The organism is Sphingomonas sp. PSPC2-2 (genome assembly GCF_049897725.1).
Classification (GTDB): domain Bacteria; phylum Pseudomonadota; class Alphaproteobacteria; order Sphingomonadales; family Sphingomonadaceae; genus Sphingomonas.
Window position 1 is genome coordinate 394,021 of record NZ_JAFCWU010000002.1, and the last position, 54,119, is coordinate 448,139.

Here is a 54,119-nt window from a genome sequence, read left to right on the forward strand (position 1 = left end):
AAGCGGTGTTCCCGTTCAACCGCTTCCCCGGCGTCGATCCGGTCTTGTCGCCGGAAATGAAGAGCACGGGCGAGGTGATGGGGATCGATCCCGATTTCACGCTCGCCTTTGCCAAGTCGCAATTGGGCGCGGGCACTGTCCTGCCCAAGAGCGGAGCCTTGTTCGTCAGCGTGAAAGATGGCGACAAGCCGGTGATCCTGCCGGGCGTGCGCGCGCTTGCCGCGCATGGCTTCACCATCGTCGCGACGGGTGGTACGGCGGATTACCTGGCCGCACACGGTGTCGCGGTCGAACGCGTCAACAAGGTCGCGCAGGGTCGGCCGCATATCGTCGACCGGATCAAGGATGGCGGGATCGATCTGATCTTCAATACCACCGAGGGCTGGCAGAGCCTGAAGGACAGCTCGCCGATCCGCGGATCGGCCTTGGCGTTGAAGATCCCGTACTTCACGACAGCCCCCGCCAGTGTCGAGGCAGCACTGGCGATTGTCGCCCTTTCGACGCGCAGCCTTGAAGTCAGGCCTTTGCAATCCTATTATTCGCACTCGCACACCTAATTCCCCACATGAGAACAACGTGCGGGCAGGCCCAGCAGGGTCGGCCAACCGGGGAATTTTGAAGACGAAGGACGAAGAGGGATGGCTACCGTCGAAAAGATGCCGATGCTGCAAGAGGGCTATGAGCGGCTCACTGCGGACCTGAAACGGCTTAAGGCGGAGCGTCCGACGATCGTCGACGCGATCGAGGAAGCGCGTGCGCATGGCGATTTGTCGGAAAACGCCGAATACCATGCGGCCAAGGAGCGTCAGGGCCAGATCGAAGCCTCGATCAGCGACATCGAGGATAAGCTTTCGCGCGCCCAGGTCATCGATCCGCGGGACCTGTCGGGCGACAAGGTCGTGTTCGGGGCAACGGTTACGCTGCTCGACGAAGACGATAAGCCGATCAAATATCAGATTGTTGGCCAGACCGAGGCCGACGCCAAGGGCGGTCGCATCTCGTATAACTCGCCGCTCGGCCGCGCGCTCATCGGGCGCAAGCTTGAGGACGAGGTGGAAGTGACCGTCCCGTCGGGCGATCGCTACTATGTCGTCTCGAAAATCGAGTTCATCTAAAAACGCTGCGTGACGCCCCTCTCCCATTGCGGGAGAGGGGCGTAGCCTTCACGCGCCCGGCGCGAGCAAATCTGGCTGCAGCAGGCGGTGCAGATGCACCACCACATATTTCATCTCGGCATCATCGACCGTGCGCTGTGCCGCGGCGCGCCAGGCCTTTTCGGCGCTGGCATAATCCGGGAACACGCCCACGATATCGATCGAGCCGAGATCATCGAAATCGAGCCCGCGCGGATCGCTGACGCGGCCGCCGAAGACGAGGTGGAGTTTGCTCATAAATCACATTCCCGAAAAAGCGTGGGTTTCTCGCTCGTCTTAGGAGCGAGACGCGCGTTCGGGAACCGTTCGCAGCAGGTTTATTCGCCCGAAACTGCCTTTTTCGGCTTACGCCGGGTCGGGGCGGGCGGGGGAGCCTGCTCCGGCTGTGCCTGGCTGGCGACAGCCCGTGCCGCGAGCGCCGCAGTGCCGGCAGTGGCCAGCGCCTTGATAACGCCACCCAGCAGCTTGCCGACCTGATCCCGCGCCGCGTCGCGCGACAGGCCCAGCACGTCGAACTCTGCCCTGGCGGTGTCGCGGGCGGCATCGACGGCACCGCGCGCGGTTTCGTTCAGACGCTTGCCGACCGGCCTTAAAATTTTGCGTTCCGCGGCGCTGCGCGGTGCGAAAGCGCCGATCAGCGCCCCAAGCGCTATCCCGCCGCTCAGGATGGCGATGGGATTGGCTTCAATCCCGGCAATCGCTTTCTCGGTCGCTGCGCGCGTTGTGCTGGTGGTGGTGGCAACCGCTTTGGATGCGGCATCGCGAACGGTGGCAACGGCCTTCGATGCGCGCTTGGCGGGTTTGGCATCGGTCATGGGCGGGATCCTGTCTTGGGAAGGGGAGTCGCAGCGCGACGACGAAGGGTGCGTGCGATGGGACCGCGCGCCAACAAAAGGCCAATGGCAGCGACGGCAATACCGAAGCGCGCCGGGCGACGCCGGGCGCTGTCGACCGCGCCAAGCACTGCCTCCACTCCACGCGCCTTGAGCGACTCGGCCATGTCCTGTGCGAGCGCTTGCGGGCTGGCACGATGCTGCAACGTTCCGATCGTCTCGGACAGGCGCGCGCGGGCTTGCTCGGCGCGGGCCTGGGCCAATGCCAGCCGAGTGCCAATGGCGCGCCCGGTCATGCCTGCTCCTCGGTCGCGCCGAACAGACGCTTGAACTGCCGCATCGAAAACCATCCCAACAGAGCCGACAGCACGACCAGCGCGCCAACCACCGCCCCGGTCGCGCCCAACGGGCCGATAATCTGCGCCAGGACCAGCAACGCGCCAACGACGAAAGCGGTCAACGCGACCGATCCAATCGCAATCGCCGCGACCAAGAGCAGGATAGCGTTGCGAGCATCGTCGATCTTCGCGACGATTTTTGCCTTCTGCAGTTCGATTTCGGCGCGCGCGACTCGCTCCGCATCGCCGACGACACGCGACAGGAGAGCGGCAAGGCTCTCCTGTTCGATCGGGTCTTCACGCCTGTCCATCATTGCCCCCCGGTATGGCCGGATCAGGCCTTGTCGTCGTGATCGGCCGCGAGGCCCGACTGGATCAGCCGCACCAGCACGAAGCCGAGCGCGGCCGCAGTGCCGATGGCGATCGCCGGGCTTTTCTGCACGAATCCGCGGGCGTCCTCGATCAAGTCGTCGAGTTCCTTGGCCTTCAGCCCTTCCGAAAAACCAGCGACCTTGTCGGCGGCAGTGCGGGCATATTGACCATATTGCTCGCCCAACTTTTCATCGACGGTCCCTGCGGCATCGTTGATCATCTTGACGATCTCATCGAGCGCACCGCCCGCACGCGCCTTGCCGTCCTCGGCATAGGTCTTCGCGCGATCGACGGCTTCCTTGCCGAGTTTGGCCGCGCTGTCCTTGAACAATTGCGCCGCGCTGAGCGTGGCCTTGGCAGCTTCCTGCGCGGTTTCGGTTGCGGCGGCTTGCGCCTCGTGGATGGTGGTGGACGTATCGTTGGGAGTGGTAGCCATGACAAGCGCCCTTCGTTGAAGTGTCTGAAACACGTAACCGGCAAGCCCGTATCCCGGTTCCATCGGCGGCCGCAAATGCGCAAGGGTTGCCCCATGCGAATTGCGGGCGTTCGACTTAGCCGATAGAGGCACGCGCGAACCCTCTCAGACCCGTTAGAAGGATCGTTCCATGACCGCAATCATCGACATTCACGCCCGCACGATCCTGGACAGCCGCGGCAACCCCACGGTGGAGGTCGATGTAATGCTTGAAGACGGCAGTTTCGGCCGCGCGGCGGTGCCTTCGGGGGCCTCGACCGGCGCGCATGAAGCGGTCGAAAAGCGCGACGGCGACAAGAGCCGCTGGGGCGGCAAGGGCGTCGATGCCGCCGTTCAGGCCGTGAACGGCGAGATTGCCGATGCCGTGCTCGGTTTCGAAGCCGAGGACCAACGCGAGATCGACCACACGATGATCGAGCTCGACGGCACCGAAAACAAGAGCCGCCTGGGTGCCAACGCCATCCTCGGCGTCAGCCTCGCGGTGGCCAAGGCAGCGGCCGATGCGCGCACGCTGCCGCTCTATCGCTATGTCGGCGGCGTCGCGGCGCATGTGCTGCCGGTGCCGATGATGAACATCATCAATGGCGGCGAACATGCCGATAATCCGATCGATTTCCAGGAATTCATGATCGTGCCGGTCGGCGCGAGCTCGATGATCGAGGCGGTGCGCTGCGGTTCGGAGATTTTCCACACGCTGAAGAAGGCGCTGCACGAAAAGGGTCTGGCGACCTCGGTCGGCGACGAAGGCGGCTTCGCGCCGAACATTGCGTCCACCAACGAAGCGATCGAATTCATCCTGCGCTCGATCGAGACGGCAGGGTACACCCCCGGTGACGACGTGATGCTGGCGCTCGATTGCGCCGCGACCGAATTCTACAAGAACGGCAAGTATGAGATTTCGGGCGAGGGCAAGAGCCTGTCGAGCCATGAGATGGCCGAATATCTTGCCGATCTGACGCGCCGCTATCCGATCTTCTCGATCGAAGACGGCATGGCCGAAGACGATTGGGAGGGCTGGAAGGCGCTGACCGATCTCGTCGGCGACACGGTTCAGCTCGTTGGCGACGACCTGTTCGTCACCAACCCCAAGCGCCTGAAGCGCGGCATCGAAGGCGGCTATGCCAATTCGCTGCTGGTCAAGGTGAACCAGATCGGTACGCTCACCGAAACGCTCGAAGCCGTTTCGATGGCGAACCGAGCGGGCTATACTGCGGTGATGTCGCATCGCTCGGGCGAGACCGAGGACTCCACGATCGCCGATCTGGCTGTCGCGACCAATTGCGGACAGATCAAGACAGGCAGCCTCGCACGCTCCGACCGGCTCGCCAAATACAACCAGTTGATCCGTATCGAGGAGGAATTGGAGGGGGCTGGCGTATATGCCGGGCGCTCCGTCATCCGCGCGTAAAAATGTAGTAAATACGGGCTTGATCCACGAGTCGCGATGCGCGAGAATCGCGGCCGTGATCAAGAAGCCATCTCTCCTCCGCACCATGCTCCGCCGCGCCATCGCGCCGGCGGCGTTGATGATCGTCGGCGTGTTCTTCGGGGGGTATGCGATCTTCGGGCCGAATGGGGCGCTGGCCTATGGTGATATCGAGCGCCAGCTTGCTGTGAAGCAGCAGCAGCTGGCGATGCTCGACAAGACGCGCGCCGAGCTGAAGAACCGGGTCGATCTGCTCGACCCGAAACATGCCGATCCGGATCTGGTCGATGAATTGGCGCGCAAGGATCTGGGGGTAGCACACCAGGATGAAGTGATCGTTCCGCTGGAGAAATGAGCAGTCCCGTCCTTTGGTGATCCGTTGCGGGACTGAGCGGGTGGCAGGTTGACGGCGGCAAAGGCCCACAATGATATCGCCGCGATGCTCTCTAGTCGTCTTTTCATCGGGTGCCTGCGCCACCGGTACATTTCTCTTGACCGGCTCCATTATCAGGATCAGCCTCCTCTTCGATACGAGCGACGCATAACGTCGCCGGTCGAGGAGAGGGATGATGGCTATTCGCGTGGCAATCAAAGCACCTGGAGGTTTTTGCAGATCGGATGCTTGGGGCATATTCCAGGCAACGATAGCGGTCGTGACGCTGATTGGGTCTTTCTGGTCGATCGGACTGTTGCTGTAACCTGTAAATAGGTTCGTCATCTCGGGAGGCCGATCGCTCACCGCGCTGGCGCGTGCGCGGAACGGTCTCCACTCTGTGGATAATCTGATACGAAAATGCTCTCTGGGGTCCTCTTGGAGGGCTGGCGCGGGTTGCGGCAAGCTGTCAGCTTCCGCACGTACACGAATCAAAAGGATCAACATGCGCAAGGTGTTACTGGCGGGCATTGCGGGGCTCGCGCTGGTGTCGTGTACTGCGCGGTCGGCTGAACCGACGGGCACGATGGCTCCGCTCACAGCATTGCCCACAGCCGACTGGAAGAGCTTCCGCGACACCTTCATCGAGGATTGGTTCAAGATTTCCCCGGCGGACGCGGTGTATCAGGGGCGGCATGATTTCGATGGCGGGCTGGGTGACTGGACGCCGGGTGGCCTGAAACGACAGGGCGACTTTTTCCGCGAGGCAATCACCAAGGCCAAGGCCTTCGACACCGCCAAGCTGAGCCAGGATGAAGCGTTCGAACGCGATTATCTGGTGACGGTGGCACAGGGTAAATTGTTCTGGCTCGAAGATGCGGATTCGCCGCACCGCAACCCGGCCTGGTATGTGAATGCCGGGCTCGACCCCAACGTCTATATCGCGCGCCATTATGCCGATGCGCCGACGCGGATGCGCGCGATGATCACCTTCCTGCGCAAGATCCCCGACGCGGCCGCGCAGATCAAAGCCAACCTCAAGGCGCCGATGCCGCTCAGCTACGTCAATTTCGGCGTGGCGGCGTTCAACGGCTTTGGCGATTATTACACCGGCGATGCGAAAAAGGCGTTTGCCGATGTGAAGAGCCCGGCGCTGCAGGAGGAATTCGACAAGGCCGCGACGGCCGCGTCCAAGGCGATGCACGATCTCGGCAAATGGGTGGAGAGCCAGCGCGGATCGGCGACGCAGGACTTTGCGCTGGGGGCCGACCGCTTCTCGCGCATGATCAAGATGACCGAGGGCGTCGACGTGCCGCTGGCGACGCTGGAGGCGGCGGGCAAGGCCGATCTGCTGCGCAACCAGAAGGCGCTCGCAGAGGCGTGCGCGCAGTTCGCACCCGGTGCCACGATCCCGGCCTGCATGGCCAAGATGAACGCGAACAAGCCTGCCAATAACGATCCGGTCGCCGAGGCGCGCAAGCAGATCCCCGAATTGCGCGCCTTCGTGCTCGCCAATGACATCGTGACGATCCCCGACAACGAACAGGCTTTGGTCGAGGAGAGCCCGCCCTATAACCGGCAGAACAGCGCTTATATCGATCCGCCCGGGCCGTTCGAGAAAGGCATCCCCTCGGTTTACTACATCTCCCCGCCCGACCCGGCGTGGAGCAAGGCCGAGCAGGAGGGCTTCATTCCCGGCAAGATGGATTTGCTGTTCACCTCGGTCCATGAAGTGATGCCGGGGCATTTCCTGCAATTCCGCCATGCCAATGCCTCGCCGTCCATCTTCGGGCGGCTGTTCGTCGGCTATGCCTTTGCCGAGGGCTGGGCGCATTATGCCGAGGAAATGATGTGGGAAGCCGGGCTCCACAAGGGCGATGCCGAGACGCATATCGGACAATTGTCGAACGCGCTGCTGCGCGATTGCCGCTATCTTTCTGCGATCGGGATGCACACCCAGGGCATGACACAGGAGCAATCGCGCAAAATGTTCGTCGAGCAATGCTATCAGGACGAGGGCAATGCCAAGCAGCAGTCGGCGCGCGGCACCTATGACCCGGCCTATCTCAATTACACGATGGGCAAATTGATGATCCGCAAGCTCCGCACCGACTGGACCGCGACGCATGGCGGCCGCGCGGGGTGGAAGGCGTTCCACGACCAGTTCCTGCGCTATGGCGGGCCGCCGATCCCGCTGGTGCGCAAGGCGATGCTGGGCGGCGACGGCAAGGCGGTGTTCTGAAGCTGCGAAGGCCGGTCAGCGAACCTGGCTGGCCGGTTGGACATCGGCGGCTTCTTCGCCTTGCGGCATACGGATGGATGGACGCAGGCGCGCCAGGCTGCATAGCCCGGCAATGAAGGCGAGCCCCGCCGCAACCAGCGGCGGAGTGGCACCGCCACCGATCCCCAGCGCGAGCAGCGCGGCGACAAGCGTCGCGCCGGTCGTCTGACCGAGCAGGCGCGTGGTCGAGACCAGGCCGCCCGCTGCCGCTGCGCGCTCGCGCGGCGCGCTACCGATAATCAGGCGCGCATTGGGTGGCAGAAAGGTGCCAAAGCCTCCGCCACACAGCGCCATTCGCCAGATCACGTCGAAATGCGTCGGATGGGCTGGCATGTCGGCGATCAGCAGCAACGCGACGATCGAGATCGCCATGCCGATTCCGCCGAGCGCGCCCGCCGGAATGCGGCTCGACAGCCAGCCCGACAGCGGGGCGACGATGATGTTGGTGAGCGGCCACGGGGCCATCAACAACCCCATTTCGGGCGCGGTGAAGCCGAACTCGCTGGTCAGGCGGAAGGGCATCGAGATGATCAGCGTCATCGAGGCGATGAAGGCGGTATAGGCACCGATCACCGACAAGCGCAGCACCGGGCGCTCCAGCAAATCGATCGGCAGGATCGGGTCGGTCTCGCCGCGCTCGCGCCGCACGAAATAGAAGCCGACCAGAACCCCGGTTAGCACGATCGCGGCCGAGACGACCGGGCTGTTGCCATGCACCGCCGTTTCCAGACCACCGATGATCAGCCCGAACATCGCCGCACACATCACGCCGCCGAAAACGTCGAACGGGGTGTTGCCGGGCGGCGTATCGGGCAGCGCGCGACCGAGGATTAGCGATCCGATCGCAAAGGGCACGGCGCTCGCAAACACCCATGGCCATGGTGCCACGCCGAGGATGAACCCGCCGAGCGACGGCGCAAGTGCGGCCCCCGCCGAGACGATCGCGGAATTGATGCCAAGCCCGCTGCCGAGCTGCTTGGCGGGGTAAGTGGAGCGGATCAACGCGGAGGATACGCTCAGCGCCGCTGCCGCGCCCATCGCCTGCGCCGCGCGGACGATGAGCAGGAAGGGCAGGCTCTTTGCAAAGAAGCACAGCAGCGTGGCGACGGTGAACACCATCTGCCCGATCTGGTACATGCGCTTAAGGCCAATGCGCTCGCCCAGCCCGGCAAAGGGCAGCAGCAGCATCACCAGCATCAACTGATAGACCGTTACCACCGTCACGGCGGACGACTGATCGATCTTAAGATCGCGCGCGATCGTTGGGAGCGCGATGTTGGCGACGCCACCGTCGATGATGATCAGCGCGGTGCCGAGGCAAAGCGCGGCAATGGCCGCGTAGCGGCGGGGTAGAGGAAGGCCATCCATCATGCGAGCGTGCTAATCCTCGGCCCGCACAGTGCAAGCGGCCTTCCCCCCATTTATAGTCAGCCGAGCGAAACTTCGGCGACCTTGTCCTTGTAATCCTGCTTGGGGTCGATCCCGAGCAGCACCTTCACCCCGGCGAGCATGCTCGACGCATCGACCCAGATCTGCGCGCGCTCGGTATCCAGCCGCAGCAATTGCAGCTTGGGGTCGTCCTTGCCGCCTTCATACCAAGCCGCGACGAAGCTGTTCCACAGCCGGTGGATGACCGCGCGATCATTCTCGGCGACCAGCGTGCCGTGGATCGTCGCGAACACATCATTGCCCTTGGATGCGAAGGTGGCGACGGCGCGGCTGTCGTGCTTCAGGTCGGCGACCAGTTCGGTGTCCTTCGCGGTGAAGAAATAGATCGGGCCGCGATCTTCGTCGCCGTCGAGTTGCCCCGTCATCGGGCGCGTATGGCCCTCGTCCACGCCGGCCAGGCCGAGCATCATCGTCCGGTCGGAGCGCAACGCCTTCCAGAATTTCGCTTCGATTTCCGCGTCGTTCGCGGTGTTGTCAGTAAACATGGCATCGTCTCCTTGCTCGCTTCGAACGGGCGGAGGCCGATGCGGTTCCCTCAATGCGGGGACCAGCCAGGCGGTGCCAGCTCGAACCCGCCAAAATCAAAGGCGGGGGTGACGACGCAACTGACCAGCGCCCAGCCTTCGCGCGCCTCGGCCGATTGCCACGCATGGGCAGGGACGATTGCTTGCGGGCTTTCCCCGGACAGCAGGTGCTCACTTTGGTCGATCAACAAGGTGAGCGGCGCGCCCGCATGCCACAACCACAGTTCGGTCGCGTCTACACGATGCCAGTGCGACCGCTGCCCATCTTCCAACAGGAACAGAATGGCCGTCGCCAGCCCGCGGCCGCCATCCGGCGAAGGCTGGCGCATCGTTTCGCGATACCAGCCGCCTTCGGGGTGGGGGGACAGATCCAGCGAGGTGATCAAGGGATGCGACATCGCGCACGCTGTTAGGGCAGACGCCCCCTGGAGGCGACAGGAATTGAACATGAGGCTCTCCGCTCTCAGCGCGCTCCCACGATCGGGGTGGAGTTGGTTCTTGCTGCATCGCACCATTTTCGGTACAGCATCGTCATCAAGACTCCCGAGTATCAGGGCTACGCCGTGCAAAATCCATCCGGGCCGACCGGCCCCGTTCCGACTGTCTTCGAAGCTATTGTCCGGAAGCGGTGCTTGCGCGCGACCTACAATCGCACCGATATTACGCTCGCACCGCACATCATCTATACGCGCCACGATGACCTGTTCGTGGATGGTGTCGTGCTCGAGCGCGATGGCAAGCCGCCGCGCGAACTGAAGCTTGGGACGTTCAAGCTGGCCGGGCTCAATGGCGTCGGCCTGACCGAGCGCGACTTCGATGCCAACCCGCTGTTCGCCGCCAACGATCCGAAATATGGCGAAGCCGCTTTGATGGCGGTGGAGGCTTAACGCCCGCGCGCCGCCAAATGGCGGCGCACCATCGCCACCAGCGTCAACGCAACCCCGGCGACGGCGGCACCGGCCACCATGTCCGCCAGATAATGCGTGCCCTCGACCGGTGTGGCGAGCAACATCGCCGTGCTGAGGACCACGACCGGCCCGCGCAGCCGGAGCAACGGCCAGCCTGCCGCGATGTACAGCACCGCGCTTGCGGTGTGGAAGCTGGGGGCAGAGACGAGCCCGCGCAGCGATCCCAGATCGATCTCCAGTAACGCGTGGGCCCGCAATTGGGGAATCAGTTCTGCCTCGTACAGCGCACTTTCCGGCAGATAGGGGACCGGGCCGTGCCACAGCGTGGCGAGTGGCCCCACCGCCGGAAGATAGCGGAACAGCAACAGGCATAACACGGCCGCCACCCAGAAGCTGGCGATGAAGGCACGCGCCTCGGTGCGTTTGTCGGCCCAGGCGCAATAGCCGAGGATCAGAGCAGGGGTGACGAAGATGCTCTGATAGGCGGCGGTCCCGAGCAATTGCAGCGACCGATGGGCGGCGACCGCGCGATACCAGGCAAGCCAGTCGAACCGCAGCGCGACGTCGATTTGCTGGAGCAGCGGATCGATGCTGCCGCGCGTATCGGCCGCCAGCGGATAGGTGGCGACCGCGCCGAGCAAGGCGATCCCCGTGAACAGGCCGACCGATTCCGATAAATCGCGGGCGACGCGCTGCGCCGGGCTGGCGGGTGTTCGCATGGCATAGCGCAGCCCGATCGCCAGCGCGGCGAACATCGAAAAGATCAGCGTGCTGGGCGTGCGCGGACGGATGGTCATCCCCGCATCCCACAGCAGCGATCCGACGCATAGGGCGCTGAAGGCGAAGCCGAGCACGAGCCAGCGGCCGGGGATCAGGCCAGGCTGCGCCGTGCTGCCGGGATAGAGCGGTGCTGACAGCGGGAAGAAAGTGGTGGGACGGTTCACGGGGCGCCTGATGAGCAGACGATGTTCGCAATCGCCGACTGGGAAGGGGTATGCGATGCCGCGAACGGCTACCCTTCATGCCGTGAACTTTTTGTGACGTCCAGATGACATTTTGGGCGAGGAGGGGGGCCCCCTCCTCGCGCCAGGGTCAGCGGTAGCAGACCGTCACACGACGGTGATGACGCCATTCGGTGTGGCAGCGCGGACGGTGGCGATCGCCGCCATAATAACGGCCATGGTCGCGCCAGTCGCGGCGGTCGCCACGATGATCGTAGCGATGGTCATAACGGGGGCGATCGCCGCGATAGTCCTGCGCGGAGGCTGCAGTGGAAACACCAAGCCCGGCAACCATGAGCCCGGCGGCGATAAGGTGGGTCAGCTTCATGTCCTGTCCTTTCGGCCCGACGATCGGGCGTGGGTCTTCTTTACGCTTTACTGTCGCGATGGTTGCTGAACGCGTTTGTAGGGCTGCGTACAGCTTGGCGCGTTACAGCGCGATGCCGATCCGCGGCGCGAGCGCGACCATGCCGAGATACAGCAATACCGTCAGCGCGCAGCCCAGCCCGAGCGCGGGCCAGAAACCGATGCCTGCACGCAGCAAGGCGGGAATGACGAGGAACATCGGCAGCGACGGCAGCACATACCAGAAGGTCGCCTGGACGTGCGCCGCCATGTTGGCGGGGTCGGGCTTCTCGCCCCACAGCCAGACCATGCCGAGCACCGACACCAGCGGCAGCGACGCCACCAGCGCGCCGAACCCCGGATAGCGCTTGGCCAGCGTCGAGGCGATGGCAATCACGATGCCAGAGATCAGGGCCTTCAGCGCGAGGAACAGCATAGCCCCTATATGCGGCCGGGCGCAGGCGGAGGCCAGCGGCATTGCAAATTGGGGGAAGGTAACGAAGGTAAGCCCATGTCACCGCGGAAGCGGTGGCGACGGGCGACGAGCGGCGTGCCGGGGCGCGGTCATTCGGTGCGCTCATCGGGGGCGGGCGTGTCGCCCAGCGCAGCCAGCGCCGCTTGCATGCTCACGGTATCCGGCTCGACCGACGGCATCGCGCGCAGCACGGCGAGCACCAGCCGATTGTCGAACGCCTGCCGCACCCCGATCTGTCGCCCGCGATAAAAGATCGGCGTCGCGGTGCCGATGAGCGCGCGTTCGATCGCCAGATCGACTACGCGGTCCCGCCCTTCGCCAAGCGCCGCCTCCCATGCCGCCGCGAAGCTCTCCGCACCAGCGCGCTTGCGCAACGCGTAAGCCGATTTCGCCGACATCCCGACCGCTCCAGCTGCCGCCGACACCACACCGATGCGGGCGAGCTGCTGGAGGAAGACGCGCTGGCGCTCGGGCGTCCAGCCGTCATGCCGCGTCGAGCCGCTTGGTACGGGGGTGAAGGGGATGTCCGCGGCCGCGTCTGGCTCGGCGGGCGGTAAGGCGGGATAGGGGCGCATCGCCGATTGTATGTCATAGTGGCAGGTTTGTAGGACAGCGGGATTTTGGGTGGAATTTTCCGGCAGCGCTGTGGGTGTGAAGATATCAGGCGGCGCGACTCCATGTCTCAGCTACCGGGGCACCGCTGAGCCGTTGCTGAGGTGAGGGCGCGTCGCGAGAGAGCGTTTGTTAGGGTGAGCGCGTCACCCCGCCAGCGCCGCGATGACATCCGTCTGCGCGAAATCGTTTCCAACGAACAGCAGCGGGCAGTTATGCGCCGTCGCCAGCGCATAAGCGAAGACGTCGCAGATGTTGAGGGCGGCGGGATGGTGACGTTTGCCCCAGCGGAGATAGGCGCGCACGGCGGCGTAGCTGAGCTCTACGGTCAGCGGCTCGACGGTCAGCGCGAGATCGTCGATCAAGCGTGCCATTTCGCCGTGCAATGCGCGACCGGCCGCGACGATCAGGGCTTCGGTCAGGGTCGGTGCCGCGATGCGGATGTCCAGTTCGCGGGCGACGACGGCGCGGCACGCGTCGGCTTCGGGTTCGCCCAGCAGGATCGCCATCAGCGCCGACGTATCGACGACGATCATGCAGGCAGGCCGTTGTCATCGTACAGATCATCCGCGCTACGAGCGGCGCTGGGCTTGCCATCGGGGCCACGTTCGCGCGCCGCCGCTATGGCGCGATCGATGGCATCGAGACGCCGTTGGCGCACCGCTGCCATGTCGACTTCGTCGGTGACGCGCGTCAGCCGCACGGTCGGGTGGCCGCGGCGGGTGAGGGTGATCTCTTCGCCGGCTTCGGCGCGGCGGACGAGGTCGGTGAGTTGGGCTTTGGCGTCGGATACGGAGATGTGCATCGGGCGGGTCCTTCTTGGACCAAGTAGATAGACCATTTTGCGTGTTTGGCCAAGGGCGCGCTTGATACTGCCCCTCTCCCCGACCCTCTCCCCAAGGGGGAGAGGGAGAAGAATTACCCCACCGTCACGAAACTATCCATCACCCGTTTCCGCCCGGCGCTCTCGAAATCGATCTCCAGCTTATTGCCTTCGATTTCGGCGATCAGGCCGTAGCCGAATTTCTGGTGGAACACGCGCATCCCCACCGCCACGTCCGACCGGCCCTTATTGCCGAGGCTGATCGCCGAGGCGCGGGATTCCTGCACGCGGGACGGTTCGCGGGAAAAGGTGCGGCTGGTGAAATCGCCGCCGGGCTTGGTGCCGCCGATCCCGGCTGCGCGTTGCCAGCCGGGGCCGCGGCCGGTGCTGCGGGCGACATTGGCGAAGGGGTCGGCGCGTTCGGACCAATTGGCGCGCCACAGGCTCTCGCCGCCCGCCAGACTCGATTCCGCCTCGATATGTTCGGGCGGCAATTCGCCGACGAAGCGGCTGGGGATGCTGCTCGTCCATTGGCCGTAAATGCGGCGGTTGGCGGCGTGGAGGATGATCGCGCGGCGGCGCGCACGGGTGATGGCGACGTAGGCGAGGCGGCGTTCTTCCTCCAGGCTCTTGGTGCCGCCTTCGTCGAGCGCGCGTTGCGACGGGAACAGCCCTTCCTCCCAGCCGACCAGGAATACCGTGTCATATTCCAGCCCCTTGGCGGCGTGGATCGTCATGATCGTGACCTTGGGGTCCTCGGCCGACGCCTCATTGTCCATGACCAGGCTGACATGTTCGAGGAACGCGCCCAGCGTTTCATATTCCTCCATCGCGCGGACGAGCTCGGTGAGGTTTTCGAGCCGACCCGCCGCCTCGACCGATTTCTCGGCCTGGAGCATGGCCGTATAGCCGCTTTCGTCGAGGATGATGCGCGCCAGCTCGCCATGCGGCAGCTCGGTCATTTGCGCGCGCCACCGCGCCATGTCGATGACGAGGTTGCCGAGCGATTTGCGCGCGGCCCCGGTCAGTTCATCGGTGTCGAGCAGACGCGCGGCGGCGGTGACCAGCGGGACGTGCTGCGCGCGGGCGAGTTGGTGGACCTTGGCGACGGCCTTGTCGCCGAGGCCGCGCTTGGGGACGTTGACGATACGATCGAAGGCGAGGTCGTCGGCGGGCTGCGCCACCACGCGCAGATAGGCGAGCGCGTCGCGGATTTCGGCGCGCTCATAGAAGCGAAAACCCCCGATGATGCGATAGGGGATGCCGGTCGCGATGAAGCGGTCTTCGAATTCGCGCGTCTGGTGCTGCGCGCGCACCAGAATGGCGATGTCGTCGAGGGACTTGCCAACCCTTTGCGCGCTTTCGATTTCCTCGCCGACGCGGCGCGCTTCCTCGGGGCCGTCCCACACGCCCAGCACCTTGACCTTCTCGCCCGCGTCGAGCTCGGTCCAGAGCTGCTTGCCGAGGCGACCGCTATTGTTGGCGATCACGCCCGAGGCGGCGCCGAGGATGTGCGGGGTGGAGCGGTAATTCTGCTCCAGCCGGATGATCTTGGCGCCGGGGAAATCCTTCTCGAACTTCAGGATATTCTCGACCTGCGCGCCGCGCCACGAATAGATCGACTGGTCGTCATCGCCGACACAGGCGATGTTCTTGCGCTCCTGCGCGAGCAGGCGCAGCCACAGATATTGGACGCTGTTGGTGTCCTGATATTCGTCGACCATGATATATTTGAAGCGGCGCTGGTAATCGGCGAGCACGTCGCGGTCGCGCTGCAGGATGACGAGCATGTGCAGCAGCAAATCGCCGAAATCGCAGGCGTTGAGCGCGATCAGGCGGGTTTGATAGGCGGCGTAGAGTTCCTGCCCGCGGCCATTGGCGTAGAGCTCGCTCTCGCCGGCATCGATTTGGGCGGGGGTGAGGCCTTTGTTCTTCCAGCCGTCGATCAGCCCGGCAAGTTGGCGCGCGGGCCAGCGTTTCTCGTCGAGATCGGCGGCTTGGATGAGTTGCTTCAGCAGGCGTAACTGGTCGTCGGTGTCGAGGATGGTGAAGTTGCTTTGCAGGCCGACCAGTTCGGCATGGCGGCGCAGCATCTTGGCGCCGATCGCGTGGAAGGTGCCGAGCCACGGCATCCCCTCGACCACATCGCCGACCAGACGCCCGACGCGGTGGCGCATCTCGCGCGCGGCCTTGTTGGTGAAGGTGACGCTGAGGATCTCGCTCGGCCAGGCTTTGCGGGTGGCGAGCAGATGCGCGAGCCGCGCGGTGAGCGCGGCGGTCTTGCCGGTGCCAGCGCCCGCGAGGACCAGCACGGGGCCTTCGGTGGTGAGCACGGCTTCGCGCTGCTGCGGGTTGAGGCCCGTCAGATAGGGGGGATCCTGGGGGGAGGGCGCGGGGAGAGTCATTGGTGAACAGGTAGGGAACGCGCGGGCGTCGGGCAAGCGCGTCGTGCAGAGGGGCTAGGCCGCCGGGCTTGGGATCGGGTCGTTGCGCGGCGTGTCGGGCGCGGTCTCGGCGGCGCGGGTGGCGGCGAGCGTGCGCATCAGGCCCAGATATTTGTCAGTAGCACTTTCGATCGTGAAGGTCGCGGCGGCGGTGCGGCGTGCGGCAATGGTCGCGCCCGAATCGGGGGCGAGCGTCATCATCGCCTGTGCCAGCGCGGCGGCATCGCCGGTCGGGACCAGCTGGCCGAGCGTGCCGTGGCCAAGCAGATCGGCCATGCTGCAGCAGCAATCGGTCGCGATGATCGGCAGCCCCGCCGCCAGCGCCTCGATCACCACGGCGGGGACGCCTTCATAATCCGAGGACAGCACAAAGGCGTCGGCCTCGGCCAGCCAGCCGTCGAGCGGATCGACATGTCCCGGCATATAGACGGACCCGGCAATGCCCAGTCGCGCGGCCTGCACCTCGAGCGCGCGACGTTCCGGGCCTTCCCCAAGGATGCGCAGCGTATCGTCGGGCTTGGCGATGCGCGCGAACGCCTCGAGCAGCAGTGCGAAATTCTTCTGCGGAGCAAGGCGGCCGACCGCGAGATAATGGCGGCCCGGTCGCGCACGCACCACGGCGTCGCGCGCGGCCGCCAGACGGCGGAGGTCGGCATCGGCCAGCGCGGGGTCGGCGATCACGCTGATGCGGTTTTGCGGCACGCCGATCAACCGCGCGATTTCGCCGCGCATCGCCGGGGCCATACCGACGAAATGGTCGAGATGGCGGCCCTGGATGCGCAGCCAGCGACGATAGAAATAGCGCAGCGGGGGTGACATGTCGGCGCGGACCAGATCGTTGCTGATCTTCACCACGATCGGCGGACAGGCGCTGCCAAGCGTCAGCTTCAGCGCGACCGCCAGGCTGGTATAGGTATTGCCCGCGCAGAACAGCACGTCAGGGCGCTGGCGCGCGATGATCGCGGGCATGCCGCGCAGCAGCGCCGTGAAGCGCGTAATGCCCCGCGCACGCGGCCGGTGATGGATTTGCGATAAGGCCTGCAAGGCGATTGGTGGCGCGATGCTGGCATCGGCCACGACCATGTGCGCATCGACCCCGGCTGCCGTCCACGCGGCATGCAGCCGCGCGGCGATCCGTTCGACCCCGCCGGGGGCAAAGCTGTTCAGAAAGGTCAGCACACGTAACGGCGCGCGGGTTCGCGCTGTGCGGCTGGAGCCACGGGCAAGATGCAGTTGCGCGCGCTGGCCGATGTCCCCCGGTGCCGAGGCGACGTCAAACATGATGATAGCCCCTCCAGGTCGCCTTCCGCCCAAGGCGTTGCATAAGCGAGCGGGCCGCACTGTGCAAATCGTTCGCCGGACGCAGCGTCCGACAGCACCCGTTTCGCAAATCGGGCCGCTGCAGCGAGCGGCGGCCTGGCCCGAGGAACTGCCTTTGAGGGCTGGCTTTTGGCACTTCAGGCGGGTATCGGGCCACCAACCGCACCGCACGTCATCAACCCGTAACACAACCGAGCGAAGGCCTTCAACGGCATGGCTACCACTTTCCCAGCGTCCCCCGAATCGGCGACGGACGCTTCGCACGGGCCGCGGCTCGATCATCGTTTGCACCCTGCCGGGCGCTGGATTTTCCTGGCGCTGCTGGCGGTGGGGGTCGGCTATGCCGGCTACAGCATCATCGTCGACACCGCTCAGGTGGGCGAGGGGCTGGCGCTCGGCACCTTTGCTTTCCTTGGGCTGGCGCTCTTGATCGCGCTTGGCTTCGAGTTCGTGAACGGCTTCCATGACACCGCCAATGCAGTGGCAACCGTTATTTACACCCATTCGATGCCCGCTGCGCTGGCGGTGGTATGGTCTGGTTTTTTCAACTTCCTGGGCGTGATGCTGTCGAGCGGAGCAGTCGCTTATTCGATCATCACGCTGCTGCCGGTCGACCTCATCCTCCATGTCGGCAGCAATGCCGGCTTTGCGATGATTTTCGCGCTGCTGCTGGCGGCGGTGCTGTGGAATCTGGGCACCTGGTATGTCGGCTTGCCCAATTCATCGAGCCACGCGCTGATCGGATCGATCCTCGGCGTCGGCCTTGCCAACCAGCTTATGACGGCGGGGACCGGCGGCACTTCGGGCGTCGACTGGAGCCAGGCGACCAAGGTTCTGACCGGGCTGTGGATGGCACCGCTGATCGGTTTCGGTGCAGCCTTCCTCTTGCTGCACGTGATGAAACTCGTGCTGCGCAACCCCAAGCTGTACAGCGAGCCCGAGGGCACCGCGCCGCCGCCCAAGGGCATTCGTGCGCTGCTCATCTTCACTTGCACGGCCGTCAGCTTCGCGCATGGCGGCAATGACGGGCAGAAGGGCATGGGGCTGATCATGCTGATCCTGATCGGCTGCGCGCCGACGGCGTATGCGCTCAACCGTACCATGCCGCAGAGCGAGACGCCTGCTTTCGTGGCGAGTGCCAATGCGGCAGCCGCCGCTTTCGCCACCCACGCCGGGTCGCATGATGCGCCGACCGACCTTGACACAGCGCGCACGGTTCTGACGCGGGCATTGCAGGCGCGCCATGCCGATACGCCGCAAGTCTTTGCCGCTGCCGACGCGTTGTCGCGTGATTTGGGGCATCGGATCGGCGCTTACGGGTCGCTCGACAAGGTCCCCGCTGCCGCGACGCCCAATCTGCGCAACGACATGTATCTGGTGCTCGATAGTGCGCGGCTCGCGACCAAGGACAAGGAAGCCTCCGCCAAGATCTTCAGCGCGTCAGAGCTGGCGGCGATCAAGGCGTATCAGACCAATCTCGAAAAGGGCACGCGCTACATTCCGGTGTGGGTCAAGGTGATCGTCGCGCTTGCGCTGGGCCTTGGGACGATGGTCGGCTGGCGGCGGATCGTCATTACCGTTGGCGAGAAGATCGGCAAGTCGCACCTGACCTATGGCATGGGCGCATCGGCCGAGCTGGTTGCGGCGGGAACGATCCTGGCGGCCGAAGTTTACGGCTTGCCGGTGTCGACCACGCACATCCTGTCGTCGGGCGTCGCCGGTGCCTCGGTTGCGAGTGGCGCTGGCTTGCAGCCGCGCACGATCGGTTCGATGGCGCTGGCATGGGTGTTGACGTTGCCCGCCGCGATGGCGCTGGCGGGCGGGCTGTATTGGGTGTTCCTGGGGCTGACCAAGATGTGAGCTTAGCCCCTCTCCCGGCGGGAGAGGGTGGCCGAGCTTAGCTCGGACGGGTTAGGGTGATCGGGCGTGCGCCTTCGCGCGCGTCACCCTCACCCTTCCGGCGCTTTGCGCCTCCCTCCCTCTCCCGGTGGGAGAGGGACTGGGGGATCACCCCCGGCGTAGCAGCGTGATTCTGGCCTTGCCGTGGACGCGCGAAACGTCCTCCACGAACCCAGCCACTTCGACCAGTTCGGGCTTGGCGGTTTCGATGCTGATCCAGGTCGCATCGCCGATCCAGCCGAGCCGGGCGAGCTTGTCGAGCGCGACCGCACCCGCGCCGCTGTCATAAGGCGGGTCCATCACGATCAGGTCCAGCGGCGCGACCGCATGGCCCAGCGCCAGCACCGATTGCGCGCGGACATCGGCACCGATTTCCTTGGCACCGCCGAGCTTGGTGATATTGGTGCGCAGCGCGTCGAGCGCGGCCTTGTCCTGTTCGACGAAGATGCACGAGGCGGCCCCGCGCGACAGCGCCTCCAGCCCCAGCGCGCCCGATCCCGCAAACAGATCGGCCACCGCCAGATCCTCGAAACTGCCGAGGCGGCTGGCGAGCATCGAGAACAATGCCTCGCGCACACGGTCTGCGGTGGGACGGGTGGCATCACCCTTCGGCGCGACGATCGGACGACCGCGCCACTTTCCAGCGATGATTCGCATTATGCGTTCCCCTGAAGGTCGCCGGGTAAGCGTGAAGGGGAAGGTTGGCTAAAAAATGCAGTGTCGTATGCGTTCACTTGCGAGTCCGGCTCTTATGGGTCTTGACGGTGCGCGGCTTGGACGGGCGGGCCATGGCCTTGCCCGGCGTGCGCGGGGTGGATTTGTTGGGGGCGCGTTCGGCGCGTTCCGGGCGCTCGGTCCGCTCGCTGCGGTCGGCCGATTTGGCGTCGCGCGGCGGCTTGGCGCGCACGTTGCGGCCGAGTTCGGGGTTGAACACGCGCTTGGGGCGGGTGTCGGTGACGGGCGCGGCGGTGGTGCCGGCCTTGGGCTTGGCGTCGTAGAAACGCTTCACCTTGGTTGCCTTGGTCAGCACCACCGGATCGCGGCCGGGCTGCGCCTGGCGCGCGGGCTCGGCAAAGGCCTCCTTGTCCGCACGGTTGGCGGTCGCCTTGGTGATGCGGCGCACCGGGCGCGGCTTGGGCAGCGAGGTGGGGGCGGTGGACTCGTTGGGGTTGATGCGCCCGCGCCCGGCCGGGCGAGGCTTTTCGACCAGCTTGGGGGCTTCGCCGCCGCCTTTGCGCGTCGGGTCCTTGCGGAAGGCGACGACGTCATGCTGCTTCACTTCGCCGATCTCGCCGACGGGCAGATCGCCCAGCACGAACGGGCCGTAGCGGGTGCGGATCAGCCGCGAGACCTTGAGCCCGAGATATTCGAGCACACGGCGCACTTCGCGATTCTTGCCCTCGGTCAGGATCAGCTCGATCCAGACATTGGCACCGGTGCGGCGTTCGAGATTGGCGTCGATCGCGCCATAGCGAACGCCCTCGATCTCGACGCCGTGGATCAACTCTTCGAGCTGCTCCTGCGTGATCGGGCCGTAGGCGCGGGCGCGGTAAGCGCGCTCCACGCCAGTCGCGGGCAATTCGAGCTGGCGCTTCAACTCGCCATCGGTGGTGAGCAGCAGCAGCCCCTCGGTCGCGAGATCGAGGCGGCCGACGGGAACGAGTCGCGGCAGCCCCTCGGGCAGGCGATCGTAAATGGTCGGGCGGCCGGCGGGGTCGCGCTCGGTGACGAGCAGGCCCGGTGGCTTGTGATAGAGGAACAGCCGCGCGGCGGCGGGCGCCTCGACGGGGTCGCCATCGACGGTGACACCGGCGAGCGAGGCGAGGATCGTCGCGGGTGTATCCAGCACAACCCCGTTGAGCGCGACGCGCCCTTCGGCGATCATGCGCTCGACTTCACGGCGCGAGGCGACACCTGCACGGGCGAGGAGCTTGGCGATCCGCTGTTGCTCTTTGGGGCGATCTTTGGGGGGCATTGGTCTTGACACCACGCCTTGATAGACAATTTGTTCAAAAGTGCCCGTACAAAATACATTGCGTCCTATCTCGTAGCCAAACGTTCAGGCACGGGTGCGTAACGAGGGCGAGACGCGCAGCCTGTTGAGCGCGGGCACAAGGTGGGTGGTGAAGCGATGTTGTTCGCCAAAAAGAAGCGGCGGATCTCCAGATTGTTGCTCGTCGAGGACGAACCACTGGTCGCCTTCGACACCGAACATTTCCTGCGCGACGCCGAATTCGAAATCGTCGCGACGGTCGACCGGGTGAGCGACGCGCTCGCCGTGATCGCCGACGCGCGCGACATCGATTTGGTGCTGGTCGATATCAGCCTGGCCGATGGCAGCGGCATCGATGTCGCCCGCGCGGCGCACCAGGCCGGGGTGCCGGTGCTGTTCGTGACCGGATCGTGCCCCGAAGGCGGGCGCGCCGTGGCGGCGGGCTGTCTGTCCAAGCCCTATGCGCAGCGCGACCTGCTCGCCGCGATTGCCGCGATCGAGGCGGTACTCGACGGGCGCAAGCCGCGACGGGTGCCGGGCGGGCTGAGCTTGTTTGCGGGTGTGGCGGAAGCGTAGGTCGCCATCGGTCAGCCGGGCATTATCGGGGGCGAGGCCCGGTGACGACGAACTCGGGGCTCATCGCCCTTCCGCTCGCGATTTTTGGCGCTAGTCTCCGGCGCGTACGGGCCGACACGCCCGCTGGCGGTTCGAAGGGGAATCTGTGACTGTTACGGAAACGCGCGAGGATACCGCGCCGCCGATCAAGCCCAAAGGCTGGCGACTGCTCAAGGCCGCGTTGCAGACGCGCAAGGCCGCGTCGATGCTTGCTTTCAGTTTTTCCTCAGGGTTGCCGTTCGCGTTGCTGATCGGGACGCTGACGGCGTGGCTCGGCGAAGTGAAGGTCAACCTCGCGACGATCGGCGTGCTGTCGTGGGTCGGGCTGACCTATGCGTTCAAGTTCCTGTGGTCGCCGCTGGTCGATCGCACGCGCCCGCCGCTGCTCGGGCGGATCGGGCGGCGTAAGAGCTGGATCGTGCTGTGCCAGGGACTCATCATCCTCGGCTTGATCGGGCTGGTGGTGACCGACCCCACCGTCCACATCGCGCGTTTTGCCTTGTTTGCGTTCGTCGCGTCGATCGGTTCGGCAACGCAGGACGTGGCGATCGACGCGTGGCGGATCGACGTGGCCGACGAACGCACGCCGGTCGAACTGCTATCCGCGATTTACCAGCTCGGCTATCGCACCGCGAGCATCGTCGGCGGGGCGTTCGCGCTGTTTCTGGCGGCGCGCATGTCGTGGCCGACGGTCTATTTGCTGATGGCGTGCCTGATCGGGGTGATGCTGCTCATTGCATTGGCCGCGCCCGATACCGAACGCAGCCCCGATGTCGCCGCCGATTTGCTTGACCAGCCGGGCGAGATCGCGCCGCGCGCCCGCGCCATCGCCCTCATCATCGTCGGGTCGAGCTGGGTATGGGCGATCGTCCGGATCGTGGTGTTCATGACGAGCATGCTGGCCGAAGTGCCGCCCGGCGGCAAACGACCGTCGGCGGGGGATTTCCTGAAATATAACGGGCCGCTGATCGTGCTGGCGACGGTGATCGTTCCGCTGATCGTCGCGGCGGTGCTCAACTGGCTGAAGCTGCGCGGGCATCAGGTGCAGGCCGTCGTCGATACGCGGGTGTCGCCTGCGCGAACGATCGCCAACCACCTTTACCGTGCGTTGATTGCGCCGCTCGCCGATTTGACCGAGCGGATGCGCTGGGGGGTGTTGGTGGTGATCGGGCTGATCCTCACTTATGCCTTGTGCTACAATGTCTGGGCATCGTTCGCCTACCCGTTCTACCTCGATTACATGCACTATACGAAGGACGAGGTGGCCTTCGCGTCCAAGATTTTCGGCATCGTCATGTCGATTATCGGGGTCAGCGTCGGCGGCTATCTGTTCCTGCGGATCGGGCGATTTCCAACGGTGCTCATCGGGGCGGCGCTGCCGATTTTCGGGAATTTCCTCTATGCCGATCTCGCCGATGGTGCGCCCTATATCGACATCGTATTGCATATGCTGCGGCTCGATGTGCTGGCGCAGGCCCTGGGCGGGGATTTGCGCATCGCACGGCTGCTGCTGACGATCGCATATGAGAACGTCTCGACCGGGATCGCGGGCGCGGCGTTTGTCGCCTATGTTTCGGGCATCGTCAGCAAGAAATATTCGGCGGTGCAATATGCCCTGCTGTCCTCGCTGACCTTCCTGATCGGGTCGCTTGGCAAGGGTTTTGCGGGCGAGTTGATCGACAAGATCGGCTATGCGGCGGTGTTCCGCGACGTCGCGGTGCTGGGGTTGCTGGCAATCTTCTTCGTGTTGCTCGAATGGTGGCGTTCGTCCCGCAGCAGCACGGCGGCGGCGAGCGGGGAAGGCTGATGCCGGACGTTTTGATGACCCCGCGCGCGCGGGACTAACTGGGCGGAGCGCGATACCGATGTTCTACCTCCTCACCATCGCCATCCAGGTGCTGTGCGTGATCGATGTGATCCGCAACGGGCGCAATCAATTGTGGATCATGGCGCTCGTGTTCCTGCCGCTCGCCAGCACGATCGCTTACGTCGTGCTCGAGGTCTATCCGCGCTTCCAGGGCAACCGCCATGTCCGCACCGCGCGGGCGACGGTGGCGGCGAAGCTCGATCCCGACAAGGATGTGCGCGCGGCGCGCGGGGCGCTGGCGATGGCCGATACCGTCGCCAACCGCATGCGGCTGGCGGATGCGCTGGCGGCGCAGGGCAATTATGCCGAGGCTTTGCCGCTCTATCGCGAGGCGGCGGAGCGCGGGCCGGTCGATACGCGCAGTGCCGAGAAGCGCGCCCGCGCCGAGTTCGAGACGCACGATCCTGCCGCCGCGCTCGCCACGCTCGACGCCGCGCCGCCCGCCTCGGCACAGAGCGACCGCGACCGGATCGGCCTGCTCCGCGCGCGCATTCTCGATGCGCTGGGGCGCAAGGACGAGGCGCTCGAGCTCTATGCCGATCTCGTCACACGCCTGCCGGGCGAGGAAGGGCGCTGTCGCTATGCCGCGCTGCTGCTCGAACAGGGCTGGGACAAGAAGGCGCGCGAGGTGCTGGAAGAGGTCGAGGCGCGGATGAAGCTGCTCGACCGCCAGCAACGCGCTGCCGAGGCGGAAATGTACCGCTGGGCGATGGCGCGGCTGGGCGAGTTGCGCGCGGTCAAGGCGTAAGCGGCCGCCCGGCATCGGCGAACGCCTGCGCAACGGCGGTGATGCTGGCGAGCACGCCATCGGGGCGGCGCAGGCCGATTAGATCGCCGAGCAACAGGCGGGCGCGATCGGGGGCGGTCTCCACGCGTTCGATGATCTTTAGGATCGTCGCCTCCGACGCGGTCATCCGCATGCAGCAACATGGCGCGATCGTGATCGGGCACGCCGCGCTGTGCGCAAGATCGGCCATCATCGTCCGCAGGAACAGCAGGGGGCGACGAAAATCCTGCCCGAACGCCTGGAGCAGCGCGTGCGCGGCGTGGGCATCGTTGAGGCCGTGCGCGCCCATGCGGCGGAAGGCGAACAACAACAGGCGGCTATTGGGATTGTCGGGCATCGCGTTGGGCAGACTGGCCGAATAACGCGAGGGTGACGTCGGCGCGGAAGACGGGATGGGGGCGATGGTCATGGCGATGCTCCGTTGCAGGGGAGCATCTTCCGAGATTCGCTATTGCAAGTCAATCGCAATAAAGAAGGGTCAGTCAGGCGCTTCGTCGTTCGCCGAGAGCACTTCACCGGCGAGGTAGAGCGAACCCAGAATCAGCACGATCGGCGGCTCGGCGGGGTCGGCAATCTCGGTGATGTCTAGGAGAGCGCTTGCGACATCGGGGGCGGTATGCGCGGCCAGCCCGAGGTCGTGCGCGATGGCGGCGAGTGCGGCAGGGGTATGATGCTCATGGCTGGGCACGGGCACAGCGTGGAGCGTGGTGGCGACGCGGGCGAAGGGGGCGAGCAGGCCGAGTGGATCCTTATTGGCGAGCATCCCCAGCACCAGATGCACCTCGCTGCGCCCGATGCCGGGATGCGCGATCGCATCGAGCGTGGCGGAGATGGCGGCAGCGGCGGCGGGGTTGTGCCCGCCATCGAGCCACAACTGGCTGCCGGGCGGGAGCAGGGCAGTCAGCGGCCCCGCATGCAGCCGCTGCATCCGCGCGGGCCAGCGCGTGTGCAGCGCGGCGGCGGTATAGGCTTCGTGCGGGATCGAGAGCGCGGTCTGGTGACGCAGCAAGGCGATGGCGAGCGACAGGTTTTCGGGCTGGTGCGGCCCGGCGAGCGTCGGCAGCGGGGTTTCGATCTGGCCCGCCGTATCGGTATAGATCAGGCGATCGGCCTCGACGGTGAAGCGCCAGTCGGTACCGGTCGGCAGCACGGTCGCGCCTGCAGCCTGCGCCACCTCGGCGACGCGCTGCGTGACCGATCGGGGATAGCGCATCGTGATGAGCGGAACCCCGGCCTTGGCGATCCCGGCCTTTTCGCCCGCAATCGCTTCGGCGGTATCCCCCAGGAAGCTCTGATGATCGATGCCGAGTTGCGCGATGCCGGTGGCGATCGGGTGCGTCAGTACGTTGGTGGCATCGAGCCGCCCGCCAAGCCCGACCTCGATGATGCACGCATCCGCCGGCGTCCGGCTGAAGGCTAGGAAAGCGGCGGCGGTGGTGACCTCGAAGAAGCTCGCGCCGATGCCCTCGGCCCCCTCATCGGCGGCGTCGAGAACGTCTTCCAGGAGCGCCGCCAGCGCTTCATCCTCGATCAACCGCCCGGCGAGGCGAATGCGCTCGTTGAAGCGCACGAGATGCGGGCTGGTATAAACGTGCGCGGTAAGCCCCGCCGCCTCGATCGCGCTGCGCAGAAAGGCGCAGGTCGAGCCCTTGCCGTTGGTGCCCGCGACATGGATCGTCGGTGGCAGCCGGTGCTGCGGGTTGCCGAGCCGGTCGAGCAGGGCGGTGATCCGCTCCAGCCCCAGAATATCGGCACCGGGCGAGAGCGACCATAACCGGTCGAGCTGCGTCTGCACGGCGGCATTGGTCGAGGTGGCGTGGTCCATTATAAACTCCCCTCCCGCTCGCGGGAGGGGGTGGGGGAGGGGCTGCGAGCACCCAGCACGCTCACCACCCGCGCGATCTCTGCGACGACCCCATCAAGGTTCCCCAGCACGTCGTTGTTCCAGAAGCGAATGACCTGATACCCTTCGGATTGGAGATAGCGTGTACGCTCTTCGTCCTGCTCGCGCCTGTCGCCATGGGTGTCGCCATCGACTTCGATGATGAGCTTGAGGCTGCGCGCGACGAAGTCGCAGATGAACGGGCCAATCGGCACTTGGCGGTTGAAGCGGAACCCCGCGACCTTGCGCGCACTGATCGCGCGCCACAAGCGGACCTCGGCTGCGGTTGGCGTGCTGCGTAGCGCTCGGGCTTTGGTCCGTTGCTCCATTCCCTCCCCCAACCCCTCCCGCAAGCGGGAGGGGAGTTTTATGGCCCCTCTCCCGCGCTTCGGCTTCGCCTCGCTTGCCCTCTCCCCGCGAGCGGGGAGAGGGAGATTAATCAGGCCGCCTTTTTCGCGCTGCAGAGGTAATCGATCAGGCTTGCCAGCGTCGCGCGCAGGTCGCGGCGGTGCTTCACCATGTCGATCATGCCGTGTTCCAGCAGATATTCGGCGCGCTGGAAGCCGTCGGGCAGCTTTTCGCGGATCGTCTGCTCGATCACGCGCTGTCCGGCGAAACCGATCAACGCGCCCGGCTCGGCAATCTGCACGTCGCCGAGCATCGCATAGCTCGCGGTCACGCCGCCCGTGGTCGGGTCGGTGAGCACCACGATATAGGGCAGGCCGGCATCGTGCAGCATGGCGATCGCCACCGTCGCGCGCGGCATCTGCATCAGGCTGAGAATGCCCTCCTGCATGCGCGCGCCACCGGCGGCGGTGAAGATGATGTAGGGGCAGTTATCGGCAATCGCGGTCTCGACGCCGCGCACGAAGGCTTCGCCGACGGCCATGCCCATCGACCCGCCCATGAAGGCGAAGTCCTGCACGCCGATCACGGCCTTATGCCCCTCGATCGTGCCCCGCGCGGTGATCAGCGCGTCGCCTTCGGAGGTCGCGGCGCGCGCCGCCTTGATGCGATCGACATAGCGCTTGGTATCGCGGAATTTCAGCGGATCGTCGGGCACCTTGGCCAGCGGCACGATGCTGTAGCTGCCCGCGTCGAACACATATTGGAAGCGCAGCAGCGGCCCGATGCGATCATGATGGTCGCAATGCGGGCAGACATAGAGATTGTCCTCCAACTCCTTGACGAAGGTCATCGTCCCGCAACCCTTGCACTTGTGCCAAAGGTTGTCGGGCGTGTCCTTCTTGACGGGGACAACGTAAGCGAGCGCGTTGCGCACGCTGGTAAGCCAGCTCATGCGAGTTCCTTCCGGGCGGCGTGAATCGCCTGCGACAGGGATTGAATATAGGTTTTTACAGCGGCCGGTGCAGCGGCACCGTGCTGGCCGACCAGATCGACGATTGCCGATCCGACCACCACGCCATCCGCCACGCGCGCGATCGCGGCGGCCTGTTCGGGGGTGCGCACGCCAAAGCCGACCGCAACCGGCAAATCGGTATGCGCCTTCAGCCGCGTGACCGCCGCGTCGATCGAGGTCTGTGCTGCCTGTTGCAGCCCGGTGATGCCGGCGACCGACACGTAATAGAGAAACCCGCTGGCGCCATCGAGCACGGTCGGCAGGCGCGTGGCATCGGTGGTCGGCGTGGCGAGGCGGATCTGGTCGATGCCGACCGCGCGCAGCGCGGAGCCGAGTTCGGGGTCTTCCTCGGGCGGGATGTCGACGCAGATCACGCCATCGACCCCGGCATCGCACGCCGCCTCGGCGAACCATTTGCCGCCGCGGATCGTCATCGGGTTGGCATAGCCCATCAGCACCAGCGGCACCTGCGGGTGCCGCGCGCGGAAGCTCTTGGCGATGGCGAGGATGTCGGCAGTGCGCGTGCCCGCTGCCAGGCTGCGGATATTGGCGGCCTGGATCGCGGGGCCATCGGCCATTGGATCGGTGAACGGCATGCCCAGTTCGATCACGTCCGCGCCGCCTTCGACCAAAGCGTCGAGGATGGCGGGGGTGGCGTCCGGGGTGGGGTCGCCCGCGGTGATGAAGGCGACGAGCGCGGGATGGCCTTTGGTGAAGGCGTCGGCGAGGCGGGTCATTCTGAGTCCTTGCGCTCTACTACCAGAATTCGCGCAGCCCCGACCGGGTGCGCGACATGTTCGTCTCCATCCTCGACCGAGACGCCGTCCCCGGCATGAAGCCGAACGACCTGCTCCACACCATCTTCGCGATAATGCATGTCGACCACGCCTTCGAGCACGGCAAACACTTCACGGCCCGTATTGCGGTGCCAGCGATAGGGTTGGTCGGTCCAGTGCAGGCGCACTGCTACGTCTCCGAAATCGCCCAGCAGGCTGCTGCCCCAGGCGCGATCGGCGGTGAAGGCCTTTGCGGAAAAGGGTTTCATATCTTAGCCCTCTCCCCTTCAGGGGAGAGGGTTGGGAGAGGGGAAGTGGCGACAGCGCTCGCAATCGTCAGCAACACACCCTCAAGGTTGGTCATGACGTCGATGTTCGAGAATCGGATCACGCGATAGCCTTGTTCTTGGAGAAAATGCGTTCGGGCTTCATCATAGCCTTCTTGTCCGGCGTGGGTGTCGCCGTCCAGTTCTATCACCAGCATCGGGTCGCGTGCCGCGAAGTCCGCGATATAGCGGCCAATGACCTTTTGACGACGGAATTTGACGTTTTCGAAGCGCTTGGCCCGTAGCGCGAGCCAGAGGCGCTGCTCTGGTTCGGAGGGCTCTTTGCGCATCGCTTTGGCGTAGGCGGTCAGTCGGGCTTCGCGCACCTGACTTCCCCTCTCCCAACCCTCTCCCCTGAAGGGGAGAGGGCTTTTGCGCTCATATCTTCACCCCGAGCGCCTCGGCGACGGTGAAGATGTCCTTGTCGCCACGCCCGCACAAATTCGCCAGGATGATCTGGTCGCTGTCCATTTCGCGCGCGCGTTTCGCAACCGCTGCGATGGCGTGGGATGGCTCCAAAGCGGGGATGATGCCCTCGGTCCGGCACAGCAACTGGAACGCATCCAGCGCCTCGGTATCGGTGATCGAGGTATATTCCACCCGGCCGATCGAGTGCAGCCAGCTATGTTCGGGGCCGATGCCCGGATAATCGAGCCCGGCCGAGATCGAATGCGCCTCGGTGATCTGGCCGTCTTCGTCCTGCAGCAAATAGGTCTTGTTGCCGTGGAGGATGCCCGGCGCGCCACCGGCGAGGCTGGCGGCATGTTCCTTGTCGAGCCCGCGCCCGGCGGCTTCGACGCCGAGCATCATCACGTCGCCATCGTCGAGGAAGGGGTGGAACAGCCCGATCGCGTTCGACCCGCCACCGATCGCCGCGACCAGCAAATCGGGTAGGCGGTTGATGCGGCTGAGCATCTGCGCGCGCGCTTCGATGCCGATCACGCTTTGGAAATCGCGGACCATTTCGGGGTAGGGATGCGGGCCCGCCGCGGTGCCGATGATGTAGAAGGTGTCGTGGACGTTGGCGACCCAGTCGCGCATGCCCTCGTTCATCGCATCCTTCAGCGAATGCGATCCGCTCGTCACCGGGCGCACTTCGGCCCCCAGCAGCTTCATGCGGAACACGTTGGGGGCCTGCCGCTCGATATCCTTGGCGCCCATATAGATCACGCAGGGCAGGCCGAAGCGCGCGCAGACGGTGGCGGTGGCAACGCCGTGCTGGCCCGCGCCCGTTTCGGCGATAATGCGCGTCTTGCCCATGCGCATCGCGAGCAGGATCTGCCCGATGCAATTGTTGATCTTGTGCGCGCCGGTGTGATTGAGCTCGTCGCGCTTGAACCACACTTGCGCGCCTTTGCCCGCGGGCGCGCCTTCGCGCAGCGCCTCGGTCAGGCGCTCGGCATAATAAAGCGGGCTGGGGCGGCCGACATAATGTTCGAGCAGATCATCGAACTGCGCCTTGAAAGCCGGGTCGGCCTTGGCCGCGCGATAGGCGGTGTCGAGTTCCAGCACGAGCGGCATCAGCGTCTCGGCGACGTAGCGGCCGCCGAATTCGCCGAAATGCCCGCGCTCGTCGGGCTGGGTGCGGAAGGAGTTGGGGGCGTTCATAAGGGGGCCGTTTAGCAGGTGTAGAGCGCCAGCCAACCCCGTTCGCCCTGAGCTTGTCGAAGGGCCGCACGAAATCTGGCGGGCTGGGCGGCGACGCAGTGCTTCGACAGGCTCAGCACGAACGGAATTACAGGTCGCGCACGACCTCCAGAAACGCGCGGATCTTGGTCGTCTCCTTGATGCCCGGTGCGCTTTCCACGCCCGACGACACGTCGACCAAGGTCGCCTTGGTCACCGCCACCGCCTCGGCGACGTTCTGCGGATCGAGCCCGCCCGACAGCGCCCAGGGCAGCGGATGGCGGAAGCCGTCGAGCAAATGCCAGTCGAACCGCACGCCCATGCCGCCGGGCAGCGCCGCGCCGGGCGGGGTCTTGGCGTCGTACAGGATGCGATCGGCGACACCGCCAAAGGTCTCGGCCAGCGCCAGATCGGCGCGGGTGCGCACCGCCACCGCCGCCCAGATCTGCAGGCCGCTCCGCGCCTTGATCGCGGCGGCGCGGGCCGGGGGCGTATCGTGCAATTGCAGCACCTCGAGCTGTCCGGCGGCGATTGCCTGCTCGACCAGCGCATCGTCGGGGTTCACCATCACGCCGACGCGCGCGACATGGCCGGGCACCCGCGCGGCCAGTTGCGCCGCACGATCGCGCGAGAGATTGCGCGGGGAGGGCGCGAAGAACACAAAGCCGACATGGCTCGCCCCACCGGCAATCGCCGCGTCGAGCGTCTCGGGCGTCGATAGCCCGCAAATCTTGGCAGTGGTCATTATGCGTCCTAGGTGCCCCGGCGGTGTCGCGAGGCGGGCGTGCTCAGAGTGTCCCGGCAATCTCGCGTGCGGCCAGATCGGGGTCTTCGGCCTGGGTGATCGGGCGGCCGATGACGAGGATCGACGCGCCGGCATTCACCGCGGCGCGCGGGGTGACGACGCGCTTCTGGTCGCCGACGACACCACCCGCCGGGCGCACGCCGGGAACGACGAAGAAGCCCTTGGGCCACAGCTTATGCGCGGCGGCGACTTCCTCGCCCGAGCAGACCACGCCGTCGACGCCGGCATCGCGTGCCAGCTCGGTCAGCCGCAGCACTTGTTCGTGCGGGTCGCCCGAACAGCCGATCGATTTGAGGTCGGCCCCGTCGAGGCTGGTTAGCGTCGTCACCGCCACCACCTTGGTGCCGAGCGGGGCGGCCGCCTTGGCGTCTTCCAGCATCGCGCGGCCCCCGGCGGCGTGGACGGTCAGGATCGCCGGGTCGAGCCCGCGCAAAGCCATGATCGCCTTAGCGACGGTGTTGGGAATGTCGTGCAGTTTCAAGTCGAGGAAGATCGGCAGGCCGAGCTCGGCCATATCGCGCACCCCGGCGCGGCCATTGGCCATGAAGAATTCCAGGCCGAGCTTGATGCCGCCGACATGGTGGCGGACCTTGCTCGCCAGCGCGCGCGCTTTGTCCAGCTCAGGCGTGTCGAGCGCAACGAACAGACGGTTGCTCATGCGGCATGCTCCGAGGCGGGGGCCTCGACCGGGTCGGGCGATTGTGCTGCGGCAGGCGGCGGGGCCATTGCCGCGCGCAGGTCGGCGAGCGTGCGCTCGGCGGTGGCGAGCCGGTTGCGCAAGCGCCAGCGCAGCGTCGAATGCCAGGCGAGCGTTGGCAGCAGCCCGGCAAGGAAGGTCAGCAGCAGCAGCAACGGCAGGTTGATCAGCGCCTCGACCCCGCCCCACAATTTGAGGGTCACGCTGGTCCAGTTTTCCAGCGTGAAGATCGCCGCGATGAAGGCGATGAGGCACCAGAAGAGGATTTTCAGAAATTGCATGGGCGAAGGTTAGTGCGAACGCGTCACGATTGCCAGCCTGCTTCCTCATCGCTTCCTCCCCTCCCTGAAAGGGAGGGGACGGGGGTGGGTCGGCTGATGGCGGGGGGTACGCCCGAATTACAGGCCAACCCACCCCCAACCCCTCCCTTCCAGGGAGGGGAGAAAGAAGTGCCGTTACCCGATTTCGCGGCGCAGCGTTTCGAACAGGCCGGGGACGGCGGTCAGTTTGGGCTCCTCCTCGTCGAGGATGGCGAGGAACAGCGCGCGCTTGATCGCGGCGGTGCGGCCGGGCTTGAGCGTGCGGGCGGGGTCGAGCGCGGACAGCACGATGTCGATCAGGCGTTCCGCACCGTGCAGCCGCCCCCACAGATAATCATTCTCGCGATACGCGCGGCTGAAGAATGCGCCAAAACTGTTGAGTTGGATGCCCTTCAGCGTCGCCTCCGCACCACCGCTGCGAATGCCGGTGGCATCGTCCGGGCAAATGCGATCGACCTTGATCGGGTCGAACTCGTCGAGGCCTTCGCCTTGCAGCAGCGGCAGCGTGGCGACGTCGAAATAGGGGAAGCCAAGATAGCTCAGCAGGATCGGCCGCTTGATCTCGCGGCCGAGCCCGGAAAAAGCTGCGGCAAGGCGTTCCTCGGTGCGCAGGTCGAGCGCGGTCAGGTCCATCGCCGCGCCGAGCTTGTCGAGCAACGGCCCGGCATTGCCGCGCAGCAGCCGCACGTCCTTGCCCAAGGCGAGATAGCGTTCGGTGCGCTTGCACTCGAGATAGTCGGCCAGGCTCATATAGATCGCCTCGCGGATCGGATCGAGCTCGGCGTCGGGTTGGTCGCCTTCGAGATCGGTGATGCGTCGCGCGAGCAGGCGCAGCCGACGCAGGCGAAAACCAAGATCGAAGGTGCGCAGGAAGCCGATCGTGGTCGCGCTCGCCCCGCCCGAAAAGCTCGGCTGCATGTCGTCGAAACCGCGTGCGCTGACCGCATCGGCAATGTGGCGACGAATGCCGCGCCAGCGCTGCGGGCCGGGCTCGCCGCCCGCGTGATGCAGCAGATCGGTAATCGTCTCGACCACGCCGTTGATCTTGAGGTGGCCATAAGCGGCATAACCATAGCCTGCGCTTTTGGCCGCCGCAGTTTGCGCGCGCTGCCGCCATGCCGCGAGCCGCGCGGGCGTCGGCGAATCGAGGAACAGCGTGTAGCCGAACAGCGCCTCGACCTGCTTTTCCACCTCGGGCCGGATCGCCGAGATGATTGCGCGCATCCGCTCGATCCTCCCTGAGCGTTCGGCGATTTCCTCGAGATTGTCGCGAATCGGCTGTTGGCGCGGCAGCTCCGAAATCGCGCCGATGATCGTCTGGAAAAAGCCGGGGGCACCCGCCTTGGTCGCGCCGAAGCCGAAACCGCCGCGTGGATGGGGATCGATATAGACGAAGCGCCGGTCCACCTGCCGCCGCGCCGGACGCTCGCGCAGTGCCTCGATCGCCGGGCGAAACGGCGCGTTGTTGAGCACGGAGCCATCGATCAGCACCGCATTATCGGCGGCATTGGCGGCGGCCTGGCGCGGCAGAATGCGGGTGAGGAAGGTGGCGCGGTTGATCCACGGCACCTTGCGCGCCTCCAGCACGCGGTCGAGTTCGCCGACCATGAAGGGTGGGAACGCCCCCGGAAAGCTGGAAGTGGCGCGCGCGGCGAAGGCGAGTTCGGCCGGGTGCGCCAGCGTTTCGGAGGCCATGCCGTGGTCGGTGAAGGGCACGACCACGCGGTGCTCGGTCTCGACCACCTCGGGCGGCGAGTTGAGCCGCAACCGTTCGGGATGGCCGCGAAAATCGGTGACGGTGACGAACAGGTCGAGCGGCTGGCCATCGGGCAGCAGCCGCGGTTCGCGCGGTGCGGCGGCCATCGCGTCGAGCGCATCGAGGATCAGCCCGGTGAAGCGTTCTCCGCCGAACGGTGGCTCGAACCAGCGCGAGCGCACGAAATGCGACAGTTTCGCGCGGACTTCGTCGCGGGCGGCGGGCTCGACCGTGGCGTCGATGCCATCGACGCTGCGCCGTGCCGCCATCCAGGCCAGCGGCAGCGCCCAGATCTTGGTCATCGGGTGGGCGGGGGCCTGCTTTTCATCGACCAGCGCCTCGATATCGGCGGAATCGAGCCACAAATCGGTCAGCGGCTCCAGGCTCTGCCCGGCGCTGATCGCCTGTGCCAGGAACACGCCGTTGATGCCGCCCGCGCTGGCCCCGGCGATGATGTCGACCAGCACGCGCAGCCTTAGCCCGGTCTCGGCCTCGATTTCCTCCAGCAGCCTGCGATACACCCCCTCGCTGCCGCCGACGGGCGCGGTTCCGGCGTGGAAACCGTGACTGGCGCGCGCCAGCCGCCAGATCTCCTTGGTGATGCCGTGCATGTACACCGCCAGGCTGATCCCGCCATAGCAGACGAGCGCGAGGCGGAGTTCCTTTTCGCGCATTACAATGGCTCCAGCATCGCCCAGATCGGCAAATGGTCCGACGCGCGCCGCGCCAGCGCGCTGTCATGCACGCCGCAGCCAAGCACGCGAAAGCCGCGTGTCATGATCCGGTCGAGCCGCCCGACCGGGCGGCGCGCGTGGAAGCTCGGGCCGGTCGGTACGCTCGGATAGTCGCGTCCGAAATCGTGCAGGCAGCCGCCGCGCGCGGTCCATTCGTTGAGGTCGCCCATCAGCACCGTCGGCAGCGGGGCGGGGCAGGCGTCGATGTGGGCGAGGATCGCGCGCGCCTGCCGCCTGCGCCACAGGCCTGACAGATCGAGGTGCATCCCGAGCACGCGGATCGTGCCGGTGTCGATCGCAACATCCGCACGGATCGCGCCGCGCGGTTCGAGCGCGGGCAAATGCAGCGACGTGGCCGCGCGCACTGCGCTCCCTTTGCGCACTAGCATCGCATTGCCGTGCCATCCCATGCTGGCCCCGTCATGCCCGAAGGAGACGGCGTGCCACGGCGAATGGTCCTCGATCAGCGCGTGCGGGATGACTTGCGCTTTGGTGCCGAAGCGACGGTCGGCCTCTTGCAGCGCGATCACGTCGCCATCGATCTCGCGCAGGACATCCAGGATGCGGCGCGGATCGCGGCGGCGATCCAGCCCGATGCCCTTGTGCATGTTGTAGCTGACGACCTTGATCATCGCACACTCGCGCCGGATCGAGCGGCCACACGCGACCGCCGCCTGCAGCGACAGGTCGCGGTGACAAAACCGGGGTCGTTAGCAACGATCACCGACCCCGGTTAGGGATTTCGCGCGCATTGGGAAAGGGGGACTAGCTGACCCGTGCCTGCCAGCCGCCGCCCAGTGCACGAAACAGGTCGATTTGCGCATCGGCGATGCGTGCGTCGGCGGCGGCCACATCGGCATCGGCATCGGCAAAGGTGCGTTCGGCGTCGAGCACTTCGAGGAAGTCGATCGTCCCTTCGCGTTGGCGGGCGCGGGTGATGCGGGCGGCGGTCTCGGCATTGTCGCGCGCCGATTGCAGTTGCGCGCGCCGGTCGAGCTCGCGGGCATAAGTCGACAGCGCGGTTTCGGTTTCCTCAAGCGCAGTGAGCACGCTGCCATCGAAGCTCGCGAGCGCGCCGCGCGTGTCGGCCTGCGCACCTGCGATCTTGGCGCGGGCGGCGGATTGGTTGAGCGACCAGTTGAGCAAGGGGCCGACCAGCCAGCGCACCGGACCGCCGGTGAACAGGTCGTCCAGCGAAGGCCCCGTCACCCCGCCCGATCCGCCCAGCGTGATATGCGGGTACAGGTCGGCGGTCGCCACCCCGATCCGCGCGGTCGCGGCGGCCAGGCGGCGTTCGGCGGCGCGCACGTCGGGGCGGCGCGCGAGGAGCCCGGCCCCGTCACCGACCGGGATCGGCTGGTCGAGCCGCGGTGTGGTGGTGCGGGCACTTGCCGCAGCGGGCAACTCCTGCGGGGTGCGGCCCGTGAGCGTTGCGAGGCGGAACAAGGCGGCCTGCCGCTCGGCGATGATCGCGGGCACGAGCGCGGCGCGCTGGTCGCGCAGCGTCGCGATGCGGACATAATCGAACTTGGTCGCGCGCCCGGCATCGACACGCTTGCCGGTCAGTTCGGCGGATTTGCTCAGCAAGGCAACGATGCGTTCGGCCACCGCCTGCCGTTCGGCAGCAGCGGCGGCGTCGACATAGGCGCGCGTGGTGGCGGCGACGATCGATACGCGCACCGCATCGGCATCGGCGGCAGAAGCCGCGACATCGCCGCGTGCCGCCTCGATATTGCGGCGGACACGACCGGCGAGATCGACTTCATAGGAGACGTCTAGCCCGGTATCGAACACCGCCGCCTCGCGGTTGCTGCCGGGCAGGCGCTGCGACTGCGGCAAGCGGCCATACGTGCCGCTCGCGCCTGCGGTCACTTGCGGCAGTCGGTCGGACCGCGCGCCGCGCAGCGACGCCTTGGCCGCATCGAGCCGCGCCACCGCGACGCGCAGATCGGTATTGGCGGCAAGTGCATCGGCCACCAGCGCGTCGAGCGCCGGATCGCGATACAGCCGCCACCAATTTTGATCGGCGGGCGTGGTGACGGTCGCCGCATTGGCGGTGATGAACGGCGCGGTGGCGCTTGGTGGCGCGATCGGCGCGACATATTTGGGCCCGGCTGCGCAGGCGCAGAGCACAAGCGCGGAAAGGCTGGTGAGCAGGACGGCTTTCATGATCGTTCCTATTCGGCTGGCTGCAGCGCGGGCGCGGCGGCGGGGCCATGGCTCGCGGCGGGGGTGGCGGAGCGGCGTTCGAGCCGCTTCGCCAGCGCACGGGCGACGACGTAGAAGGTGGGGGTGAAGAGCAAGCCGAAGCCGGTCACGCCGATCATTCCGAAGAACACCGCCGTGCCGAGCGCCTGGCGCAGTTCGGCACCGGCCCCCTTGGCAATCACCAGCGGCACGGCACCCAGGATGAAGGCGAAGCTGGTCATCAGGATCGGGCGCAACCGGTCCCGCGCGGCGCGGACGGCGGCTTCGACCGGCGACAGGCCGTCTTGCTCCTCGGCCTGCTTGGCGAATTCGACCACGAGGATTGCGTTCTTGGCGGCAAGCGCGATCAGCACGACGAGGCCGATTTGCGTGAGCACATTATTGTCCATGCCGCGCAGGTTCACCCCGGTCATCGCTGCGAGCAGGCACATCGGCACGATCAGGATGATCGCGAGCGGCAGCGTCAGGCTCTCATATTGCGCGGCGAGCACGAGGAAGACGAACAGCACTGCCATCGCGAAGACGAGGCCCGCCGTGCTGCCGGCCGATTTCTGCTGGAAGGCAATGCCGGTCCATTCATGCGCGTAGCCGGTGGGCAAGGTGCTATCGGCAAGCTTCTCCATCGCGACCAGCGACTGGCCCGAGGACGAGCCCTTGGCGGTGTCGCCATCGACCTCGACCGCAGGGAACAGATTGTAGCGCACGACGCGATACGGCCCGGTCTTGTCGCGGAAGGTGGAGACCGATCCGATCGGCACCATCTCGCCGGTGTTCGAGCGGGTCTTGAGGTTGGCGATGTCCGCGGTGGTGTTGCGGAACGGCGCGTCGGCTTGCGCGGTGACGCGGTAGGTGCGCCCCAAAAGGTTGAAATCATTGACGAAGGCCGAGCCGAGATAGACTTGCAACGCCTCGAACACACGCTCCGGGGGCACGCCCAGCATGTTCGCCTTGGTACGATCGACATCGGCGAAGATGCGCGGGGTGGCGGTATCGAAGAAGGTATAGACTTGGGCGAGGCCCTTGGTCTGGTTGGCCTGTCCGATCAGGCCATAAGCGGTCTTGCCCATTTCGGGATAGCCATGCCCCTGCAGATCCTGCACCATCATGCGATAGCCACCGGCCGAGCCGATCCCCTGGATCAGCGGGGGCGGCACGATCAGCAGCCGCGCTTCGTTGATGTCGGCGGTGGCTTTCTGCGCCTCGGCCATGATCCCGGCAAAGGTGACGCCGAGTTTTTGGCGTTCCTCGAAGCTTTTCAGCGGGATATAGGCGGCGGCGCTGTTGGGGGCGAGCGTTTGCGACGGGCCGTCAAACCCGGCCAGCATGACCGCGCCCTTGACGCCTGCGAGCGGCAGGATGCGCTTGGCGACCTTTTGCATCACGGCATCGGTACGCTCGACCGAGGAGCCGGGCGGCAGCTGGATAACGGTCAGGAAGTAGCCCTGATCCTGCGCGGGCACGAAGCCCGAGGGGGTGACGGTGAAGACGAAGGCGGTGAGCGCGATCAGCGCGCCATATGCCAGCATCATCTTGCGCGGCGCGGTGACGAGACGGTGGGTGAGGGTGCCATACGCCACGCTCATCCGCTCGAAACCGCGGTTGAAGCGGTCCCCTGCAGTGCGGACGAAGCGCGTGATGCGGCCACCCGAATCCGCCGGGGCGTGGGGCTTGAGCAGCATCGCCGCGAGTGCGGGCGACAGTGTGAGCGAGAGCAGCGAGATGACCGTCGCGGTCGAGATCGTCACCGCGAACTGGCGGTAGAAGGCGCCCGATAGGCCGGTGAGGAACACGGTCGGGATGAACACCGCGCACAGCACCAGCACGATCGCGACGAGCGCGCCCGACACTTCGTCCATCGACTTGCGCGCTGCCTCCAATGGAGAAAGCCCGTGTTCGAGGTTGCGCTCGACATTCTCGACCACGACGATCGCGTCATCGACGACGATGCCGATCGCCAGCACCAGCCCGAACAGCGAGAGGTTGTTGAGCGAGTATCCGACCGCCGCCAGCACCGCGAAGGTGCCGATCAGCGAGACCGGGATTGCCACGATCGGGATGATCGCCGCGCGCCATTTCTGCAGGAAGACGAGGATGACCAGGACGACGAGGATCATCGCCTCGATCAGCGTGTGCTTCACCGCGTCGATCGACTGGGCGATGAACTCGGTCGGGTTGTAGATGACGCGGTAGGCGAGGCCCTTGGGGAATTTCTTCGACATCGCCTCCATCTCGGCAGAAACGGCCTGCGCGGCGGCGAGTGCGTTGGAGCCGGGACGCTGGAACACCGCGGCGATGACGGTTGGCTTGCCGCTGATATAGGTGTTGGCACCATAATCCTGCGCGCCGAGTTCGACGCGGGCGACATCCGATACCTTGACCTGGCGGCCGTCCTTGTCGGTGCGGATCACCACATCGGCGAATTGCTTGGGGTCGGTCAGGCGACCTTGCGTCTCGACGTTGAGCTGGAAGGCGTTGCCGGTCGCGTAAGGCGGTTGGCCGAGCGTGCCGGCGGCGACCTGGACGTTCTGCGCGCGCAGGGCGGCGACGATTTCGCCTGCGGTCAGATCGAGCGCGGCGGCGCGACCGGGGTCGATCCAGATGCGCATCGAATAATCGCGCGCGCCGAACAATTGCACGTCGCCGACGCCGTCGATGCGGCTGAGGCGGTCGCGCACCTGCGTTAGCGCGTAATTGGAGATGTAGCCGCGATCGAGCGAGCCGTCGGGCGAGACCAGGTTGACCACCATCAGGAAGTCGGGGCTGGTCTTGCGCGTGACGACGCCCAGGCGCTGCACCTCCTCGGGCAGGCGCGGCACCGCGACCGCGACGCGGTTCTGCACCAGCACCTGCGCGGCATCGAGGTTGGTGCCGATCTTGAAGGTGACGGTGATCGTCAATTTGCCGTCGCCAGTCGATTGCGACGACTGGTACAGCATGTTGTCGACGCCGTTGATTTCCTGCTCGATCGGCGCGGCGACGGTTTCCGCGACCGTCTCGGCCGAGGCACCGGGATAGACCGCGCTGACGGTGACGGTCGGCGGCACGATGTCGGGATATTGCGACACCGGCAGGCCGAGATAGGCGATCAGCCCGACGATGGTGATGACCACCGCGATGACCCCGGCGAAGATCGGCCGGGTGATGAAGAAGCGCGAGAAGCGCATGGTGCATGTTCCTAAACGGCGGCCACACCCCATCCCACCCCGGCGAACGCCGGGGCCCAGGCGAGGAACGGCAGTGATGAATCGGTCTGCTATTCGGCTGGGGTCGTTTTCAAACCGCGCCCCCGACCCGTTCGGGCTGAGCTTGTCGAAGCCTTCCTCTCCACGGGAGCGGGCGTCCGCTTGGAGAGGTGCCCTTCGACAGGCTCAGGGCAAACGGGGAAGGGTGCGTGCGTTGGAAACCATCCTCGCAATCTTCTTAATGCCCGGACAAAGTCGCCTCGCCCGCGATCGGCTGCGCCGTGGGTGCTGCCGTATCCGCCGACGCCACGATCTTGCCGACGGTGGGCGCGACCTTGGCACCGGGCATCGCCATTTGCGTGCCCTTGATGATGATCCGGTCGGTCGGGCCAACCCCGGAGCGGATCACCCGCATCCCGTCGACCACTGCGCCCAGCATCACCGGCTTGGGCGTGACGACATTGTTGGCATCCACCGTCAGCAGGATTTTCCGCGCCTGGTCGGTCTGCACCGCATCGTCGGGGACGAGCAAAGCAGGCTTGGTCCCGGCACTGGCGAGCCGCATGTTGCCGAACATGCCGGGCGTCAGGAACAGGCCCGGATTGGCCAGTACCGCACGCCCGCGGATCGTGCCCGAATGCGTGTCGAGGCCGTTATCGGTAAAGTCGAGCTTGCCCTTCCAGCGGTGGCTGGTCTCGTCCTGCAACTGGATCTCGACCGCCGGTGCCGCAGCACCCGGTTGCCGCGCACGCTGCGTCTTGAGGAACAACGCCTCCGACCCGTCGAAGGTGAAGTAGATCGGGTCGAGCGCGTTGATCGTCGTCAGCACCGTGCCGCCAGTGCCTTCGCCGCCCGCGACCTGATTGCCCGGATCGACGCGGCGATCGGAGATGCGCCCGCCGATCGGCGCGCGAATCTGGGTGAAAGATACGTCGAGCGCGCGGGCGCGGACGCGGGCCTGCGCTGCCGCGAGCGCCGCTTGCGCCGCCTGGAGTTTGCCGCGCAGCGCATCGATTTCCCCGGCGGAAACCGCATCATCGGCAATCAGCCGCGTTGCACGCCCAAGATCGTTGCGCGCCAGCACCAGCGCGCTCTGTGCACTAGCCTCATTGGCGCGTGCCTCAGCCAACGCGGCGGCAAAGGGGCGGGAGTCGATCGTGAACAGCAACTGGCCCTGCTTCACGACTTCGCCGTCGCGGAAGTGGACGCCGGTTACTTCGCCCGCCACGCGCGGTCGCACTTCGACGGTCCGGCTTGGGGCAAAGCGGCCGACATAATCGTCCCATTCGCTGATCTCGCGCACCAGCGGGGTGGCGATGGTGACGGGCGCGGGCGGCGGCGCGGCGGCGACCGCATCGGAATGATCGAACAGCTTCACGCCGATCACACCGGCAATGGCGATCGGCACGATGATGGCGGTGCGTTTCTGCCAGCGAGTCCACCGCTTTACAGGCGGATGCGACGCGTCGGGAACGACATTTTGGGTGGTATCGATGGGGGCAATCATATTCATGCGGCGATCCTCTGGTCGGTCCGGCCGACGCGCATGCCCGTCACGCTGGTGACGAGCGTTTCCATCTGCGCTTCGCTGAAGCCGACGGAATGGAAATGATGGATTTCGGACATGGGCAGCGCGAACCCGCGATGGCGGGCCAGCACCGCCGCGCGGCGCAACGCCTCGAGCTTGGGGTCGGCCAGCCGTGAGGACGGGCCGCGCCCGAACAGGCTACCCAGCGCACGCGACATGCGGCCGGGTTCGGTCAGGCTGGCGAGCGTGTCGCGCTGGGCGAGCGCGATGACGCTCCATTCGAGTGCGGAGAAGCCCTCCTGCGGGGTCGTCGCGGCATCGTCGGTCGACGTGGTGACGGGGCCAGCGAACATTGAATCGATATCCAGATAAGCCATGAAAAATCCCCCTTTTGGGTCTTTGGCAATCCTGTGGGCGAACAGCCCCGAGCGGGAACGAGCGGTCGTCCCGGCAAAACTGTTTTCAAGCGTGCAAAACCTGGGCAGCAAGCGCGCGGCGCTCCTGTCGACCAGCTATAAAAAGTGGAACGCCAGTCGGTCGAACCGCTGACGGATCAATCAGATGAGTGCGACGGACATTGGCGGAGACCCTTTTTCCGACACCGGCTCCACATCAGGCCCCGGTTTGAATACCATTTGGTATATAAAGCGGTTGTGCAGTGCGTCAACCGCTTTCTGTACCGGTCGGAATATTTATTCCGGTCCTTACTGTGTCGGCCAGACCGCCATGCTGGTTTCGACCAGTTGCGACAGTTCTTCGCAGGTGGCGCCCGACCCCCCTTGAATCGCCAGACCCTGGAGGATCGCGAACAAATAGCGCGTCAGCGCGGCCGGGGTCATCCCGTCGGGCAATTCGCCCGCCGCCTGGGCCTGTTCGAAGCGCGCGATCAAGGCGGCTTCCGAAGAGGCCCGGCGCTTGACGACTTCGGCCTTGATCGGTTCGGCCTCGGCTCCGCAGGTGGCCGAACTGATGACTCCGAGGCAGCCCTTGGGGTCGCACGTACTCATCTGAATTTCGAGCGCTCCGCGAAACAGCCGCTCGGCCACGCCGCGTGCGGTCGGCGCTTCGAGTGCCGACTTCATATAGGCCAGTTTTTCGCGCTCGTAGAGGTCGAGTGCCTTGTGAAACAACGCTTCCTTATTGCCGAACGCCGCATAGAGGCTGGGCTTGGTGATGCCCATCGCGCTGGTCAATTCGGTCATCGACGCGGCTTCATAGCCATTGCGCCAGAACACCAGCAACGCCGCCGCCAACGCTTCGTCGAGGTCGAATTCGCGCGGGCGGCCTTTCGTGGCTGGGAGGGAACAAACGCTATTCATACCGAGCGGTATATAGGCCGCTGTCGCCAAAGGTCCAGTGTCGTGATTGTCCGAGGCACGCGACAGAGCCTTTGTGCCCCCTAGTCGGTAACGCGGCCGCGCAGCGACTTTACCGTCGAGCGCTTGGTCTTGCCCTCCATCCGCTTGGCCTTGGCGGCTTTGGAGGGCTTGGTGGGGCGGCGACGTTTGGGGACGATGGTCGCTTCGCGGATCAGCTCGATCAGGCGTTCGCGCACCTCCTGGCGGTTGAGCAATTGCGAACGTGCGCCTTCGCTGCGCAGCACCAGCACGCCGTCGCGCGTGAGGCGTGATCCTGCCAGCACCGCCAGCCGGTTCTTCACCGCATCGGGCAGCGATGGCGATGCGCCGACATCGAAGCGCAACAGCACGGCGCTGTCGGTGGTGTTGACGTGCTGGCCCCCCGGGCCCCCGGCGCGGGTGAAGGATTCCTGCAGCTCGTCGCTGTCGATGCTGATCGATCGGGTGACGGGAATGGCGACCATGTGCGTCCTCCTAAAACATGCGCACGCGTTGGTCGATTGGTTGCGGGCTTGTTCCGTCCCCCATGCTTCGCCAAATGGAGCGCGACGGAGATAGCGATGTACGATTTCACGATTTCGGCGGAGTCCAAGGCCGAGCTTTACCGGGACCTGCTCGCCGCGCTCGACGCGCTGACGGCGGGGGAGCCGGACGCGATTGCCAACATGGCCAATGTCGCGGCGCTGATCTGGCAATATCTGCCCGATCTCAACTGGGCGGGTTTCTATCGTCTGGTTGGCGGGGAACTCGTGGTGGGGCCGTTCCTCGGCAAGCCCGCCTGCATTCGCATCGCCATCGGCGACGGGGTGTGCGGCACGGCGGCGGCGACGCTCCAGACGCAATTGGTGGAGGATGTCCACGCCTTTCCCGGCCACATCGCCTGCGATGCGGCGAGCCGGTCGGAACTGGTCGTGCCAATCGTTCATGACGGGCGTTTGATCGGCGTGCTCGATCTCGACAGCCCCACGCCCGCGCGCTTCGACGCTGCGGATGCGGCGGGGTGCGAAGCGCTGATGGCAGTGCTGGGACCACGTATCGCGGGGTGATCCGTTTCGGGACATACCCGAATGTGGCGGAAAACTGCGGAAAATGGTAGCTTGTCCGTTAATCATTTGGTGGCGTGCCTTTGGGCGGCGGCACCGCAACCGGAGAGTTTACCATGCGAACCCTAGCTCTTGCTGCCCTCACAATGGTTACTGCGTTCGGCGCGGGCGGGGCGGAAGCGCAGCGAATCGGGCAGGGTGGCGGTGCCGCCGGGGCCCCTTATCCGGTGCCATCCTATCCCGCACCGTCGATGCCGGCACCGCCACAGCAGATGCCGCCGGTGGCCTATCCCGGCCAAGCCGCGCCGCCGCAGTCCTATCCCGCACCTTCTTACCCGGGTCGCCCGCCGCAGCCGAGCGTGCCACGGCGCTGGGGTGGCAACAATGGCGGGCACTGGTCGGGTGGGAACAACGCACCCGGAGGCTGGAAGGCCTATCGCCGCCCGCATCGCGGCTATGCGTTGCCGCAATATTGGTTCTCGCCGAGCTTCTATATCGCCGATTACGGCAACTACGGCCTCGCCCCGCCGCCTGCGGGCTATAGCTGGCATCGCTATTATGACGACGCCGTGCTGGTCGATGGGCGCGGGCGCGTGTGGGATTCGGTGAACGGGCTCGATTGGGATGGCGCTGGCTATGGTCAGGGCGGATATGACGGTTATGCCAGCGGCTACAGCCAATCCTATGGCCCGTCTTACGGTTCCCAGCCTTACATTTCCCTGCCTCCGGTCGTGCAAAACCGCACCGTGACCACCTATTCGACCGGTGGTTATGTCCAGGGCGGCTATGCGGCGAGCGGCTATGCTTATGCTGGTCCGACGACGACCGTGGTGATCCAGGGCCCGCCGATCGTGACGACGACCACCACCACGACCGAATATATCGAGGAATCTCGGACCCGCTATGTCGCGGCGCGCCGGGTCTATCGCGCCGCGCCAAAGCGGCATTATCGTCCCGTGCGGCGGCCGAGCTGTGGCTGCCGCAAGGTCGAACAGCCGGTCCAGGGGAGCTAACGCGGTCGCTTAGCCGCGCGGTTCGGGGCCGGCAAAGGTCACCAGGCTTTCCGCCCCGTTCGCCGCGACCGCGCCGACCCCGACGAAATGGTCGTCGACGCTGATGTCCTTCAGCACCGTGCTGGTGGCGGAGGCGGGGACATCGGTGGATTTCTGCCAGTCCTGCGCGTCGTTGCGACGCCAGTGGATACGATAGGCGGCGGCACCCGCGACCGGTTTCCACTTCACTGTGGTGTCGAAGCTCAGTGCGCCCGCGACCGTCACGCCCTCCGGCGCGGCGGGGGCGGCGGCGAGGCGGCGGATGGTGGCGACGTTGATCGCGGTGACCTTGGCGAGATAGGGGAAATCCATCTTGTCGACGGTGTCGCCGTAAGCGATGCCGTTTTCCACACGGACGTCCTGGTGCTGCTGCGTCCAGTTTTCGGCCCCGACCGAGAAGCGGACCGCAGGATAGCCGAGTTTCAGGAACGGCTCATGGTCGCCGCCGCGCCCGAAGCGATCGGGGCGGCGATCGACGAACACGTCGAGCCCGCCGGGTAGCGTGCCGGCCACTCCATCGATCGCCTTGGCGAGGGCGCGCGACGGGCCGTCATCCTCGCCGCCATTGCCGCGCCGTGCCATTTGCGCGGGCAGGTCCTCGGTCGCGCGGATCCCTTCGGAAAAGACGCGGACGCGGTCGGCGACGCGCACGCCATTCTGGCCCATCGTGTTGCCGACGATATCGTTGTTGAGCATCGCGGAGACGGTCCAGCCGCGCTGCTTGGCGGTTTCGGCCAGCAGGGTGCCGCCGAACAGCCCCTGTTCCTCACCCGAGAACACGGCATAGACGATCGTCGCGCGGAATTTTTCCTTGGACAGGATCCGCGCCGCTTCCAGCACCAGGGCGACGCCCGAGCCATCGTCATTCGCACCGGGGGCGTCGTGCGTGGCGTCCATCGCGTCGCTGACGCGGCTGTCGATATGCGCGCCGACGATGATCACGCGCTTGGGGTCGAGCCCTTGCTGGAAGCCGAGTACGTCGACCACGTTGACGCCGTTCGGCGCGCGCGCGTTGGTGAAGGTGCGCGCGATATTGGCGGCCGTAATGCAGCCGTCGCACGCATCGGCAATCCGCGTCATTTCGCCAGCAACCCACGCCCGCGCGGCACCGATGCCGCGCACCGGATCATCGGCGGAAGAGAGCGTGTGGCGCGTGCCGAAGCTGACGAGTTTTTCGACGGTGGCCTTCAGCCGTGCCGGGTCCGGGGCGGTATCCTGCGCGAAAGCGGGGGTGGTGAGCGTCGCGATGGCGAGCGCGGCTGCGGTGGGGAGGGAACGCATGGGCATATGGTGGCGGGATATCGGAAGCGACGCAAGTTGCTGTCCGCCGTCCCCATAAGGCGGGATTGGCGGGCTAGATGTTCGAGACGAACCAGATGACGAACGCGGCCACGCCAGCCAGGAAAGCCCAAAGCAGCAACCGGACGACCAGCGAATCGCGTGGAGCCACCTCGGTTGGCCACGGCAAGGTGAGCGCGCGCAGCGCCGCAACGAACGCGGCCGCCGCACCTGCGACGCGCACCCAGTCCAGTTCCACCCATTGCCGCGCCATGGCGACCGATTCGGCGTCTGACATCGTGTCCCGCGGGGAGGCGATGCCGTGATACCACAGCGCGGCATTCATCGGCCAAAAGGCGATGACGGTCAGCACGAGCAGCGCCAGAATGCCGAGCGACGGGACGCATAGCAGCCAGCGATAGCGCCACGGCGTCGTCCAGCCCGCCGCCAGCGCGCCGAACGCGGCAATCAGCATCGCTGCCGAAAAGGGGATGAAGAACACACCGGTATCGACTGGCCACGCTTTGCCATAGGGCATCATCGCCAGCGAATGCGGCGGATGGGCACTCCACGCCCCGGCAAGCACGATCAGATCGAAGAGCTTCGCGCCGAGCAAGGGGCCACCGACCAGCACCGCCAGCCACAGGAACGCTTTGGTGATATTCTCGCGACGGGTCATCTCCGACATCCCTATACCGTTCCGAAATCCCTGTACCGTGCTCGTTCGCGTCCGTTTAGCGATTTCGGGTGCGCCGGATCAGCTCAGCCGGTCGATCGCCTCGCGGTCGAGCGAGCCGGGGATGATCATCAGCGGGATGGTCAGGGCACCGGTGTCGGCTCCGGCGAAATGCGCCACCAGCGGGCCGGGCGCGCCGCTCGCCGCTGCCGCCAGCACCAGCGCGGCGATGTCGGGATTGGCAGCGATCATCTCGCGAATGACCTTGGGGCCATCACCCTGACGCACCGTGATCTGCGGCTTCAGGCCCGATTCCTCGATCAGGGCCCCCGCCGCTGCCGCCACCAGTCCCTCGGCATGGTGGCGTGCCTCTTCCTCGATCGTGGCCTGCACCCCGGCAAAGGCGGTAAATTCGGTGGGGGGGACGAGCGCCAGGATTTCCACCCCGCCGCCGGTCTTTACCGCGCGCCGCGCGGCAAAGCGCAAGGCGATGCTGCTTTCGGGCGTCTCGTCGATCACCACCAGATAAATGCGCATTGTCGCCCGCCCCCTGAAGCGATTGTCGCGCTTAAGTGGGGCGAACCGATGCGTCTGACAAGCAGTGGTCTTGACCGTTCGCGCATCGGGCGCGAGAGACGGGCGCTACGGATTCGGTTAGATGAGGACGCGTTGATGCCGGTCGAAATCAAAATGCCAGCTCTCTCCCCCACGATGGAGGAAGGCACGCTGGCGAAATGGCTGGTGAAAGAGGGCGATACGGTCAAATCCGGCGACCTGATGGCCGAGATCGAAACCGACAAGGCCACGATGGAATTCGAGGCGGTCGATGAAGGGGTGATCGGGAAGATCCTGGTGGCCGAAGGGACCGACAATGTGAAGGTCGGCACCGTCATCGCCACGCTGATCGCCGAGGGCGAAAGTGCAGATGCGGCACCCGCGCCGAAGGCTGCACCGGTCGCTGCGGCTCCCGTCGCTGCGCCAGCGCCGGAGGCGGCCAAGGCGGCCCCGGCGGCCCCTGCGCCAAAGGCCGAGAGCGGTGATCGCGTGAAGGCGAGCCCGCTCGCGCGCCGGATTGCGGCGGAAAAGAGCATCGATCTCGCCACGCTCACCGGTTCGGGCCCCAATGGCCGTATCGTGAAGGCCGATCTTGAGGGCGCGAAGGCCGGTGCCACGGCGGCACCCAAGGCTGCCGAAGCTGCTGCGGCACCCGCCGCCCCGGCGGCGGTCGCCCCGGCCAAGCCCGCCGCAATCCCCGACATTCCGCACACCGCCGAAAAGCTCAGCAACGTGCGCAAGACGATCGCGCGCCGCCTGACCGAATCGAAGCAAACGGTTCCGCACATCTATCTGACGGTCGACATCCGGCTCGACGCGCTGCTCAAGCTGCGTGGCGAGCTCAACAAGGGGCTGGAGCCACGCGGCGTAAAGCTGTCGGTCAACGATCTGCTGATCAAGGCGCTCGCCGCCAGCTTGATCCAGGTGCCCAAGTGCAACGTGATGTTCACCCCCGACCAGCTGATCAGCTTCAGCCGTGCCGATATTTCGGTCGCGGTGTCGACGCCGACCGGGCTGATCACGCCGATCATCGCCGGGGCCGACACCAAGGGTGTGGCCGCGATCTCGACCGAGATGAAGGATCTCGCCGCGCGCGCGCGCGACAATAAGCTGAAGCCCGAGGAATATCAGGGCGGCACCGCCTCGCTCAGCAACATGGGCATGTACGGGATCAAGCAGTTCGAGGCGGTGATCAACCCGCCGCAGGGCATGATCATGGCGATCGGCGCGGGCGAGAAGCGCCCCTATATCATCGACGACACGCTCGGCGTGGCGACGGTGATGTCGGCCACCGGCAGCTTCGATCACCGCGCGATCGACGGTGCCGACGGCGCGCAACTGATGCAGGCGTTCAAGACGCTGGTCGAAGCGCCGTTGTCGATGCTGGCATAATCCGTCGATGCGTCGCACCCTCATCGAGTTGCTCCATATCGCGGCGGGCATTTTCGCGACGGCAGTGTTTGCGGCGGGGGCGGTCTGGGCATTGCCCCATGCCGCCGCGACGATCTGGGGTGTCGCCTACGGCGTGATGGTCGTGGTGGTGTTGATGGGAATCCGGCCGTTGCGGCTGGCCTGGCGGGCGGATCACGACGACCGGCCCGCCGATGGTTGAGTTTCCCCCCGACTACCCGCCCGCGATTCGCGCGACAGCGATGGCGTGCGATGCGAACCCTTATGGCAAGATCTTCGTCGGCTGGCTGATGGGGCAGATGGCGCTGGCCGCCGGATCGGTCGCCTCGCGTTTTTGCGGCGCACGCGCGCCGGTGGTGGCGGCCGATGGGTTCAGTTTCACCGCTCCGGTCGAGATTGGCGATGAGGTGAGCTTTCATGCCGAGATCGTTGGCACCGGGCGGACCTCGATGACCGTCGCTGTACAGGTCTGGCGACGCGACCGGCACGGCGAGGGCACCTCGCAAGCCGCGGCCGGCCGCTTTACATTGGTTTCGATGGGGGAGGACGACCGTCCGCTCCCGCTTAAAGTAGTTCCGCTACAAGAAGGATCCTCCCTTGGCTGATACGTTCGATCTCGTCATCCTCGGCTCCGGCCCCGGCGGTTATGTCGCCGCGATCCGCGCGGCGCAGCTCGGGCTCAAGACGGCCATTGTAGAGCGCGAGCGGCTGGGCGGCATTTGCCTCAACTGGGGCTGCATCCCGACCAAGGCGCTGCTGCGCACCTCGGAAATCTATCACTATATGCAGCACGCCGAATCCTATGGCTTGAAGGCCGAGAAGGTCGGTTTCGATCTGCCCAAGATCGTCGAGCGCAGCCGCAAGGTCGCGGGCCAGCTCAATGCCGGCGTCAAAGGCCTGATGAAGAAGAACAAGGTCACGGTGTATGAGGGCGTCGGCACGCTGACGGGCAAGGGCAAGCTCAGCGTCAAGCAGGGCGACAAGACCTCCGAGCTCGAAGCCAAGCACATCATCATCGCCACCGGCGCGCGCGCGCGCGATCTGCCCTTCGCCAAGGCGGATGGGGAGCGCATCTGGACCTATCGCCACGCGATGGTGCCGACCGAAATGCCGACCAAGCTGCTGGTCATCGGCTCGGGCGCGATCGGTGTGGAGTTCGCCAGCTTCTACAACGACATGGGTGCCGATGTTACGATCGTCGAGATGCTTCCGCGCATTCTGCCGGTGGAAGATGAAGAAGTCTCCGCTTTCATGGACAAGGCGCTGACCAAGCAGGGAATCAAGCTGCTCACCGGCACGGGGCTCGAGGGCCTGACCACCTCGCCCAAGGGCGTTACCGCCAAGATCAAGGGCAAGGACGGCAAGGTGACCTCCGAGGAGTTCAGCCATGTCATCGTCGCCATCGGCATCGTGCCCAATACCGAGAATATCGGGCTGGAAGCGCTGGGGATCGAAACCGATCGCGGCCACATCAAGGTCGATGGCTATGCCCGCACCAATGTCGAGGGGATCTATGCGATCGGCGACGTGACCGGCGCGCCGTGGCTCGCGCACAAGGCGAGCCATGAAGGCATCGTCTGCGTCGAGGCACTGGCGGGCCTCAAGCCGCATCCGTTCGACAAGTGGAATATCCCCGGCTGCACCTATTCGCGTCCGCAAGTCGCGAGCGTGGGGCTGACCGAGGCCAAGGCCAAGGAAGCGGGTTACGAGCTGAAGGTCGGCAAATTCCCCTTCATCGGCAATGGCAAGGCGATTGCGCTCGGCGAGGCCGAGGGTTTCGTGAAGACGGTGTTCGACGCCAAGACCGGCGAATTGCTCGGCGCACACATGGTCGGTGCCGAAGTGACCGAACTGATCCAGGGCTATGTCATCGCGCGCCAGCTCGAGACGACCGAGGCCGAGCTGATGGAAACGGTATTCGCGCATCCGACGCTCAGCGAAATGATGCACGAAAGCGTGCTCGGCGCGTACGGTCGCGCGTTGCACATCTGATGGATGCTCGTGCGCCCGTAGCGGGACGTCCGCGACCTATATGATACCGTCGCCGCCCCGCATCTGGACGGTTGCCGGGGTGACGCTGCTATTGCTGGCGGGCGCGCTGGCGCTGTTCTGGCCGGGCATCGCGATGTACGATAGCGTCGGCCAGTTCGCCCAGGTGCTGAGCGGGGCCTACGAGGACTGGCACCCGCCCGCGATGGCGCGGATGTGGAGCCTGCTCCACGCCGCCTTCGGTGGCACAAGCGAGCCGATGTTCGTTGCACAGATGGTGTTGTATTGGGCCGGGTTCGGCCTGATCGCAGCGGCGTTGGCGCGGCTGGGGCGGGGCGGTGCGGCTGCCGCGGTGCTGGCGATTGGCGCGCTGCCGCTGTTCCTGGGCTGGCAAGCGGTGGTGCTCAAGGACACGCAAATGCTGGGCGCTGTGCTGGCGGCGTGTGGTGCGGTCGCGTGGTGGCGGCTCCGGGGTGCGCGCGTCCCGGTATGGGCGCTGATCGCGGTGGCGGCGTTGCTGGCTTATGCCACGCTGGTGCGCGCAAATGCGGTGTTCGCAACCGTGCCGCTGGCGGTGATGCTGTTCGGGACGGGGCGCTGGTGGACGCGGCTCGCGCTCGGTCTGGCGGGCGTGGCGGCGGTGTTGATGGTATCACCGATCCTCAATCACGGACCGTTGGGAGCGACGTCGAGCGGGGTCGAGCGAACCGAAGCGCTCTATGATCTGGCCGGAATTGCGGTGCGCGCGCCCGATACGGCGATTGGCTTTACTCCGCTCGAAGCGCGGGCATTGCAGGCCGGGCATTGCGTAAAACCCTATTTCTGGGATCCGCTGGGCGAGGAAACGCGTTGCGCACCCATCGTGGCGCGCCTGCAGCGATTGCCTGCCGGAGCCCTCTATCGAATGCTGGTCGCCGCGATCTTTCGCAATCCCGTCGCCTATGCGGCGCACCGTCTGGCGCATTTCAATTCTACCGAGCGCTGGCTGGTGCCGGCTGGCTGGGCGGGGGCGGCTCCGCCCGCGCGGAGCGAGCCCAACGATTTTGCCCTTGGCAATCCCGGCGTGGTGGCGCGCGGGTGGCAGGTGGCCGCGCGGTGGATGGCGGAGACGCCGCTGGGGTGGCCCTTTGCGTGGCTGACGGTTGCGATCGTCGGGCTGGCGGTGGCCGCTCCCCGTGCGAGCGGACCGCCGCGTGACCTGGCGCTGGCGCTGTTGGTTTCGGCGATCACGCTGGAGCTGAGTTTCGGCGTGCTGAGCATTGCCTCGGACCTGCGCTACCATTTGTGGCCGATGGTTGCGACGGCACTGGCGACGGTGCTGTTGTGGGGGGACTGGCGGCAAAGCAAGCGCGCTGGGCGGATCGGCGGACTGGCCCTTGCCGTGGTGCTGGTTGCTGGAACCGTGGCACGGCTGACCCTGCCGACTCCGCCGACCAGCTATCGCGATTTGCTGCGGTAGGAAACGCGGCGGTTGATGACCGCGCCCGGCCAAGCACGCGAACCCTTTGGATCGCAATGCTTGGGCCGGGGGGGAGTCGATCAGGCGGCGGTCGGTGCCGTCGTAAATTGCACCACATCGTCGTCGCGTTTCGCGGTGACGGGTGGGGTGCGGTCGAAGGCGCGCGTGCCGGAGTCGGCCGCGATGTGCTTCAGACGCCCATCAATCGAGGCACCGGTTTCGATCGCGATCGATTCATATTCGACATCGCCGACGATGCGGGCAGCCCGTTCGATCGTAAGCTGACGGACCGAGACCGAGCCCTCGATCGCACCGGCAAGGCGTGCGATTTCGGCGGTTACCGCACCGTTGATGCGGCTGTCATTGCCCTGGACGAGCGTCGCGCAATGGACGTCCCCGTCGACCCGACCGTCGATGTGCAAATCTGCGGTGGCCGCGACATTTCCGGTGATCACCACGTCTGGGCCAAGGACCGAGAACATGCCACGCTTGCCATTGGCGTTTTGCGACAGCGTCGGCGGCGCTGGGGGAAGCCCCGAACCCGCATCCCGGTCGCCGCGCGAATTGCTCGTGAAAATCGCCATCTACCTGTCCCCACACACCCCGAATCTGGAGTTTTGCTACCATAGCCTGCAGAAATTACAGAACTAAGTTCTCGCGGGCTGGCGTGCCATAAGGGGATTGTCGTTGGCTGCGGGCTTCAGGACGCTGCGCGCGAGCCACAGCGTTGCCGTCACCAGCGCTCCCGCGCCAAGGATGGCGAGGCCGCCAAGCCCCGATAGGTCCGCCAAAACGCCAAGCGCCGATCCGGCTTGTACCAGTAATGCGATGCGCCAGCTCGCAGGGTCGCGCTTGCTCAGCGCGAGGATCAGCACGAGCATGTCGGCGAGAAAGACGCCGCTTGGGTGGAGGTGCGGCAGTAGCCCCGCCATGATCAGCGAAGCGAGCAAGGCCGCCGCCACAAGCGAATGCCCGCTCAGTCGCAGCGTTGAAATACGCGCGACATAGGCACCGCTGACCCCGATAGTCGCCGCTAAGGCGAGTCCGGACAGCGGAACTCCCCCGAGGGGGAGCACCTGTACGATCGTCCAGATATTGGGGGCATTGACCGAAAGCTGTTGAACGCCGTCGGCCTTCACGAAAAAGGCGCAGGCCCAGCCGCCTATTGGCCAGCCTGCCGCGAAACGCGCCGCCAGCGTCGCTGCGGCGACCAGCGGGGCGACTGCCCAACGGTATACCGGGACGCGCCGATCGATGAGCAATGCCAGAAAAAAGGGCGCGACGAACATCGCCTGCGGATCGATGCCCAGAGCGCTCCCCCAGCACAGCAGCATCAGGATATGGCGGCGATCGAGCGCTGCGGCGAGCGCCATCAGACAGGCTGCCATCCACAGTGCATCGTTCAGGTCGGCCAGGCCCGCACCGAACAGGACGCACGGCCCAAGCGCGAAAAGCGCTGCACGTCGGCCGGGCTCGGCCGTATCGAGCCGCCGCAGTACCGCCAGCCCGGCAAGTGCCACGACAACGATGCCAAGCAGAGCGCAAAATGCGGCAAAGGGCGTCGCCCAAAGCGTGGCGGCAATGACGAACGCCCCGGCAATCGGCAGCGACACGGCTACTGGCGGCAAGCGCTGCCGTTCCGGGCGCGCAGGCATCGTGATGAAGGCGGCGTTCACCCGTTTGTCTTGCCAATGTCGGGCTAAGGCCGCGTTAAGGTCGCAGCCGTTCTTTGCAGAGAAGCCAACGCCTCTTGCTCCGGGACGCGGCGAGGTTCACCATCGGTGC

General features: G+C 65.9%; 59 protein-coding genes (1 of these 59 running past the window's edge). 17 read left to right on the forward strand and 42 right to left on the reverse strand.

Features of this window, described 5'->3' with window-relative positions; all coding sequences use genetic code 11:
• Positions 1 to 557, forward strand: the final stretch of a protein-coding gene (gene carB, locus ACP7BY_RS06060; RefSeq protein WP_137902621.1) for a carbamoyl-phosphate synthase large subunit. The gene continues 2,779 nt to the left of window position 1, outside the view; 557 of the gene's 3,336 nt are visible here — the last part of the coding sequence; its start codon lies beyond the left edge, outside the window; the stop codon is at positions 555 to 557.
• A gap of 81 nt (positions 558 to 638) precedes the next feature.
• Positions 639 to 1,115 carry a transcription elongation factor GreA gene (gene greA / locus ACP7BY_RS06065; protein ID WP_010408190.1) on the forward strand — a complete coding sequence of 159 codons (477 nt, stop codon included), beginning with the start codon at positions 639 to 641 and terminating at the stop codon, positions 1,113 to 1,115.
• Positions 1,116 to 1,163: 48 nt separating this feature from the next.
• Here the strand turns inward: greA and ACP7BY_RS06070 are convergent, their stop codons facing one another.
• The 5 genes from ACP7BY_RS06070 to ACP7BY_RS06090 all read right to left on the reverse strand — a co-directional run bounded on the left by ACP7BY_RS06070 (position 1,164) and on the right by ACP7BY_RS06090 (position 3,133).
• Complete coding sequence (locus tag ACP7BY_RS06070; protein ID WP_010408192.1) at positions 1,164 to 1,391, reverse strand: DUF4170 domain-containing protein; 228 nt, start codon at positions 1,389 to 1,391, stop codon at positions 1,164 to 1,166.
• 80 nt (positions 1,392 to 1,471) lie between these two features.
• The gene (locus ACP7BY_RS06075) at positions 1,472 to 1,969 is read right to left on the reverse strand and encodes a hypothetical protein (protein WP_033965782.1); all 498 of its coding nucleotides are present in this window, start codon (positions 1,967 to 1,969) and stop codon (positions 1,472 to 1,474) included.
• The gene (locus ACP7BY_RS06080) at positions 1,966 to 2,283 is read right to left on the reverse strand and encodes a DUF3618 domain-containing protein (protein ID WP_033965781.1); all 318 of its coding nucleotides are present in this window, start codon (positions 2,281 to 2,283) and stop codon (positions 1,966 to 1,968) included. The genes ACP7BY_RS06075 and ACP7BY_RS06080 overlap by 4 nt, the downstream gene beginning before the upstream one ends.
• Positions 2,280 to 2,639, reverse strand: a complete 360-nt coding sequence (locus ACP7BY_RS06085; RefSeq protein WP_231565211.1) for a phage holin family protein — start codon at positions 2,637 to 2,639, stop codon at positions 2,280 to 2,282. Before ACP7BY_RS06085 ends, ACP7BY_RS06080 begins: the two co-directional genes overlap by 4 nt.
• A 20-nt stretch (positions 2,640 to 2,659) precedes the next feature.
• The gene (locus ACP7BY_RS06090; protein WP_033965780.1) at positions 2,660 to 3,133 is read right to left on the reverse strand and encodes a hypothetical protein; all 474 of its coding nucleotides are present in this window, start codon (positions 3,131 to 3,133) and stop codon (positions 2,660 to 2,662) included.
• A 169-nt stretch (positions 3,134 to 3,302) separates the two neighbouring features.
• Here ACP7BY_RS06090 and eno point away from each other — a divergent pair, with 169 nt between their 5' ends.
• The 3 genes from eno (at position 3,303) to ACP7BY_RS06105 (ending at position 7,213) form a co-directional block, all read left to right on the forward strand.
• Positions 3,303 to 4,580 (forward strand): phosphopyruvate hydratase, encoded by a 1,278-nt coding sequence (gene eno / locus ACP7BY_RS06095; RefSeq protein WP_033965779.1) that lies wholly within the window; start codon positions 3,303 to 3,305, stop codon positions 4,578 to 4,580.
• Between the two features lie 85 nt (positions 4,581 to 4,665).
• Positions 4,666 to 4,953, forward strand: coding sequence for an FtsB family cell division protein (locus tag ACP7BY_RS06100; RefSeq protein WP_052192411.1), 288 nt, complete (start codon positions 4,666 to 4,668; stop codon positions 4,951 to 4,953).
• Positions 4,954 to 5,476: 523 nt separating this feature from the next.
• Entirely contained in the window at positions 5,477 to 7,213 is a 1,737-nt protein-coding gene (locus ACP7BY_RS06105; RefSeq protein ID WP_033965777.1) for a DUF885 domain-containing protein, read from the forward strand.
• A 15-nt stretch (positions 7,214 to 7,228) separates the two neighbouring features.
• Here the strand turns inward: ACP7BY_RS06105 and ACP7BY_RS06110 are convergent, their stop codons facing one another.
• From ACP7BY_RS06110 to ACP7BY_RS06120, 3 genes are read right to left on the reverse strand one after another with little or no spacing between them, the layout of a single operon-like run.
• Entirely contained in the window at positions 7,229 to 8,623 is a 1,395-nt protein-coding gene (locus ACP7BY_RS06110) for an MFS transporter (protein ID WP_137902620.1), read from the reverse strand.
• A gap of 56 nt (positions 8,624 to 8,679) precedes the next feature.
• Positions 8,680 to 9,186 (reverse strand): pyridoxamine 5'-phosphate oxidase family protein, encoded by a 507-nt coding sequence (locus ACP7BY_RS06115; protein ID WP_137902619.1) that lies wholly within the window; start codon positions 9,184 to 9,186, stop codon positions 8,680 to 8,682.
• A gap of 50 nt (positions 9,187 to 9,236) precedes the next feature.
• Entirely contained in the window at positions 9,237 to 9,623 is a 387-nt protein-coding gene (locus ACP7BY_RS06120) for a cupin domain-containing protein (protein ID WP_033965776.1), read from the reverse strand.
• A 234-nt stretch (positions 9,624 to 9,857) separates the two neighbouring features.
• Between ACP7BY_RS06120 and ACP7BY_RS06125 the strand changes: the two genes are divergently transcribed.
• On the forward strand, positions 9,858 to 10,112 hold the full coding sequence (locus tag ACP7BY_RS06125) for a hypothetical protein (protein ID WP_171010487.1): 255 nt from the start codon (positions 9,858 to 9,860) through the stop codon (positions 10,110 to 10,112).
• Here ACP7BY_RS06125 and ACP7BY_RS06130 read toward each other — a convergent pair.
• The 8 genes from ACP7BY_RS06130 to ACP7BY_RS06165 all read right to left on the reverse strand — a co-directional run bounded on the left by ACP7BY_RS06130 (position 10,109) and on the right by ACP7BY_RS06165 (position 17,114).
• Positions 10,109 to 11,077, reverse strand: coding sequence for a phosphatase PAP2 family protein (locus ACP7BY_RS06130; RefSeq protein WP_033965775.1), 969 nt, complete (start codon positions 11,075 to 11,077; stop codon positions 10,109 to 10,111). The two genes, ACP7BY_RS06125 and ACP7BY_RS06130, sit on opposite strands and share 4 nt — an antisense overlap.
• A gap of 148 nt (positions 11,078 to 11,225) precedes the next feature.
• Positions 11,226 to 11,462: a hypothetical protein gene (locus tag ACP7BY_RS06135; protein WP_033965773.1), complete on the reverse strand. Its 237-nt coding sequence runs from the start codon at positions 11,460 to 11,462 to the stop codon at positions 11,226 to 11,228.
• A gap of 102 nt (positions 11,463 to 11,564) precedes the next feature.
• Positions 11,565 to 11,915, reverse strand: a complete 351-nt coding sequence (locus tag ACP7BY_RS06140; protein WP_033965772.1) for a DUF3147 family protein — start codon at positions 11,913 to 11,915, stop codon at positions 11,565 to 11,567.
• A 128-nt stretch (positions 11,916 to 12,043) separates the two neighbouring features.
• The gene (locus ACP7BY_RS06145) at positions 12,044 to 12,529 is read right to left on the reverse strand and encodes a hypothetical protein (RefSeq protein ID WP_052192410.1); all 486 of its coding nucleotides are present in this window, start codon (positions 12,527 to 12,529) and stop codon (positions 12,044 to 12,046) included.
• Between the two features lie 183 nt (positions 12,530 to 12,712).
• A complete protein-coding gene (locus tag ACP7BY_RS06150) occupies positions 12,713 to 13,102 on the reverse strand; it encodes a type II toxin-antitoxin system VapC family toxin (RefSeq protein ID WP_033965771.1) in 390 nt (129 codons plus the stop codon).
• Positions 13,099 to 13,371 (reverse strand): type II toxin-antitoxin system Phd/YefM family antitoxin, encoded by a 273-nt coding sequence (locus tag ACP7BY_RS06155; RefSeq protein WP_033965770.1) that lies wholly within the window; start codon positions 13,369 to 13,371, stop codon positions 13,099 to 13,101. Before ACP7BY_RS06155 ends, ACP7BY_RS06150 begins: the two co-directional genes overlap by 4 nt.
• 113 nt (positions 13,372 to 13,484) lie before the next feature.
• Positions 13,485 to 15,794 carry an ATP-dependent helicase gene (locus ACP7BY_RS06160; protein ID WP_137902618.1) on the reverse strand — a complete coding sequence of 770 codons (2,310 nt, stop codon included), beginning with the start codon at positions 15,792 to 15,794 and terminating at the stop codon, positions 13,485 to 13,487.
• Positions 15,795 to 15,848: 54 nt separating this feature from the next.
• On the reverse strand, positions 15,849 to 17,114 hold the full coding sequence (locus ACP7BY_RS06165; protein ID WP_137902617.1) for a glycosyltransferase: 1,266 nt from the start codon (positions 17,112 to 17,114) through the stop codon (positions 15,849 to 15,851).
• A 252-nt stretch (positions 17,115 to 17,366) separates the two neighbouring features.
• Between ACP7BY_RS06165 and ACP7BY_RS06170 the strand changes: the two genes are divergently transcribed.
• On the forward strand, positions 17,367 to 19,013 hold the full coding sequence (locus ACP7BY_RS06170) for an inorganic phosphate transporter (RefSeq protein WP_033966839.1): 1,647 nt from the start codon (positions 17,367 to 17,369) through the stop codon (positions 19,011 to 19,013).
• A gap of 147 nt (positions 19,014 to 19,160) precedes the next feature.
• On the opposite strand, the gene rsmD is transcribed toward ACP7BY_RS06170, so the two are convergent.
• Together rsmD and ACP7BY_RS06180 are read right to left on the reverse strand one after the other, a co-directional pair.
• Positions 19,161 to 19,709, reverse strand: coding sequence for a 16S rRNA (guanine(966)-N(2))-methyltransferase RsmD (rsmD, locus tag ACP7BY_RS06175; protein WP_137902616.1), 549 nt, complete (start codon positions 19,707 to 19,709; stop codon positions 19,161 to 19,163).
• A 73-nt stretch (positions 19,710 to 19,782) separates the two neighbouring features.
• Complete coding sequence (locus ACP7BY_RS06180) at positions 19,783 to 21,027, reverse strand: pseudouridine synthase (RefSeq protein ID WP_137902615.1); 1,245 nt, start codon at positions 21,025 to 21,027, stop codon at positions 19,783 to 19,785.
• Between the two features lie 156 nt (positions 21,028 to 21,183).
• Between ACP7BY_RS06180 and ACP7BY_RS06185 the strand changes: the two genes are divergently transcribed.
• From ACP7BY_RS06185 to ACP7BY_RS06195, 3 genes are all read left to right on the forward strand, one after another.
• Positions 21,184 to 21,621, forward strand: a complete 438-nt coding sequence (locus tag ACP7BY_RS06185; RefSeq protein ID WP_033963347.1) for a response regulator — start codon at positions 21,184 to 21,186, stop codon at positions 21,619 to 21,621.
• 145 nt (positions 21,622 to 21,766) lie between these two features.
• Positions 21,767 to 23,467 carry an AmpG family muropeptide MFS transporter gene (locus ACP7BY_RS06190; RefSeq protein ID WP_137902614.1) on the forward strand — a complete coding sequence of 567 codons (1,701 nt, stop codon included), beginning with the start codon at positions 21,767 to 21,769 and terminating at the stop codon, positions 23,465 to 23,467.
• Between the two features lie 58 nt (positions 23,468 to 23,525).
• On the forward strand, positions 23,526 to 24,275 hold the full coding sequence (locus ACP7BY_RS06195; RefSeq protein ID WP_171010486.1) for a tetratricopeptide repeat protein: 750 nt from the start codon (positions 23,526 to 23,528) through the stop codon (positions 24,273 to 24,275).
• Here the strand turns inward: ACP7BY_RS06195 and ACP7BY_RS06200 are convergent.
• From ACP7BY_RS06200 to arfB, 19 genes are all read right to left on the reverse strand, one after another.
• Positions 24,265 to 24,723 (reverse strand): DUF6628 family protein, encoded by a 459-nt coding sequence (locus ACP7BY_RS06200; protein ID WP_052191999.1) that lies wholly within the window; start codon positions 24,721 to 24,723, stop codon positions 24,265 to 24,267. The genes ACP7BY_RS06195 and ACP7BY_RS06200 overlap by 11 nt on opposite strands.
• 69 nt (positions 24,724 to 24,792) lie before the next feature.
• Positions 24,793 to 26,139 carry a bifunctional folylpolyglutamate synthase/dihydrofolate synthase gene (locus ACP7BY_RS06205; RefSeq protein ID WP_137902612.1) on the reverse strand — a complete coding sequence of 449 codons (1,347 nt, stop codon included), beginning with the start codon at positions 26,137 to 26,139 and terminating at the stop codon, positions 24,793 to 24,795.
• Positions 26,139 to 26,525: an endonuclease domain-containing protein gene (locus tag ACP7BY_RS06210; protein ID WP_033963351.1), complete on the reverse strand. Its 387-nt coding sequence runs from the start codon at positions 26,523 to 26,525 to the stop codon at positions 26,139 to 26,141. Before ACP7BY_RS06210 ends, ACP7BY_RS06205 begins: the two co-directional genes overlap by 1 nt.
• Positions 26,526 to 26,635: 110 nt before the next feature.
• The gene (gene accD / locus ACP7BY_RS06215) at positions 26,636 to 27,496 is read right to left on the reverse strand and encodes an acetyl-CoA carboxylase, carboxyltransferase subunit beta (RefSeq protein WP_033966945.1); all 861 of its coding nucleotides are present in this window, start codon (positions 27,494 to 27,496) and stop codon (positions 26,636 to 26,638) included.
• Positions 27,493 to 28,293, reverse strand: coding sequence for a tryptophan synthase subunit alpha (trpA, locus tag ACP7BY_RS06220; protein WP_033966943.1), 801 nt, complete (start codon positions 28,291 to 28,293; stop codon positions 27,493 to 27,495). Before trpA ends, accD begins: the two co-directional genes overlap by 4 nt.
• Complete coding sequence (locus ACP7BY_RS06225) at positions 28,290 to 28,601, reverse strand: cupin (RefSeq protein ID WP_137902611.1); 312 nt, start codon at positions 28,599 to 28,601, stop codon at positions 28,290 to 28,292. Before ACP7BY_RS06225 ends, trpA begins: the two co-directional genes overlap by 4 nt.
• The gene (locus ACP7BY_RS06230; RefSeq protein ID WP_033966947.1) at positions 28,598 to 28,948 is read right to left on the reverse strand and encodes an endonuclease domain-containing protein; all 351 of its coding nucleotides are present in this window, start codon (positions 28,946 to 28,948) and stop codon (positions 28,598 to 28,600) included. The genes ACP7BY_RS06225 and ACP7BY_RS06230 overlap by 4 nt, the downstream gene beginning before the upstream one ends.
• A gap of 88 nt (positions 28,949 to 29,036) precedes the next feature.
• On the reverse strand, positions 29,037 to 30,266 hold the full coding sequence (gene trpB, locus ACP7BY_RS06235) for a tryptophan synthase subunit beta (RefSeq protein WP_033966941.1): 1,230 nt from the start codon (positions 30,264 to 30,266) through the stop codon (positions 29,037 to 29,039).
• 127 nt (positions 30,267 to 30,393) lie between these two features.
• A complete protein-coding gene (locus ACP7BY_RS06240) occupies positions 30,394 to 31,029 on the reverse strand; it encodes a phosphoribosylanthranilate isomerase (RefSeq protein ID WP_405052985.1) in 636 nt (211 codons plus the stop codon).
• A gap of 43 nt (positions 31,030 to 31,072) precedes the next feature.
• Positions 31,073 to 31,747 (reverse strand): orotidine-5'-phosphate decarboxylase, encoded by a 675-nt coding sequence (gene pyrF / locus ACP7BY_RS06245; protein WP_033966940.1) that lies wholly within the window; start codon positions 31,745 to 31,747, stop codon positions 31,073 to 31,075.
• The gene (locus ACP7BY_RS06250) at positions 31,744 to 32,067 is read right to left on the reverse strand and encodes a hypothetical protein (RefSeq protein WP_010408277.1); all 324 of its coding nucleotides are present in this window, start codon (positions 32,065 to 32,067) and stop codon (positions 31,744 to 31,746) included. The genes pyrF and ACP7BY_RS06250 overlap by 4 nt, the downstream gene beginning before the upstream one ends.
• Before the next feature lie 174 nt (positions 32,068 to 32,241).
• The gene (locus ACP7BY_RS06255; RefSeq protein WP_137903280.1) at positions 32,242 to 34,536 is read right to left on the reverse strand and encodes a patatin-like protein; all 2,295 of its coding nucleotides are present in this window, start codon (positions 34,534 to 34,536) and stop codon (positions 32,242 to 32,244) included.
• Positions 34,536 to 35,228, reverse strand: coding sequence for an endonuclease/exonuclease/phosphatase family protein (locus ACP7BY_RS06260; protein WP_033967310.1), 693 nt, complete (start codon positions 35,226 to 35,228; stop codon positions 34,536 to 34,538). Before ACP7BY_RS06260 ends, ACP7BY_RS06255 begins: the two co-directional genes overlap by 1 nt.
• 133 nt (positions 35,229 to 35,361) lie before the next feature.
• On the reverse strand, positions 35,362 to 36,765 hold the full coding sequence (locus tag ACP7BY_RS06265) for an efflux transporter outer membrane subunit (protein WP_137903279.1): 1,404 nt from the start codon (positions 36,763 to 36,765) through the stop codon (positions 35,362 to 35,364).
• Positions 36,766 to 36,773: 8 nt separating this feature from the next.
• Positions 36,774 to 39,968 (reverse strand): efflux RND transporter permease subunit, encoded by a 3,195-nt coding sequence (locus ACP7BY_RS06270; RefSeq protein WP_426287998.1) that lies wholly within the window; start codon positions 39,966 to 39,968, stop codon positions 36,774 to 36,776.
• Between the two features lie 256 nt (positions 39,969 to 40,224).
• Positions 40,225 to 41,499: an efflux RND transporter periplasmic adaptor subunit gene (locus tag ACP7BY_RS06275; protein WP_033967067.1), complete on the reverse strand. Its 1,275-nt coding sequence runs from the start codon at positions 41,497 to 41,499 to the stop codon at positions 40,225 to 40,227.
• Positions 41,496 to 41,891: a hypothetical protein gene (locus tag ACP7BY_RS06280; RefSeq protein ID WP_033967064.1), complete on the reverse strand. Its 396-nt coding sequence runs from the start codon at positions 41,889 to 41,891 to the stop codon at positions 41,496 to 41,498. Before ACP7BY_RS06280 ends, ACP7BY_RS06275 begins: the two co-directional genes overlap by 4 nt.
• A gap of 327 nt (positions 41,892 to 42,218) precedes the next feature.
• Entirely contained in the window at positions 42,219 to 42,833 is a 615-nt protein-coding gene (locus tag ACP7BY_RS06285) for a TetR/AcrR family transcriptional regulator (RefSeq protein ID WP_033967062.1), read from the reverse strand.
• 80 nt (positions 42,834 to 42,913) lie between these two features.
• Positions 42,914 to 43,336 carry an alternative ribosome rescue aminoacyl-tRNA hydrolase ArfB gene (gene arfB, locus ACP7BY_RS06290; RefSeq protein ID WP_033967061.1) on the reverse strand — a complete coding sequence of 141 codons (423 nt, stop codon included), beginning with the start codon at positions 43,334 to 43,336 and terminating at the stop codon, positions 42,914 to 42,916.
• A 96-nt stretch (positions 43,337 to 43,432) separates the two neighbouring features.
• Here arfB and ACP7BY_RS06295 point away from each other — a divergent pair, with 96 nt between their 5' ends.
• Positions 43,433 to 43,918 carry a GAF domain-containing protein gene (locus tag ACP7BY_RS06295; RefSeq protein WP_126845344.1) on the forward strand — a complete coding sequence of 162 codons (486 nt, stop codon included), beginning with the start codon at positions 43,433 to 43,435 and terminating at the stop codon, positions 43,916 to 43,918.
• Between the two features lie 113 nt (positions 43,919 to 44,031).
• A complete protein-coding gene (locus ACP7BY_RS06300) occupies positions 44,032 to 44,928 on the forward strand; it encodes an RcnB family protein (RefSeq protein ID WP_033967069.1) in 897 nt (298 codons plus the stop codon).
• Between the two features lie 9 nt (positions 44,929 to 44,937).
• Here the strand turns inward: ACP7BY_RS06300 and ACP7BY_RS06305 are convergent, their stop codons facing one another.
• From ACP7BY_RS06305 to ACP7BY_RS06315, 3 genes are all read right to left on the reverse strand, one after another.
• A complete protein-coding gene (locus ACP7BY_RS06305; protein WP_137903277.1) occupies positions 44,938 to 46,248 on the reverse strand; it encodes a M28 family metallopeptidase in 1,311 nt (436 codons plus the stop codon).
• Positions 46,249 to 46,321: 73 nt separating this feature from the next.
• Positions 46,322 to 46,924 carry an anthrone oxygenase family protein gene (locus ACP7BY_RS06310; protein ID WP_231565343.1) on the reverse strand — a complete coding sequence of 201 codons (603 nt, stop codon included), beginning with the start codon at positions 46,922 to 46,924 and terminating at the stop codon, positions 46,322 to 46,324.
• A 78-nt stretch (positions 46,925 to 47,002) separates the two neighbouring features.
• A complete protein-coding gene (locus tag ACP7BY_RS06315) occupies positions 47,003 to 47,458 on the reverse strand; it encodes a universal stress protein (RefSeq protein WP_033967059.1) in 456 nt (151 codons plus the stop codon).
• Between the two features lie 135 nt (positions 47,459 to 47,593).
• On the opposite strand from ACP7BY_RS06315, the gene ACP7BY_RS06320 reads away from it, so the two are divergent.
• The 5 genes from ACP7BY_RS06320 to ACP7BY_RS06340 are packed head-to-tail and all read left to right on the forward strand — an operon-like array spanning position 47,594 to position 52,334.
• Complete coding sequence (locus tag ACP7BY_RS06320) at positions 47,594 to 48,868, forward strand: pyruvate dehydrogenase complex dihydrolipoamide acetyltransferase (protein ID WP_137903276.1); 1,275 nt, start codon at positions 47,594 to 47,596, stop codon at positions 48,866 to 48,868.
• A 7-nt stretch (positions 48,869 to 48,875) separates the two neighbouring features.
• Entirely contained in the window at positions 48,876 to 49,088 is a 213-nt protein-coding gene (locus ACP7BY_RS06325; RefSeq protein WP_033967106.1) for a hypothetical protein, read from the forward strand.
• Positions 49,081 to 49,491 (forward strand): acyl-CoA thioesterase, encoded by a 411-nt coding sequence (locus tag ACP7BY_RS06330; protein WP_033967107.1) that lies wholly within the window; start codon positions 49,081 to 49,083, stop codon positions 49,489 to 49,491. The genes ACP7BY_RS06325 and ACP7BY_RS06330 overlap by 8 nt, the downstream gene beginning before the upstream one ends.
• Positions 49,484 to 50,878 carry a dihydrolipoyl dehydrogenase gene (gene lpdA, locus ACP7BY_RS06335; RefSeq protein ID WP_033967109.1) on the forward strand — a complete coding sequence of 465 codons (1,395 nt, stop codon included), beginning with the start codon at positions 49,484 to 49,486 and terminating at the stop codon, positions 50,876 to 50,878. Before ACP7BY_RS06330 ends, lpdA begins: the two co-directional genes overlap by 8 nt.
• Before the next feature lie 40 nt (positions 50,879 to 50,918).
• Positions 50,919 to 52,334, forward strand: a complete 1,416-nt coding sequence (locus ACP7BY_RS06340) for a hypothetical protein (RefSeq protein WP_033967111.1) — start codon at positions 50,919 to 50,921, stop codon at positions 52,332 to 52,334.
• Between the two features lie 80 nt (positions 52,335 to 52,414).
• Here the strand turns inward: ACP7BY_RS06340 and ACP7BY_RS06345 are convergent, their stop codons facing one another.
• Positions 52,415 to 52,918 (reverse strand): bactofilin family protein, encoded by a 504-nt coding sequence (locus ACP7BY_RS06345; protein ID WP_052192536.1) that lies wholly within the window; start codon positions 52,916 to 52,918, stop codon positions 52,415 to 52,417.
• Between the two features lie 63 nt (positions 52,919 to 52,981).
• Complete coding sequence (locus ACP7BY_RS06350; RefSeq protein ID WP_033967119.1) at positions 52,982 to 54,010, reverse strand: hypothetical protein; 1,029 nt, start codon at positions 54,008 to 54,010, stop codon at positions 52,982 to 52,984.
• Between the last annotated feature and the right edge of the window lie 109 nt (positions 54,011 to 54,119).

Coding starts and splice junctions, on each gene's coding strand:
- greA (WP_010408190.1), top strand. CDS start 639: ATGGCTACCGTCGAAAAGATGCCGATGCTGCAAGAGGGCTATGAGCGG.
- ACP7BY_RS06070 (WP_010408192.1), bottom strand. CDS start 1,391: ATGAGCAAACTCCACCTCGTCTTCGGCGGCCGCGTCAGCGATCCGCGC.
- ACP7BY_RS06075 (WP_033965782.1), bottom strand. CDS start 1,969: ATGACCGATGCCAAACCCGCCAAGCGCGCATCGAAGGCCGTTGCCACC.
- ACP7BY_RS06080 (WP_033965781.1), bottom strand. CDS start 2,283: ATGACCGGGCGCGCCATTGGCACTCGGCTGGCATTGGCCCAGGCCCGC.
- ACP7BY_RS06085 (WP_231565211.1), bottom strand. CDS start 2,639: ATGATGGACAGGCGTGAAGACCCGATCGAACAGGAGAGCCTTGCCGCT.
- ACP7BY_RS06090 (WP_033965780.1), bottom strand. CDS start 3,133: ATGGCTACCACTCCCAACGATACGTCCACCACCATCCACGAGGCGCAA.
- eno (WP_033965779.1), top strand. CDS start 3,303: ATGACCGCAATCATCGACATTCACGCCCGCACGATCCTGGACAGCCGC.
- ACP7BY_RS06100 (WP_052192411.1), top strand. CDS start 4,666: ATGCTCCGCCGCGCCATCGCGCCGGCGGCGTTGATGATCGTCGGCGTG.
- ACP7BY_RS06105 (WP_033965777.1), top strand. CDS start 5,477: ATGCGCAAGGTGTTACTGGCGGGCATTGCGGGGCTCGCGCTGGTGTCG.
- ACP7BY_RS06110 (WP_137902620.1), bottom strand. CDS start 8,623: ATGATGGATGGCCTTCCTCTACCCCGCCGCTACGCGGCCATTGCCGCG.
- ACP7BY_RS06115 (WP_137902619.1), bottom strand. CDS start 9,186: ATGTTTACTGACAACACCGCGAACGACGCGGAAATCGAAGCGAAATTC.
- ACP7BY_RS06120 (WP_033965776.1), bottom strand. CDS start 9,623: ATGTCGCATCCCTTGATCACCTCGCTGGATCTGTCCCCCCACCCCGAA.
- ACP7BY_RS06135 (WP_033965773.1), bottom strand. CDS start 11,462: ATGAAGCTGACCCACCTTATCGCCGCCGGGCTCATGGTTGCCGGGCTT.
- ACP7BY_RS06140 (WP_033965772.1), bottom strand. CDS start 11,915: ATGCTGTTCCTCGCGCTGAAGGCCCTGATCTCTGGCATCGTGATTGCC.
- ACP7BY_RS06145 (WP_052192410.1), bottom strand. CDS start 12,529: ATGCGCCCCTATCCCGCCTTACCGCCCGCCGAGCCAGACGCGGCCGCG.
- ACP7BY_RS06150 (WP_033965771.1), bottom strand. CDS start 13,102: ATGATCGTCGTCGATACGTCGGCGCTGATGGCGATCCTGCTGGGCGAA.
- ACP7BY_RS06155 (WP_033965770.1), bottom strand. CDS start 13,371: ATGCACATCTCCGTATCCGACGCCAAAGCCCAACTCACCGACCTCGTC.
- ACP7BY_RS06160 (WP_137902618.1), bottom strand. CDS start 15,794: ATGACTCTCCCCGCGCCCTCCCCCCAGGATCCCCCCTATCTGACGGGC.
- ACP7BY_RS06165 (WP_137902617.1), bottom strand. CDS start 17,114: ATGTTTGACGTCGCCTCGGCACCGGGGGACATCGGCCAGCGCGCGCAA.
- ACP7BY_RS06170 (WP_033966839.1), top strand. CDS start 17,367: ATGGCTACCACTTTCCCAGCGTCCCCCGAATCGGCGACGGACGCTTCG.
- rsmD (WP_137902616.1), bottom strand. CDS start 19,709: ATGCGAATCATCGCTGGAAAGTGGCGCGGTCGTCCGATCGTCGCGCCG.
- ACP7BY_RS06180 (WP_137902615.1), bottom strand. CDS start 21,027: ATGCCCCCCAAAGATCGCCCCAAAGAGCAACAGCGGATCGCCAAGCTC.
- ACP7BY_RS06185 (WP_033963347.1), top strand. CDS start 21,184: ATGTTGTTCGCCAAAAAGAAGCGGCGGATCTCCAGATTGTTGCTCGTC.
- ACP7BY_RS06195 (WP_171010486.1), top strand. CDS start 23,526: ATGTTCTACCTCCTCACCATCGCCATCCAGGTGCTGTGCGTGATCGAT.
- ACP7BY_RS06200 (WP_052191999.1), bottom strand. CDS start 24,723: ATGACCATCGCCCCCATCCCGTCTTCCGCGCCGACGTCACCCTCGCGT.
- ACP7BY_RS06205 (WP_137902612.1), bottom strand. CDS start 26,139: ATGGACCACGCCACCTCGACCAATGCCGCCGTGCAGACGCAGCTCGAC.
- ACP7BY_RS06210 (WP_033963351.1), bottom strand. CDS start 26,525: ATGGAGCAACGGACCAAAGCCCGAGCGCTACGCAGCACGCCAACCGCA.
- accD (WP_033966945.1), bottom strand. CDS start 27,496: ATGAGCTGGCTTACCAGCGTGCGCAACGCGCTCGCTTACGTTGTCCCC.
- trpA (WP_033966943.1), bottom strand. CDS start 28,293: ATGACCCGCCTCGCCGACGCCTTCACCAAAGGCCATCCCGCGCTCGTC.
- ACP7BY_RS06225 (WP_137902611.1), bottom strand. CDS start 28,601: ATGAAACCCTTTTCCGCAAAGGCCTTCACCGCCGATCGCGCCTGGGGC.
- ACP7BY_RS06230 (WP_033966947.1), bottom strand. CDS start 28,948: ATGCGCAAAGAGCCCTCCGAACCAGAGCAGCGCCTCTGGCTCGCGCTA.
- trpB (WP_033966941.1), bottom strand. CDS start 30,266: ATGAACGCCCCCAACTCCTTCCGCACCCAGCCCGACGAGCGCGGGCAT.
- ACP7BY_RS06240 (WP_405052985.1), bottom strand. CDS start 31,029: ATGACCACTGCCAAGATTTGCGGGCTATCGACGCCCGAGACGCTCGAC.
- pyrF (WP_033966940.1), bottom strand. CDS start 31,747: ATGAGCAACCGTCTGTTCGTTGCGCTCGACACGCCTGAGCTGGACAAA.
- ACP7BY_RS06250 (WP_010408277.1), bottom strand. CDS start 32,067: ATGCAATTTCTGAAAATCCTCTTCTGGTGCCTCATCGCCTTCATCGCG.
- ACP7BY_RS06255 (WP_137903280.1), bottom strand. CDS start 34,536: ATGCGCGAAAAGGAACTCCGCCTCGCGCTCGTCTGCTATGGCGGGATC.
- ACP7BY_RS06260 (WP_033967310.1), bottom strand. CDS start 35,228: ATGATCAAGGTCGTCAGCTACAACATGCACAAGGGCATCGGGCTGGAT.
- ACP7BY_RS06265 (WP_137903279.1), bottom strand. CDS start 36,765: ATGAAAGCCGTCCTGCTCACCAGCCTTTCCGCGCTTGTGCTCTGCGCC.
- ACP7BY_RS06270 (WP_426287998.1), bottom strand. CDS start 39,968: ATGCGCTTCTCGCGCTTCTTCATCACCCGGCCGATCTTCGCCGGGGTC.
- ACP7BY_RS06275 (WP_033967067.1), bottom strand. CDS start 41,499: ATGAATATGATTGCCCCCATCGATACCACCCAAAATGTCGTTCCCGAC.
- ACP7BY_RS06280 (WP_033967064.1), bottom strand. CDS start 41,891: ATGGCTTATCTGGATATCGATTCAATGTTCGCTGGCCCCGTCACCACG.
- ACP7BY_RS06285 (WP_033967062.1), bottom strand. CDS start 42,833: ATGAATAGCGTTTGTTCCCTCCCAGCCACGAAAGGCCGCCCGCGCGAA.
- arfB (WP_033967061.1), bottom strand. CDS start 43,336: ATGGTCGCCATTCCCGTCACCCGATCGATCAGCATCGACAGCGACGAG.
- ACP7BY_RS06295 (WP_126845344.1), top strand. CDS start 43,433: ATGTACGATTTCACGATTTCGGCGGAGTCCAAGGCCGAGCTTTACCGG.
- ACP7BY_RS06300 (WP_033967069.1), top strand. CDS start 44,032: ATGCGAACCCTAGCTCTTGCTGCCCTCACAATGGTTACTGCGTTCGGC.
- ACP7BY_RS06305 (WP_137903277.1), bottom strand. CDS start 46,248: ATGCGTTCCCTCCCCACCGCAGCCGCGCTCGCCATCGCGACGCTCACC.
- ACP7BY_RS06310 (WP_231565343.1), bottom strand. CDS start 46,924: ATGACCCGTCGCGAGAATATCACCAAAGCGTTCCTGTGGCTGGCGGTG.
- ACP7BY_RS06315 (WP_033967059.1), bottom strand. CDS start 47,458: ATGCGCATTTATCTGGTGGTGATCGACGAGACGCCCGAAAGCAGCATC.
- ACP7BY_RS06320 (WP_137903276.1), top strand. CDS start 47,594: ATGCCGGTCGAAATCAAAATGCCAGCTCTCTCCCCCACGATGGAGGAA.
- ACP7BY_RS06325 (WP_033967106.1), top strand. CDS start 48,876: ATGCGTCGCACCCTCATCGAGTTGCTCCATATCGCGGCGGGCATTTTC.
- ACP7BY_RS06330 (WP_033967107.1), top strand. CDS start 49,081: ATGGTTGAGTTTCCCCCCGACTACCCGCCCGCGATTCGCGCGACAGCG.
- ACP7BY_RS06340 (WP_033967111.1), top strand. CDS start 50,919: ATGATACCGTCGCCGCCCCGCATCTGGACGGTTGCCGGGGTGACGCTG.
- ACP7BY_RS06345 (WP_052192536.1), bottom strand. CDS start 52,918: ATGGCGATTTTCACGAGCAATTCGCGCGGCGACCGGGATGCGGGTTCG.